Origin of the sequence: Pseudoteredinibacter isoporae, from assembly GCF_011602085.1 — a bacterium.
Lineage (GTDB): Bacteria > Pseudomonadota > Gammaproteobacteria > Pseudomonadales > Cellvibrionaceae > Pseudoteredinibacter > Pseudoteredinibacter isoporae.
The window spans coordinates 576715-633836 of sequence record NZ_JAAONY010000002.1 but is presented as its reverse complement, the minus strand read 5'-3'; the positions used below and the strand labels follow the sequence as shown (position 1 = coordinate 633836).

Annotated in this window: 56 protein-coding genes, 2 tRNA genes and 1 pseudogene (1 of these 59 running past the window's edge); 39 read left to right on the top strand and 20 right to left on the bottom strand. The window is 50.5% G+C overall.

Annotated features, from left to right (window positions below; genetic code table 11):
• Positions 1-93 precede the first annotated feature (93 nt).
• The 10 genes and pseudogenes from G8768_RS11250 (at position 94) to G8768_RS11205 (ending at position 12012) form a co-directional block, all read left to right on the top strand.
• Entirely contained in the window at positions 94-732 is a 639-nt protein-coding gene (locus G8768_RS11250; protein WP_166847032.1) for a helix-turn-helix domain-containing protein, read from the top strand.
• A 104-nt stretch (positions 733-836) separates the two neighbouring features.
• A complete protein-coding gene (locus G8768_RS11245; protein ID WP_166847034.1) occupies positions 837-1232 on the top strand; it encodes a carboxymuconolactone decarboxylase family protein in 396 nt (131 codons plus the stop codon).
• Positions 1233-1258: 26 nt separating this feature from the next.
• Complete coding sequence (locus tag G8768_RS11240) at positions 1259-2635, top strand: hypothetical protein (RefSeq protein WP_166847036.1); 1377 nt, start codon at positions 1259-1261, stop codon at positions 2633-2635.
• A 177-nt stretch (positions 2636-2812) separates the two neighbouring features.
• Positions 2813-2897, top strand: a tRNA-Leu gene (locus G8768_RS11235).
• A 98-nt stretch (positions 2898-2995) separates the two neighbouring features.
• Positions 2996-4309 (top strand): trigger factor, encoded by a 1314-nt coding sequence (tig, locus tag G8768_RS11230; protein WP_166847040.1) that lies wholly within the window; start codon positions 2996-2998, stop codon positions 4307-4309.
• A 273-nt stretch (positions 4310-4582) separates the two neighbouring features.
• The gene (gene clpP, locus G8768_RS11225; RefSeq protein WP_166847043.1) at positions 4583-5206 is read left to right on the top strand and encodes an ATP-dependent Clp endopeptidase proteolytic subunit ClpP; all 624 of its coding nucleotides are present in this window, start codon (positions 4583-4585) and stop codon (positions 5204-5206) included.
• A 252-nt stretch (positions 5207-5458) separates the two neighbouring features.
• Positions 5459-6748 (top strand): ATP-dependent Clp protease ATP-binding subunit ClpX, encoded by a 1290-nt coding sequence (clpX, locus tag G8768_RS11220; protein ID WP_166847046.1) that lies wholly within the window; start codon positions 5459-5461, stop codon positions 6746-6748.
• A gap of 203 nt (positions 6749-6951) precedes the next feature.
• Complete coding sequence (lon, locus tag G8768_RS11215; RefSeq protein ID WP_166847048.1) at positions 6952-9369, top strand: endopeptidase La; 2418 nt, start codon at positions 6952-6954, stop codon at positions 9367-9369.
• 277 nt (positions 9370-9646) lie between these two features.
• Positions 9647-9937: pseudogene (locus G8768_RS11210) on the top strand (HU family DNA-binding protein); the annotation flags it as partial.
• A 182-nt stretch (positions 9938-10119) separates the two neighbouring features.
• Entirely contained in the window at positions 10120-12012 is a 1893-nt protein-coding gene (locus G8768_RS11205; RefSeq protein ID WP_166847049.1) for a SurA N-terminal domain-containing protein, read from the top strand.
• Between the two features lie 56 nt (positions 12013-12068).
• Here the strand turns inward: G8768_RS11205 and G8768_RS11200 are convergent, their stop codons facing one another.
• Entirely contained in the window at positions 12069-12365 is a 297-nt protein-coding gene (locus tag G8768_RS11200; protein WP_243749487.1) for a hypothetical protein, read from the bottom strand.
• 185 nt (positions 12366-12550) lie between these two features.
• Complete coding sequence (locus tag G8768_RS11195) at positions 12551-12970, bottom strand: tetratricopeptide repeat protein (RefSeq protein WP_166847051.1); 420 nt, start codon at positions 12968-12970, stop codon at positions 12551-12553.
• 228 nt (positions 12971-13198) lie between these two features.
• Between G8768_RS11195 and G8768_RS11190 the strand changes: the two genes are divergently transcribed.
• The 3 genes from G8768_RS11190 to G8768_RS11180 all read left to right on the top strand — a co-directional run bounded on the left by G8768_RS11190 (position 13199) and on the right by G8768_RS11180 (position 16239).
• Positions 13199-14746: a DNA recombination protein RmuC gene (locus tag G8768_RS11190; RefSeq protein WP_243749486.1), complete on the top strand. Its 1548-nt coding sequence runs from the start codon at positions 13199-13201 to the stop codon at positions 14744-14746.
• Between the two features lie 9 nt (positions 14747-14755).
• On the top strand, positions 14756-15712 hold the full coding sequence (locus G8768_RS11185) for an AEC family transporter (protein WP_166847053.1): 957 nt from the start codon (positions 14756-14758) through the stop codon (positions 15710-15712).
• A gap of 65 nt (positions 15713-15777) precedes the next feature.
• Positions 15778-16239 carry a DUF2489 domain-containing protein gene (locus tag G8768_RS11180; RefSeq protein WP_166847055.1) on the top strand — a complete coding sequence of 154 codons (462 nt, stop codon included), beginning with the start codon at positions 15778-15780 and terminating at the stop codon, positions 16237-16239.
• A gap of 23 nt (positions 16240-16262) precedes the next feature.
• On the opposite strand, the gene trmA is transcribed toward G8768_RS11180, so the two are convergent.
• Both trmA and moeA read right to left on the bottom strand, forming a co-directional pair.
• Positions 16263-17351, bottom strand: a complete 1089-nt coding sequence (gene trmA, locus G8768_RS11175) for a tRNA (uridine(54)-C5)-methyltransferase TrmA (RefSeq protein ID WP_166847057.1) — start codon at positions 17349-17351, stop codon at positions 16263-16265.
• A gap of 95 nt (positions 17352-17446) precedes the next feature.
• The gene (moeA, locus tag G8768_RS11170) at positions 17447-18697 is read right to left on the bottom strand and encodes a molybdopterin molybdotransferase MoeA (RefSeq protein ID WP_166847059.1); all 1251 of its coding nucleotides are present in this window, start codon (positions 18695-18697) and stop codon (positions 17447-17449) included.
• 133 nt (positions 18698-18830) lie between these two features.
• On the opposite strand from moeA, the gene G8768_RS11165 reads away from it, so the two are divergent.
• Positions 18831-19256, top strand: coding sequence for a secondary thiamine-phosphate synthase enzyme YjbQ (locus G8768_RS11165; RefSeq protein WP_166847061.1), 426 nt, complete (start codon positions 18831-18833; stop codon positions 19254-19256).
• A 32-nt stretch (positions 19257-19288) separates the two neighbouring features.
• Here G8768_RS11165 and G8768_RS11160 read toward each other — a convergent pair whose 3' ends face one another.
• From G8768_RS11160 to rne, 7 genes are all read right to left on the bottom strand, one after another.
• The gene (locus G8768_RS11160) at positions 19289-19612 is read right to left on the bottom strand and encodes a TusE/DsrC/DsvC family sulfur relay protein (protein WP_341801000.1); all 324 of its coding nucleotides are present in this window, start codon (positions 19610-19612) and stop codon (positions 19289-19291) included.
• 2 nt (positions 19613-19614) lie between these two features.
• Positions 19615-19902, bottom strand: a complete 288-nt coding sequence (gene tusB / locus G8768_RS11155) for a sulfurtransferase complex subunit TusB (protein ID WP_166847067.1) — start codon at positions 19900-19902, stop codon at positions 19615-19617.
• Positions 19903-20274 (bottom strand): sulfurtransferase complex subunit TusC, encoded by a 372-nt coding sequence (gene tusC, locus G8768_RS11150; protein WP_166847069.1) that lies wholly within the window; start codon positions 20272-20274, stop codon positions 19903-19905.
• Position 20275: 1 nt separating this feature from the next.
• Positions 20276-20662, bottom strand: coding sequence for a sulfurtransferase complex subunit TusD (gene tusD, locus G8768_RS11145; protein WP_166847071.1), 387 nt, complete (start codon positions 20660-20662; stop codon positions 20276-20278).
• A gap of 85 nt (positions 20663-20747) precedes the next feature.
• Positions 20748-21404 carry a Bax inhibitor-1/YccA family protein gene (locus tag G8768_RS11140; RefSeq protein WP_166847073.1) on the bottom strand — a complete coding sequence of 219 codons (657 nt, stop codon included), beginning with the start codon at positions 21402-21404 and terminating at the stop codon, positions 20748-20750.
• Positions 21405-21635: 231 nt separating this feature from the next.
• Positions 21636-21723: transfer RNA gene (locus G8768_RS11135), tRNA-Ser, on the bottom strand.
• A 129-nt stretch (positions 21724-21852) separates the two neighbouring features.
• Positions 21853-24903, bottom strand: a complete 3051-nt coding sequence (gene rne / locus G8768_RS11130) for a ribonuclease E (RefSeq protein WP_166847598.1) — start codon at positions 24901-24903, stop codon at positions 21853-21855.
• A 988-nt stretch (positions 24904-25891) separates the two neighbouring features.
• On the opposite strand from rne, the gene rluC reads away from it, so the two are divergent.
• Positions 25892-26839: a 23S rRNA pseudouridine(955/2504/2580) synthase RluC gene (rluC, locus tag G8768_RS11125; RefSeq protein WP_341801016.1), complete on the top strand. Its 948-nt coding sequence runs from the start codon at positions 25892-25894 to the stop codon at positions 26837-26839.
• 45 nt (positions 26840-26884) lie between these two features.
• A complete protein-coding gene (locus G8768_RS11120) occupies positions 26885-27538 on the top strand; it encodes an HAD-IA family hydrolase (RefSeq protein ID WP_166847077.1) in 654 nt (217 codons plus the stop codon).
• A gap of 56 nt (positions 27539-27594) precedes the next feature.
• On the opposite strand, the gene G8768_RS11115 is transcribed toward G8768_RS11120, so the two are convergent.
• Entirely contained in the window at positions 27595-28185 is a 591-nt protein-coding gene (locus G8768_RS11115) for a Maf family protein (RefSeq protein ID WP_166847079.1), read from the bottom strand.
• A gap of 154 nt (positions 28186-28339) precedes the next feature.
• On the opposite strand from G8768_RS11115, the gene G8768_RS11110 reads away from it, so the two are divergent.
• From G8768_RS11110 to tmk, 10 genes are all read left to right on the top strand, one after another.
• Positions 28340-28894 carry a YceD family protein gene (locus G8768_RS11110; RefSeq protein WP_166847081.1) on the top strand — a complete coding sequence of 185 codons (555 nt, stop codon included), beginning with the start codon at positions 28340-28342 and terminating at the stop codon, positions 28892-28894.
• A 39-nt stretch (positions 28895-28933) separates the two neighbouring features.
• Positions 28934-29116 (top strand): 50S ribosomal protein L32, encoded by a 183-nt coding sequence (rpmF, locus tag G8768_RS11105; RefSeq protein WP_166847084.1) that lies wholly within the window; start codon positions 28934-28936, stop codon positions 29114-29116.
• Positions 29117-29204: 88 nt separating this feature from the next.
• A complete protein-coding gene (gene plsX / locus G8768_RS11100; protein WP_166847086.1) occupies positions 29205-30251 on the top strand; it encodes a phosphate acyltransferase PlsX in 1047 nt (348 codons plus the stop codon).
• A gap of 68 nt (positions 30252-30319) precedes the next feature.
• Positions 30320-31246 carry an ACP S-malonyltransferase gene (gene fabD, locus G8768_RS11095; protein WP_166847089.1) on the top strand — a complete coding sequence of 309 codons (927 nt, stop codon included), beginning with the start codon at positions 30320-30322 and terminating at the stop codon, positions 31244-31246.
• 84 nt (positions 31247-31330) lie between these two features.
• Positions 31331-32074, top strand: a complete 744-nt coding sequence (gene fabG, locus G8768_RS11090) for a 3-oxoacyl-ACP reductase FabG (RefSeq protein WP_166847092.1) — start codon at positions 31331-31333, stop codon at positions 32072-32074.
• A 318-nt stretch (positions 32075-32392) separates the two neighbouring features.
• Positions 32393-32629 carry an acyl carrier protein gene (acpP, locus tag G8768_RS11085; protein WP_166847095.1) on the top strand — a complete coding sequence of 79 codons (237 nt, stop codon included), beginning with the start codon at positions 32393-32395 and terminating at the stop codon, positions 32627-32629.
• Positions 32630-32813: 184 nt separating this feature from the next.
• The gene (fabF, locus tag G8768_RS11080) at positions 32814-34052 is read left to right on the top strand and encodes a beta-ketoacyl-ACP synthase II (protein WP_166847098.1); all 1239 of its coding nucleotides are present in this window, start codon (positions 32814-32816) and stop codon (positions 34050-34052) included.
• A 6-nt stretch (positions 34053-34058) separates the two neighbouring features.
• Entirely contained in the window at positions 34059-34904 is an 846-nt protein-coding gene (gene pabC, locus G8768_RS11075) for an aminodeoxychorismate lyase (protein WP_166847101.1), read from the top strand.
• Between the two features lie 20 nt (positions 34905-34924).
• Positions 34925-35974 (top strand): endolytic transglycosylase MltG, encoded by a 1050-nt coding sequence (mltG, locus tag G8768_RS11070; RefSeq protein WP_166847105.1) that lies wholly within the window; start codon positions 34925-34927, stop codon positions 35972-35974.
• 37 nt (positions 35975-36011) lie between these two features.
• Complete coding sequence (tmk, locus tag G8768_RS11065; RefSeq protein WP_166847601.1) at positions 36012-36635, top strand: dTMP kinase; 624 nt, start codon at positions 36012-36014, stop codon at positions 36633-36635.
• Positions 36636-36677: 42 nt separating this feature from the next.
• Here the strand turns inward: tmk and G8768_RS11060 are convergent, their stop codons facing one another.
• Together G8768_RS11060 and G8768_RS11055 are read right to left on the bottom strand one after the other, a co-directional pair.
• On the bottom strand, positions 36678-37310 hold the full coding sequence (locus G8768_RS11060; protein ID WP_166847108.1) for a pseudouridine synthase: 633 nt from the start codon (positions 37308-37310) through the stop codon (positions 36678-36680).
• Positions 37311-37394: 84 nt separating this feature from the next.
• Positions 37395-38606 (bottom strand): autotransporter outer membrane beta-barrel domain-containing protein, encoded by a 1212-nt coding sequence (locus G8768_RS11055; protein ID WP_166847111.1) that lies wholly within the window; start codon positions 38604-38606, stop codon positions 37395-37397.
• Positions 38607-39019: 413 nt separating this feature from the next.
• Here G8768_RS11055 and G8768_RS11050 point away from each other — a divergent pair, with 413 nt between their 5' ends.
• The 3 genes from G8768_RS11050 (at position 39020) to G8768_RS11040 (ending at position 41495) form a co-directional block, all read left to right on the top strand.
• Positions 39020-40027 carry a DNA polymerase III subunit delta' gene (locus G8768_RS11050; RefSeq protein WP_166847114.1) on the top strand — a complete coding sequence of 336 codons (1008 nt, stop codon included), beginning with the start codon at positions 39020-39022 and terminating at the stop codon, positions 40025-40027.
• A 221-nt stretch (positions 40028-40248) separates the two neighbouring features.
• A complete protein-coding gene (locus G8768_RS11045) occupies positions 40249-40602 on the top strand; it encodes a PilZ domain-containing protein (RefSeq protein WP_166847117.1) in 354 nt (117 codons plus the stop codon).
• Between the two features lie 119 nt (positions 40603-40721).
• The gene (locus G8768_RS11040) at positions 40722-41495 is read left to right on the top strand and encodes a YchF/TatD family DNA exonuclease (RefSeq protein ID WP_166847120.1); all 774 of its coding nucleotides are present in this window, start codon (positions 40722-40724) and stop codon (positions 41493-41495) included.
• A 66-nt stretch (positions 41496-41561) separates the two neighbouring features.
• On the opposite strand, the gene G8768_RS11035 is transcribed toward G8768_RS11040, so the two are convergent.
• Complete coding sequence (locus G8768_RS11035; RefSeq protein ID WP_166847123.1) at positions 41562-42656, bottom strand: MJ1255/VC2487 family glycosyltransferase; 1095 nt, start codon at positions 42654-42656, stop codon at positions 41562-41564.
• A 23-nt stretch (positions 42657-42679) separates the two neighbouring features.
• On the bottom strand, positions 42680-43213 hold the full coding sequence (locus G8768_RS11030) for a phosphatase PAP2 family protein (RefSeq protein ID WP_166847126.1): 534 nt from the start codon (positions 43211-43213) through the stop codon (positions 42680-42682).
• Positions 43214-43377: 164 nt separating this feature from the next.
• Here G8768_RS11030 and G8768_RS11025 point away from each other — a divergent pair, with 164 nt between their 5' ends.
• From G8768_RS11025 to yajC, 5 genes are all read left to right on the top strand, one after another.
• A complete protein-coding gene (locus tag G8768_RS11025; RefSeq protein WP_243749485.1) occupies positions 43378-44007 on the top strand; it encodes a dUTP diphosphatase in 630 nt (209 codons plus the stop codon).
• Positions 44008-44378: 371 nt separating this feature from the next.
• On the top strand, positions 44379-45362 hold the full coding sequence (locus G8768_RS11020; protein WP_166847129.1) for a malate dehydrogenase: 984 nt from the start codon (positions 44379-44381) through the stop codon (positions 45360-45362).
• 197 nt (positions 45363-45559) lie between these two features.
• Positions 45560-46039, top strand: coding sequence for a thioredoxin-dependent thiol peroxidase (gene bcp, locus G8768_RS11015; RefSeq protein ID WP_166847132.1), 480 nt, complete (start codon positions 45560-45562; stop codon positions 46037-46039).
• A 450-nt stretch (positions 46040-46489) separates the two neighbouring features.
• The gene (locus G8768_RS11010) at positions 46490-47536 is read left to right on the top strand and encodes a helix-turn-helix domain-containing protein (RefSeq protein WP_243749484.1); all 1047 of its coding nucleotides are present in this window, start codon (positions 46490-46492) and stop codon (positions 47534-47536) included.
• A 120-nt stretch (positions 47537-47656) separates the two neighbouring features.
• A complete protein-coding gene (gene yajC / locus G8768_RS11005) occupies positions 47657-47992 on the top strand; it encodes a preprotein translocase subunit YajC (RefSeq protein ID WP_166847135.1) in 336 nt (111 codons plus the stop codon).
• Between the two features lie 120 nt (positions 47993-48112).
• On the opposite strand, the gene G8768_RS11000 is transcribed toward yajC, so the two are convergent.
• A complete protein-coding gene (locus G8768_RS11000; RefSeq protein WP_243749483.1) occupies positions 48113-49024 on the bottom strand; it encodes a hypothetical protein in 912 nt (303 codons plus the stop codon).
• Positions 49025-49077: 53 nt separating this feature from the next.
• Positions 49078-50415, bottom strand: coding sequence for a glutamine synthetase family protein (locus G8768_RS10995; protein WP_166847138.1), 1338 nt, complete (start codon positions 50413-50415; stop codon positions 49078-49080).
• A gap of 258 nt (positions 50416-50673) precedes the next feature.
• Here G8768_RS10995 and G8768_RS10990 point away from each other — a divergent pair, with 258 nt between their 5' ends.
• Entirely contained in the window at positions 50674-51984 is a 1311-nt protein-coding gene (locus G8768_RS10990; RefSeq protein ID WP_166847614.1) for an NAD(P)/FAD-dependent oxidoreductase, read from the top strand.
• 116 nt (positions 51985-52100) lie between these two features.
• On the opposite strand, the gene G8768_RS10985 is transcribed toward G8768_RS10990, so the two are convergent.
• Both G8768_RS10985 and G8768_RS10980 read right to left on the bottom strand, forming a co-directional pair.
• On the bottom strand, positions 52101-52427 hold the full coding sequence (locus G8768_RS10985; protein ID WP_166847141.1) for a hypothetical protein: 327 nt from the start codon (positions 52425-52427) through the stop codon (positions 52101-52103).
• Between the two features lie 66 nt (positions 52428-52493).
• Positions 52494-52949, bottom strand: coding sequence for a flavodoxin family protein (locus tag G8768_RS10980; protein WP_166847145.1), 456 nt, complete (start codon positions 52947-52949; stop codon positions 52494-52496).
• 120 nt (positions 52950-53069) lie between these two features.
• Between G8768_RS10980 and G8768_RS10975 the strand changes: the two genes are divergently transcribed.
• The 4 genes from G8768_RS10975 to lpxK form a co-directional block, all read left to right on the top strand.
• On the top strand, positions 53070-55472 hold the full coding sequence (locus G8768_RS10975) for a DNA internalization-related competence protein ComEC/Rec2 (protein ID WP_166847148.1): 2403 nt from the start codon (positions 53070-53072) through the stop codon (positions 55470-55472).
• A 201-nt stretch (positions 55473-55673) separates the two neighbouring features.
• A complete protein-coding gene (locus G8768_RS10970) occupies positions 55674-56303 on the top strand; it encodes a MotA/TolQ/ExbB proton channel family protein (RefSeq protein WP_166847151.1) in 630 nt (209 codons plus the stop codon).
• Entirely contained in the window at positions 56303-56722 is a 420-nt protein-coding gene (locus G8768_RS10965; protein ID WP_166847155.1) for an ExbD/TolR family protein, read from the top strand. The genes G8768_RS10970 and G8768_RS10965 overlap by 1 nt, the downstream gene beginning before the upstream one ends.
• A protein-coding gene (gene lpxK / locus G8768_RS10960) for a tetraacyldisaccharide 4'-kinase (RefSeq protein WP_166847159.1) crosses the window boundary here: on the top strand, positions 56722-57122 show its 5' end (the start). The gene runs 664 nt beyond the window's last position; only the first 401 of its 1065 coding nucleotides appear in the window; its start codon is at positions 56722-56724; its stop codon lies beyond the right edge, outside the window. The genes G8768_RS10965 and lpxK overlap by 1 nt, the downstream gene beginning before the upstream one ends.

The window sequence follows — 57122 nt, the reverse complement described above, 5'->3', positions numbered from 1 at the left end:
GGCAATGACTCAATGAGCTTTGCTTCCTGTCACTGGCCCTGCCAATCAAGCCAAGGTTATACTGTGCGTAAATAAATTGAGGAGGGTGGTCACTTGCCGAATACTGATCATCTCGAGATTTCCGCTGGCAATGAGGCCGAGTCGGAAGCTGTGTCGAAGCCGGTAGGTGCGGGAGACAACGGCCAGGCAGAAACCGATTTGCCAATAGGGCGCCGCTTGCAACTCCTGCGCGAGCGTAACGGTTGGTCGCAACGGGAGCTGGCAAAGCGCTCTGGTGTCACCAACAGCGTTATATCAACGATTGAGCAGGGGCGGGTAAGCCCGTCGATTAGCTCTCTGGAAAAAATCCTGGCCGGTTTCCCGGTATCTCTGCGTGAATTTTTTACTTTTGATCCCGATGCGGAAGCGCCGGTCTTTTTCGCGGTAGGTGAAATGGAAACTCGCCAGTTTGGTGGCCTCAATTCACGACGGCTTTTTGCTCATCAAGGCGTCGCCGTCACCCATGTGGTTTATGAAGCGTCTACCGGAGAAGCCGCCAGCTCATCCCCCAGCCTTTACCAACGTGACGGCATGACAGTGGGTGTGATTATTTCCGGGCAACTGGAGGTGACTGTAGGCGGTCAGGTCAGAGTTTTGCAGGCCGGTGAGGGTTACCAGTTCGATCAGACTCGCCCTCACTGTATACGCAACCTGGCTGAAGAAGAGTGTGTGGTCTTGTCGGTTAGTTGCTAGAATGGCTGCCCTCCGCAGGCGTGGTAAACAAAGGCCAGGCGGGGCAAACCATAGCAATGTACAAACAAAGTACAAAACCATAGCACGAATATAAGAGACCGTTTATGAAGACCAGACGCCAGCGTGGTGAAGAAATTCGCCGGGAAGTAATGAGTGACCCATTTGTTGATCGCGCCCTGAACAACAGCAACGACTTCGATGCTCCTTTGCAGGAACTGGTGATGGAAACTGCCTGGGGGACTGTGTGGGATCGCGACGATTTACCCCGCGCTACTCGTAGTTTGGTAACCATCGCCATGCTGGCGGCCATGAAATGTTCCAATGAATTGAAAGGTCATGTGCGCGGTGCCTTGAGAAATGGTTGTTCGGTTGAAGAGATTCGCGGGGTTTTACTGCATGCGGTTCCTTACATCGGTGCGCCAGCGAGCCTTGAAGCGTTTCGTTCCGCTCGCGAAGTCATTGAAGAGTTTGAAAAAGCTCAGCAAGCTGACGCCGAGTAAGAAGCCGAGTAAAGGGTTACGCCTGTATGTTTCCAGTGGTTCAGCATCCTGCCGAGCATATCGCCAAGTGTCTTCGCGAAGCACAAAACAATGAATACGTTTTTTGTTTTGAGTTTTCGGATGCGCTTTCTGATTCGGACGTAAATGCCCGGGCAAAATCCTATTCTGCGCGACTCTTTTTAGAGCAAGGTCGTTGGCAGTTATCAATTCTCGAAGGTTCGGGGCCTGAACTTGAAACCTTGCGAGCAGCTGAACGTATCGCGGTTGATGGCCCGTGGTTTCTGAAAACGGTGAGTATCCCCAAGCCTTGGGGGAAAGAAATCTGGTATAGCGCCTACGAGCAGCGAGGTGTGTGTCATTTTGCCGCCAGCGCTGAGCAGCATGGTATTCCGGTTCCGCTGTTGTTGCATCTGTTTCCTCAGTTACTCGGTCGGGCTTCGGCACTGAATCTGTTAAAAGTGCTGGCTCCCTTTTCCAGTGAATTGTTGGGCGAACTCTATTTTGAAATGCATGAGGAGAAGCAGGAAGTTTATGTGGTCAGCCACATTGACGAACAAGCCTGGCCTAATGGCGTCGCTGAAATGCGTTTTGGGTTTTGCGAAAGGAAGCAACAGGAGTTCGCGAGCTTTGAAGAATTTAAAGGTTCGTATCTTTCCTCGGTGAAAGCTTATGAGGCGGTGCGACAGGAAATTGATGCAGAATTACGAAGCTTGTCCGCGGATGCTTCTGTTGAGCTTTTAAGCGAGACAGAGAAACAAAATATGCTTTTGGCTTTACCTCAGGCGTTGCAGCAAAGGGAAGCCTCACTGGCCAGAGATATGTCCAGTTACATCGCCAAGCGAGCTTTGCGTTTGGGTGACGTTATCAAAGTGCCAAAAATGTTACCCCACGGATTACTGCACGGAGTTCGAGTAGTGGAGTTCCAGACGCCGGTCTATGAGCGTTTAATTCTGTCTTTTCGTCAGCAGGTGCTGACCCAGTCTCATTGGGATACAGAGCAGGCGCTTTCGATGTTGATGCAGGCTCCGGCATTCGATTCTAAGGAAACATTTGATGTCTGCCCTCTGAATGAAGGCCTCGCTGCAAATCTGGAAGTTGAGCGCATAGTGTCCTTTGATGATTTTGAAGTGTATCGATTGCGCTTCCTTAAAACGGCTTGTGTTGCTGTAGCCCCAATTTTGGAGCAGTTGCTGTCTGTTCAATCCCATTTTGAAAATCATCCTGCCGGCAATGTGTTGATGTTGGCACTTCACACGATGACCCTGTCCGGTGAGTCTTCAACGATAAACCTGCAAGCCGAAGAGGGCGCCTGTTTGCCTCTGTGGCAAGGCTTGCATCAGAATGCGGTGAATCTCCAGGCAGAGAAGGGGGCTATCGCCCTGCTAAGCCGGCCCTTGCCGTGAAAATCCCCTCAACTTAGGGAAAAATTCAGCCATTGTGTTGATCCCTTCAAAAGAGTGTGGCAGTATTAGCACCCCTTTGGCACAGGGCAGTTTTGATTTGGGCATTTTAGTGTTTTAAATCAATGGCTTAGGTGCTAATTAGAGCTCGGCTTTTGAAGCGAGAGCCCACAAAGTAATGCGGACGTGGCGGAATTGGTAGACGCGCTAGATTTAGGTTCTAGTATCGCAAGGTGTGAGAGTTCAAGTCTCTCCGTCCGCACCATATTTTTCTAGAGATTATTGGCTTTAGGGAGTTGCCCTAAGGCTTTTTTGCGTTCAGCGCTCCCCGATGGCGCAAGCGCTCATTGTGAGAGGAACATCATGCAGGTTTCAATCGAAACAACTACTGGTTTAGAGCGTCGCTTAACGGTAGGCGTGCCAGCTGAGCAAGTCGATAGCGAAGTTGAAAATCGCCTAAAGCAGGCCGCTAAAACCGTTCACCTGAACGGCTTCCGCAAAGGTAAAGTCCCTTTGAAAGTGGTTAAGCAGCGTTTCGGTGCGGGTGTTCGCCAGGAAGTAATCGGTGAAGTGATGAGCCGCAGCTTCTACGAGGCGGTTCAGCAGGAAGGTGTTAACCCTGCTGGTCAGCCAAGCATTGAGCCTAAAGAAATGGGCGAAGGCAAAGATATCGAATTTGTAGCGACCTTTGAAGTATACCCAGAAGTTGAACTGGCTGACGTATCCAGCATCGCGGTCAACAAGCCTGTTGCCGAGGTGACTGATAAAGATATCGACACTATGATCGAAACTCTGCGTAAGCAACAGGGTACGTTCAAAAACGTTCGTCGTAAGGCGGTTAAAGAAAACCGTTTGAACATCGACTACGTTGGCACCAAAGACGGTGAAGAGTTCGAAGGTGGTAAGGCTGAAGGTCAGGAATTGGTTCTGGGTTCCAACAGCATGATCCCGGGTTTTGAAGACGGCTTGATTGGCGCCAAAAAAGGCGAAGAGCACGTTCTGGATCTGACGTTCCCTGAAGATTACCACGCCGAAGAATTGAAAGGTGCTGCTGTGCAGTTCACTGTTAAAGTGAATCAGGTTGCCGCTCTGGAATTGCCAGAAATGGATGAAGAGTTCTTCAAGAAGTACGGCGTAGAAGATGGTGGCGAAGACAAGTTCCGCGAAGAAGTTCGCAACAATATGGAACGTGAACTGAAAAACGCGGCCAAGAACAAGGTGAAAACCCAGGTAATGGACGGTCTGCTGGATGCTAACAGCGTTGACCTGCCAAAAGCTCTGGTTGCTTCCGAGATTGATGCGTTGCGCGGTCAAATGATGCAGCAGTTTGGTGGCGCCGCAGAAAACATGGATCTGAAATCCATTCTTCCAGACGACATGTTCAATGAGCAGGCCGAGCGTCGTGTTGCGTTGGGCTTGATTGTTGGTGAGCTGGTTAAGAAGGAAGAGCTGAAAGTTGATGCCGATGCCGTTAAAGCAATGGTTGAAGAAATGGCTTCTACTTATCAGGACCCTGAAGAAGTTGTTAACTACTACTACAGTAACCGCGAATTGCTGGCGGGTGTAGAATCAGCCGTACTGGAAGATCAAGTGGTTGATCACATTCTGGAAAAAGCCAAAGTAGAAGAAGTTAAGAGCGATTATGAAGAAGTGATTAAGCCTGCTGAGCAAGCCTGATTAACCTCTTAGATCGTTTAATGATCAAAGCGCCGGCATTATGCCGGCGTTTTTGTTTAAGCTTTAGGCAGAATTGAATTTTATCGACTGAAAACTGGCATACTTGCGATCTTGCAGTTAAGCTCAGAGTAGATGATTGCCGGTATCGTACAGGGCTTCAGTGTGCGCTACCAAGGCCGATATATAAGAATCATTGGCAACTAAATTCCCGCCAATCAGTTAATCAGGCGACCATTTTCGGGCTCGCCAGGTAATAAGGAATCTGATAACACAATGTCCAGTATCGACACAATTAACCCGCTATCTCCTGTCGCCAGTGGTCTGGTACCTATGGTGGTAGAGCAAACGTCTCGTGGAGAGCGATCCTATGACATCTACTCGCGTCTGTTAAAAGAGCGGGTTATTTTCCTGGTGGGTCAAGTAGAAGACCACATGGCGAATCTGGTTGTCGCTCAATTGTTGTTTCTGGAAGCGGAAAACCCCGATAAAGACATTCACCTGTACATCAATTCACCCGGTGGTTCAGTAACTGCGGGTATGTCTATTTATGACACCATGCAGTTTATCAAGCCGGATGTCAGCACCATGTGTATCGGTCAGGCCTGCAGCATGGGCTCTTTCCTGTTGAGTTCTGGTGCGGAAGGCAAGCGTTATTGCCTGCCAAATGCCCGTACCATGATTCACCAGCCAAGTGGTGGTGCACAGGGGCAGGCGACCGATATCCACATCCAGGCTCAGGAAATTTTGAAGATTCGACAGCGTTTGAATGAAATCCTGGCTAAAAATACGGGTAAATCGGTCGATCAAATAGCTGAGGACACCGAGCGCGATAACTTTATGAGTGCGGAAGAATCTCAGGAATACGGCTTGGTCGACCAAGTGTTGAGCGCACGTTAATCTGCATCTGTTAAGATGTGTTGAATAAGGCGCCAATTATCTATCACAGTTCAAGGTGGGCTTGAAAAAGCTAGTGAAAGCACTCATCTTGTCTGTACGAACACATATTATGGCAAGCTCCGGCAGGAGATTCGGTATATCGTTGACGCCCCAGGCGCGCCTGTACCGGACAGGTGGCTTCGAGCGACCCGGCTGGGAAACTTTCCCGCTTAGAAAGGGCCATAATGACAAGGTCAATAGTGGAGTGGTTTGATGACCGATCACACAAATGAAAATGGGGATGACAACGGCAAACTGCTGTATTGTTCATTCTGTGGTAAAAGCCAGCATGAAGTCCGCAAGCTGATCGCCGGCCCTTCGGTATTTATTTGCGATGAATGTGTCGACCTGTGTAACGACATTATTCGTGAGGAAATTCAAGAGGCTGCGGTAGAGGGCAACTCTGATACTTTACCAACTCCCCAGGAAATCTCTTCTATTCTGGATCAATACGTAATTGGTCAGAAGCGAGCCAAGAAAGTGCTGGCCGTGGCGGTGTATAACCACTACAAGCGCCTGCAGATTGGCGAGAAGAAAAAAGACAAAGACGAAGTTGAGCTGAGCAAAAGTAATATTTTGCTGGTGGGCCCGACGGGTAGCGGTAAGACCCTGTTGGCGGAAACCCTCGCTCGTCTGTTGAATGTACCGTTTACAATTGCCGATGCAACTACTTTAACCGAGGCTGGTTACGTTGGTGAAGATGTTGAAAACATCATCCAGAAGTTGCTGCAGAAATGCGATTACGATGTCGATAAGGCCCAGCGTGGTATTGTCTACATCGATGAGATCGATAAAATTTCCCGCAAATCTGATAACCCTTCTATCACCCGTGATGTGTCCGGTGAGGGCGTTCAGCAGGCTCTGTTGAAACTGATCGAAGGCACTGTGGCTTCTGTGCCGCCTCAGGGTGGTCGTAAGCATCCGCAACAGGAGTTCTTGCAGGTTGATACCTCCAATATTCTGTTTATCTGTGGTGGTGCTTTTGCCGGCTTGGATAAAGTCATTCGCGACCGATCCGAGAAGGGCGGTATCGGATTCTCAGCTGAAGTGAAGAGCAAGTCCGACGATAAAGATTTTGGCGAAACCCTGCATGAATTGGAGCCGGAAGATCTGGTGAAGTACGGTTTGATTCCGGAATTTGTTGGCCGTTTGCCGGTTATCGCAACACTGGAAGAGCTGGATATTGCCGCTTTGGTTCAGATTCTGACTGAGCCGAAGAACTCTCTGACCAAGCAGTACAATAAACTGTTTGAAATGGAAGACGTCGAGATCGACTTCCGCCCGGATGCCCTGGAGGCTGTTGCCAACAAAGCTATGGTACGCAAGACTGGTGCCCGTGGCCTGCGTTCGATCATGGAATCTGTGCTGCTGGATACCATGTATAAAATTCCTTCAGAGGACAATGTGGTGAAAGTGGTGGTGGATGAATCTGTGATTAAGGGTGAGTCCGAGCCTTTGCTGGTCTATGAGACCAACGATCAGGCCGCAGCTGCTGAAGAGTAAGCGACAGTCTAAAGAGTACGAAAAAGGGGTGACATATCACCCCTTTTTTTATGCCAGTTCAATAAATCTATCACAAAACAGGCAGCTGGCTTGTAATTTGCAGACATGCCCCAATGATAGCAATATAAGGCCAAAAGCCCGGCGCTTTCAGGTGCGCTGTGGAGCTAGTGGTGAAATGAAGTACAGATTCCAAAGAGGCATAAATGGAACAGAGCAGTGAAGTAAGCGCCAATTCCCTCGAATTGCCACTATTGCCATTGCGTGATGTAGTGGTTTATCCCCATATGGTGGTTCCCCTGTTTGTTGGCCGGGAAAAGTCCATCGAGGCCCTTGAGATCGCGATGGCGGCTGATAAGCAGGTCATGCTCGTTGCCCAGAAAGACGCTGGCGAAGATGATCCCACTCTGGAGGGCATCTATGAGGTGGGTACCATCGCGTCGGTTCTGCAGCTGCTGAAGCTCCCGGATGGCACGGTAAAAGTGTTGGTTGAGGGTTCCAGTCGTGCATCCATCAAATCCATGCGCGAAGACGGAAATCACTACCTGGTTGAAGTCGAAGCTCTGCCTGTTGATGATATCGAAGAGCGTTCTGCGGACGTGCTTATTCGTACCGCAATGGCGCAGTTCGAGCAGTATGTAAACATGAACAAGAAGATTCCGGCCGAGGTGGTGACTTCGCTGTCGGGAATCGATGAGCCCGGGCGTTTTGCGGACACCATTGCCGCTCATATGACCCTGGAGCTTCCGCAGAAACAGGAAATCCTTGAAATCGCCGACATCCAAGTGCGTATTGAGCACTTGCTGGCTTTGATGGAAGCCGAATCTGATTTATTCCAGGTTGAAAAACGCATCCGTGGGCGCGTTAAAAAACAAATGGAAAAAAGCCAGCGCGAGTACTATTTGAATGAGCAGATGAAGGCCATTCAAAAAGAACTGGGCGACATGGGCGATGAGCCGAACGAAGTCGAAGAGCTGGAGACAAAAATCGGCGAGAGTGGTATGAGCAAGGAGGCCGAACAAAAGGCCATGTCCGAGCTTTCCAAGTTGAAGTTGATGTCACCGATGTCGGCGGAAGCTTCTGTGGTGCGCTCTTATCTCGATTGGATCGTCAATCTCCCGTGGAAAAAACGCAGCAAGGTTCGACACGATTTAGTGCGCGCTGAAAAAATTCTTAACGATGATCACTATGGTCTCGAAGAAGTCAAAGAGCGCATTCTGGAATATCTTGCCGTTCAAAAACGCGTGAAAAAAATCAAAGGACCGGTGCTGTGTCTGGTTGGTCCTCCGGGTGTTGGTAAAACCTCACTGGGTGAATCCATAGCGCGCGCAACCAATCGCGAATATGTGCGTATGGCCTTGGGTGGCGTGCGAGATGAAGCCGAAATTCGCGGGCACCGTCGTACCTATATTGGTTCTCTACCCGGTAAACTGATTCAAAAGATTTCCAAAGCCGGTGTTAAAAACCCGCTGTTTTTACTGGATGAAATCGACAAAATGGGGATGGATCATCGTGGCGACCCCGCCTCTGCATTGTTGGAAGTGTTAGACCCCGAACAAAATAAAGCCTTTAACGACCACTACCTTGAAGTGGATTACGATCTTTCCGATGTCATGTTTGTTTGTACGTCAAACTCCATGAATATTCCAGGACCATTGCTGGATCGTATGGAGGTTATTCGTCTGCCGGGTTACACCGAAGACGAAAAGGTCAATATTGCTGAGCGTTACTTGATTCCAAAGCAAATGAAGGCGAATGGTCTGAAAGAGGCTGAGCTGAGCATTGAGTCGGACGCTGTGCGCGATGTGATTCGCTACTACACGCGCGAAGCGGGTGTGCGTGGTTTGGACCGAGAAGTGGCCAAGCTGTGTCGCAAGGTTGTGAAGGAATTGGTAAAAGCGGAAGTCAAAGGTCGCGTCAGCATCGACGCCAGTAAGCTTGAGCATTACCTGGGTGTACGCAGCTTTGACTTTGGTGTTGCCGATGAGCAAAACCAGGTCGGGCAGGTCACTGGTTTGGCCTGGACCCAGGTGGGTGGTGAGTTGCTGACCATCGAGGCTTCTACGGTACCGGGTAAAGGACGCATGGTGAAAACCGGTTCTCTGGGTGATGTGATGCAGGAGTCAATCCAGGCGGCGACAACGGTCGTGCGTGCTCGCAGCCAGAATTTGGGTATTTTGCCAGACTTCCATGAGACCTCTGACATTCATATCCACGTGCCAGAAGGCGCGACACCTAAGGACGGCCCGAGTGCGGGTATCGCCATGGCGACGGCCCTGGTTTCGGTATACACCAATATTCCGGTGAAGGCCGATGTGGCCATGACCGGTGAAATTACCCTGCGCGGCGAAGTGCTGCGTATTGGTGGATTGAAGGAAAAACTGCTTGCTGCACATCGTGGGGGCATCAAGACCGTAGTGATTCCTGCTGGCAATGAGCGTGATTTGAAGGAAATTCCCGACAATATCAAGGCTGATCTCGACATTATTCCGGTGAAATGGATTGATGAGGTGCTGGAAGTTGCACTGCAGAATTCACCCAAACCGTACAGTGATGAAGAGTACGCCAAACTGCGCGAGAAGCTGGCGAACACTCACAAGCATGAGCAAGCCAAAACCCACTAAGGTGGCGTTTAAAAAATAATCAGCATCAGTTGTTCGAACTGAGCCCTGCGTTCATTTGGGGTTCAGTTTGAGCGGCGAAATTCGGTGAATGTGAAGCAATTTGATTATAAATTGCTCGGCTTTGTAAATTTAATAACGCCGTCCTTGACCCGTCCGACGGGGCTTTGGTATAAATCGCTATTCGCTTGCCCCGTGCGGGCTGCTGATAAAAGAAAGAGATTCCAGAACGGGATTCTGAACGAATATGTAACGTTCTTAGAGACCGTACCGACCGAGTAATGTAAGAGGGGTTATTGTGAACAAATCTGAATTAATCGAAGCTATTGCAGCATCTGCTGACATTCCTAAAGCTGCTGCTGGCCGTGCCTTGGACGCGATGGTAGACAGTGTAACTGGTGCTTTGAAAGAGGGTGACCAGGTTGTATTGGTTGGCTTCGGTACTTTCGCTGTTAAAGATCGCGCTGCTCGTACTGGCCGCAACCCACAAACTGGTGAGCCAATCGAAATCGCAGCGGCTAAAATCCCAAGCTTCAAAGCGGGTAAAGCACTGAAAGACGCAGTTAACTAAGTCGAGTGCTTTCGTTAAACCCAAATATCAAAAGCATTCATCAAATATCAGGATGTTGACATTGGGGTTTAGCTAGCAAGAAAGGCGTGCTTATTAAGAGCGCGCCTTTTCTGTTTGTAAAACCTCCATTAAATGCCACGGTTTGTGGCAAAAAACCAAGAAAGAATAAAGCAGGCTTGACCATGATTCAGAGTTTTCGTAACAAGCTTCAAGGAATATTCGCTGTTGTCCTTGTTGTGTTGATTTCAATTCCATTTGTTTTATTTGGTGTTGATTCCCTATTTACGACGAACTCGAACCAGGGTGAAGCGGCACAGGTTGATGGCGAAGCCATCACCGATACCGAATTAACTCGTGCAATTGCCATGCAGAAGCAGCAAATGGTTAACCGCTTTGGTGATCAGCTGCCTGCCGAATTCCTGACCGACGAGCGTTGGAGAACGCCGGTTCTGGAGCAATTGATTTCTCAGAAATTGGAAATCATTTCGGCTCGTGATAGTGGCATTGCGATTTCCGATGCGCGCATTGATCAGTTGTTGTTGGCTGAAGAAGCCTTCAAGGTTGATGGCAAGTTTTCCCCGCAGCTGTATCGCCAGCGTTTGGCGAGTCTGGGTTACACCCCGACAAGTTATAAAAAAGTGCTGCAGGATGAATTGATTGGTGCGCAGCTGCGTCAGGGCATCAGCCTGACAGCATTTGCGACCGATGCGGAATTGACCAGTACTCTGGTACGCGCTGGTCAAACCCGTGACTTCTATTTTGTAACCCTTCCTAAAGACCTGTTTTCAGAAGGCGCTGCACCGGATCAGGCAGCAATCGACGCGGAATACCAGAATAACTCCGCCCAATATATGGGCCCAGAGCAGGTTAAAGCACAACTGGTAGCTCTGGACGTTGATGAGCTGGCTAAGAATATCGATGTGGCTGAAGAAGATATTCGTGCCCAGCACGAGCAGGAAATCTCCGTATTCGAAGGTTCGGAGCGTCGTCGTGCGGCGCATATTCTGCTTGAGGATCTGGGTGATGGTATCGACCAGGCTAAAGCGGATGAGATCCAGGCCAAGTTGGACGCGGGTGAGGCCTTTGAAGCCCTTGCCAAGACCTACAGTGACGACATTCTGAGTGCAGAACAGGGTGGTGATCTGGGCTTTACCGACGGTGCTACCTTCCCTGAGGCCTTCGAAGCTGCTCTGGCGGGCATGCAGGAAGGCGAAGTTTCCCAGGCTGTTACGACGGAGGCCGGTGTTCATTTCATCAAGTTGTTGGAAATCGACGCCCCTGAAGCGCCAAGCTACGATTCCATGAAGGACGAAATCCGCGAGCGTCTGGTGCGCGACAAAGCTATGGCTGAGTTTGAAGAGTTGGCCCCCGAGTTGGAAGAGTTGGCGTATAACGCTGAAGATCTGACCGATGTCGCCGGCCAGCTGGGCCTGGATATGCAGAGCAGTGTCTGGTTGAGTCGTTCCGGTTCTGAAGGTCTTCTGTCCCACCCGAAGGTTTTGGAAGCGATTTTCTCGGATCAGGTACTGAAAGATCGTCAGACCAGCGACCCGATCGAGTTGTCGGATACTCAGGTAGCGATTGTTAAGGTGGTTGATTACAAAGCGCCTGCCGTAAAGCCTTTGGATGAGGTTAAGGAAGAGATTGTCAGCAAGTTAACCAACGCTACCATTCTTGGGCGTCAGCAGCTCGCTGCGAAAGAGCTGGAAGATGCCGTTGCGACAGGCGGTGACCTGGAAGCATTGGCCAAAGAGAAATCCTACACCTGGAATGTTGTACTCGCCTCACGCAAGGATAACTTTCAGGTTGAGCAGCAGCTGCTGAAGGCTGTATTCGCGATGAAGGCGACAGCGTTCCCGGCCTTTGATGAGTTGTCATTGGCTAACGGTGATTTGCAATTGATTCAGTTGAATGGTGTGACTGAGTTAAGTGCAGATGACATCAACAAAAATGAAAAGCAGCAACTCTCCGCTCAGCTGGAACAAGCTGAAGCGCGTCGGGATTTCTCGGCGTTCCAAGAGCAGCTTAGAGCAGATGCCGAAATCGAAGTCTTCGATAATAACGGCAGCATTTAAGATCAATAAAAAAGGCCAGCTAAGCTGGCCTTTTTTATGTCTGGTATCAACAGGGATCAGCTGCCCTGACGTTCTTTGTACTGTCGAATAATCTGGTTAAAGTTATTCGCCAATGCCTGCATCTTATCGACCATAGCGTTGTGCTGGCGAGTGTTCAGGCGCTTGCAGTTCAAGTAGCGGTCAGCATCAGCAAGATACTGCTTAACTTCTTTTTTAGCTTTCACCATTTCCGGAGTTACTGCGGTTGATGGATCTGGGAGATTGGGTTGTGATGGTTCGCTGCACGCGCTCCACCCCGGCTGAGAGATCATAATAAATGCGCTAAAGGCGATAGCGGTTGTTGTTTTCTTCATAACGGGCCTCGTTAAATGCTCCTGGAGTCATACATGGCATCCATGCTACAGATGTTGTTAAACAAATCTTTGCTTAATCAAAAAATAGCAGCTGATGGGCTCATATCCAGCTAGATTGGAGCTTCGATTGACGAGTGGTAAAAGCGCAGATTTTTACAGGCTAAAACTGACGAAAAGTCAGCGGCTCAGCGTTTGAGGCGGTTGTTTTTGATGAAGAGGCGGTATTTTGGCGCGAGCTTTTGAGTCTGTTTGGGGTCCATTTCCTCGGCCTTTTGGAAGTGCTCAGCCGAGCTGTTTTTGTCGCCGGATTCATAATAGGCCTGGGCCAGGCGGGTGTGAATAAAGGCCAGCTGTCCCCCGGGGCAATGCAGTGCGGAATTCAGCGCTTCAATGCTCTGGCTGTAGTTGGACAATTTGTAATAGCTGTCGCCTATGGCGGTTAGTACCCAGGCTGCTTGCTGATATTGGGCTTGGGGTTTGGGGAGTTTTAACCAGGCCTGATAAAAGACGCGCAAAGCGGCCTCGTAAGATTGCTCATCGTAGAGTTGGTAGCCACGGTCACAGAGCTCTTCTATTTGGTGGGCAATATTGGAATCCAGACTCATAGTTTAGCAATTCGATTTTTGTGTCTTTGGTCTTATTTGTGAGCAAAAGCCGTTTAAATGCGCTTGGCCTGGGGCTATTGTATTGGCTTTGGCGCAACATGCAAAGCGAGCTGAGGTATACTAGCGCCCATAATGAAAAACAGAGCACCCAGTGGTGTAGATGCTTGTTGAGCATCTGAAAGCGCGTCAATGGTAACGCAGCGATGATAGTGAAGAAATAGGAAGCAAATGAAGCTAATACCCATGCAAATTCTTGGCTGGCCAAGCCACTTGGTATTCTTTTCGGCGGCAGTGTTTTTGTTGGTGCTTTTGCTTTGGCGCCTCTGGCGCAATCGAGTGTCTCAACGACTCGAAGAAACCCGTCAGCTCGAACGACAGCAGCAGTTTGAAGCGCAAAGAGAACAAGATCTCGCTAAGCATGACGCTTTGCAGCTGCAATTGATGCAACTGGGCAAAGAGTCGGAGCAAATGCTGCTTGAGAATAAAGAACTGGCTCAGGAAAAACATCAGCTGCAACTGCAATTGGTTCAGTCTAAGCAGAAGCTGGAAATGCTGGAGCAGCAGCTTTCAGTAATGCCTGAGAAAGAGCAGCAATTGGTACGCTTGCAGGCCAGCCTTTCAAGTACAGAAACAAAACTGCATGAGCAGAAAGAACATCATCAATCTCAAATGGCTTTTGTTGAGCAAAGCCGTCAGCAGATGATGACTCAGTTTGAGGCACTGTCGGCCAAAATCTACGAGCAACAGGCCAAGCGCTTCAACGATGACAGCCAGCAATCACTCACGCAGTTACTCAATCCCTTAAAAAGCCAGCTGACAGAGTTCAAGGCGAAAGTTGAAGCCAGTCACGAAAAAGAAAGTGCCGAGCGACATATGCTGGCGGGTAAAATTTCCGAGCTGCAAAAGCAAACCCAGCAGATTGGTAACGATGCGATTAACTTGGCTAAGGCTCTGAAAGGGGAATCCAAAACCCAGGGTAATTGGGGAGAACTGGTGCTGGAGCGCCTTTTGGAAGAATCCGGCCTTCAGCGTGGGCGAGAGTATGAAACCCAGTTGTCTTTGCAGACGGTAGAAGGGGATAGGCGTTATCCGGATGTCTTAATCCGGCTGCCCCAGGAAAAAGATATTGTTATCGATTCGAAGGTGTCTCTGCTCGACTATGAAGCCTATTGTTCTTCCGACGATGAACAGGAAAAGGCTCTGTATTTGAAGAAACATGTGCAGTCCATCCGCAATCATATTTCGGGTTTGAGCCTGAAGGAATACGAAAAACTTGAAGGTATTCGAAGTCTGGATTTCGTGTTCCTGTTCATTCCTGTCGAAGCCGCGTTTATGGCTGCACTTCAGGCCGATAGTCGACTTTTCCAGGACGCCTACAACAAGCATATTGTTCTGGTGAGCCCAACGACATTGCTGGCTTCCTTACGCACGGTGGAAAATCTCTGGCGCCATGAAAAGCAACACAAGAATGCCCAGAAAATTGCCGATCAAGCGGGGGCCTTGCATGATCAGTTCGTCTTGATGCTCCAGTCATTGGAAGATCTGGGTAAACAACTGGATAAAACCCAAACGGCCTATGAGTTGACCCGTAAGCGTCTGGCCTCCGGGCGGGGTAATCTGATCAAGCGCAGTCAGGACATTCAAAAGCTTGGTGCGAAAACCAAGAAAACCCTGCCGGATAGCTATCTGGAAGATCTGGATTCCAATGAGGTGGATTCCGTCGCACCGTTGACGGCGATTGAGGGTTCCTTGTCCGACACCGAAAAGAACTCGTGAACCCTATCTATGTTATCGGCTTTTACCCTGGCGTTTGCCGCAACAGCACCGGTCTTTTTGTTGGTGCTGTTAGGGCTTTTGCTGAAGTTTTTTAAATTTCTCGACGATGCCTTTGTGAGTAAGGCATCGGAACTGGTGTTCTACCTTTTTCTGCCCTGTCTATTCTTTTTCACTTTGCTGGATACGGATATTGCGGGCTTTTTGTCGCCTGGTTTGAGCCTCAGCTTGCTCTTGTTTACCGTTGGTTTTTACTTGTTTCTTGAGCTTCTGGTGAAGCTTGTTCCTGCTTTACAGCCTTGTGCCGGAGAGTTTTGTCAGTCCAGCTTTCGCAGCAATCTGGCGTTTATTGGGTTGTCATTTTGTGCGGGAGCTTACGGTGATGAAGGTGTCGCCCGGGCGGCGGTTATCGTCGCTTTTTTAACGATTGCGTACAACATTTTGTCGGTGATCACGCTTGAGAAACACCTGTCAGCTTCATCTCGCAGTTCTATTTGGATGCTGCTCAAGCGTATCGCGAAAAACCCACTGATCATTGCCATTGTGGCGGGGATTGCCTGTAATCCAATCGCCAATGTCGTTCCCGAGTTTGTGAAACAGGGTGGTTCCTACCTTGCTCAAATAACCCTTCCATTGGCATTGTTATGTATTGGCGCGAGTTTAAGTTTGAAGTCCGGATCTGATACGCGTCATGGTTTTGCTCTGGGCCTGGTGGTGTTTTTTAAACTATTGCTGATGCCGGTTCTGGCCGTATTGCTGGTTTGGCAGCTTGGTTATTCCGATATGGAAGTGGGTATCACTTTCTTGCTTTTATCAGCACCAACCGCGAGTGCCAGTTTTGTTATGGTGGCTGCGATGGGCGGTGATGCCCGCTTAACGGCTAACTTTATCGCCGCGACGACGATAGGCTCCTTGTTCAGCGTGAGCATTGGTTTTGCCTTGTTAAACCTGTTTGTATTCGCAAACTGATTCGCGGCGCGATTTATGACACAATGTTACTTTGTTTTTAAACGACTCATTTTTACGGTTTTTCCATGTCTCTTTTAGCTCTTCTCTTGTCCGTTGCGGTATTGATTGTTATTGCATTGGCTGCTTACGCGATTTATCTGCATTGGCAATTGCGCGAACAGGAAAAGCGCCGGGAAGCCCAGCTGAAAGCGCTTCAGGTTGAAGCCGATAAGCAACGTGATCGCATCAATAAAAGCATTCAGGTGATTGCGGCGGCGATGGGGAGTGATCAAATGACCCTGACTGAGGGAGCGATGCGCTTGTCGGTATTGCTGCAAAGCCTGGGGCTTTCTGAAGAAGTGTTAACCCCATACTCCTCTCTGTTTAAGCTGGCAGAGGCGACTGCGCATATTCCAATTCTGGAAGAATGGAAAAAGCTGCCACTGAAACAGCGTCTGGCATTTGATCAGCAGCGTGAGGCCCTTGAGGCGGATTACCGTGATTTGGTTATGGATTCCGCCAAGCAGCTGCTCAATAAGAACTTTTAATATCCGGATATCGTCAAGGCGATTTAACGTTTACTAAGCCAGACACCGCATTCAATATGGTGGGTGTAGGGAAACTGGTCAAATAGCGCAAAACGTTCTACCTTGTGGCTTTTGCACAGGGTGTTGAGGTTTTGGGCAAGTGTTTCCGGGTTGCAGGATATGTACAGAATGTTGTCAAATCCGGCGACCATTTTTTCGGTATCTTCATCCAGTCCCGCTCGTGGCGGATCTACCAATACGGTGCTTAGCTCGTAACTGCTCAAATCAATTCCTTCCAGTCGGCGAAAGCTGCGTACACCGGCCATGGCCTGGCTAAATTCTTCGGCACTCATTCGGGCTATTTGGATATTATCGGTGTTGTTCAGGCGCATGTTCTCCTGAGCTGATTTTACCGAGGTTTTTGAAATTTCAGTCGCCAGAACTTTGTCAAAACACTGGGCCAGGGGAATGGTGAAGTTACCGTTTCCGCAATACAGTTCAATCAGGTGGCCCTGGCTCTCGCGGCAGCAATCCATCGCCCACTCGATCATTTTTTCGCAGATACCCGCATTGGGTTGGGTAAAGGAGCTTTCCACCTGTTGGTAGCGAAATGCCTTGCCATGGATATTGAGGGTTTCAAACACGTGGTCGCGGCTGAGTACGAGCTTCTGTTTCTTGCTGCGCCCCATAATGCTACAGCCAAGTGCTTCCTGCAGTTGCATTGCTTCCTTTTGCCACTGCTCATCCAGGGCTTTGTGGTAAATCAAAGTGATTAATCCGTCGCCGGCCTGGGTGCAAAGAAATTCAATTTGAAAGAGTTTACGCTTAAGAAGCTCACTGGCATTGAGCTTTGGCAGCAAAGCGGCCATCAAATCGTTGAGGTATTCCGAAGCGACGGGAAAGCGGTCGATAATGTAGGGTTTTTTGTATTCCCCTTGAGCATACATAGCATAGTGAAGCTGATCGCCTTCATGCCAGGCCTTAAATTCAGCACGCTGCCGGTAGTGGGCGGGCTCGGAAGGGAAGACTTCTACGTTAGGAATGTCAAAGGGGGCAAAATCGGCCTCTATCCGTTGCTGCTTTTCCAGAAGTTGTTCCTGGTAGCGTTCTGGGTGGACTAGATGGACTGACATTGCCGTATTCTCGCATTCATTTCGCAGATCAAAAGGAGGCGGGATTATACATGCATGCTGGGGCGTTGGCATGCATACGGTCTTGCTGTCTGCCTCTAGATCATCCAGCGATCAAAGGGGATGACCTCGATGTCTTCTCCGGCAGTAACATCACCGCGCTCGCGTTCAATTTTGATATAGCAATTGGCGGCTGCCAGGGTGCTGAGCATGCCTGAACTCTGTTGATTGAAAACCTCCAGTTGCAGCTGCCCATTATTGTCGTAAGTCAGTACCCCTCGTTGAAAATCGGTACGCCCAGAGCGCTTTCTGATGGCCTGTGGGGCTGCGAGCTGCAAACTTAGGCTGTGGGGTGTCAGTTCGCCATTCAGCTTGCAGAGACAGGGCAGGGCCAGCTGGTGGAAGGTTATCGCGGCGGAGCTGGGGTTCCCGGGTAAACCAAAGAAGGGGATTCCCTGAACGCGTCCGAAGGCAAAGGGTTTGCCCGGCTTAATGGCCAGTTTCCACATCTCAACCTGCCCGACTTTGGCGAGTACATCCTTGGTATGATCGGCATCACCGACCGATACGCCGCCACTGCAAACAATGGCATCTGCAGTAGCTGCTGCCTTCAGGAATGCCTCTTCCAGAGCCGCAGGGTCATCCTTGATGATGCCCAGATTCATCACCTTCATGCCAAGGCGTTGCAACATGCCTTGCACCACAAAGCGATTGCTTTCATAGATACAGCCGGGATCGAGAGGTTCATCAGGCGCACGCAGCTCGTCACCACTGGCAAACAAGGCTACCGTTAAAGGTTTGAACACCTGAACCTCAGCGATGCCGAGGGAGGCCAAAACGCCGAGTTTTGCAGGATTCAGGCGCTGACCCTGTTTGAGGACCGAGTCGCCTTCGGCTATATCGTTCCCGCGCAGGCGAATGTTGTTGCCAAGCTTGACCGAGTTTTGAACGTGAATCGTATCGCCATCCACAGAACACTGTTCCTGCATAACGACTGCATTGCAGTCACTGGGAACCTCGGCGCCCGTCATAATGCGAATGCACTCGCCCGGAGCTACAGCGCCGTGATGGGATTGGCCGGCGAAGGCCTGGCCGACAAGCCTGAAGTTTTCCCCGGCTTCCGCGTGTTCTGAACCAATGTGCAGGGCATAGCCATCCATTGCGGAATTATCAAAACCGGGTACATCGATATTGGAGTGAATGTCTTCTGCGAGGATGCAATCCTGGGTATCGTGAATCTGGCGAAGTTCGCGGCGATCCAGAGGGGCGACGGATGCGAGTAGCTCTGCCAGGGCATCCTCAAGGGGTTTCAGGCTGGGAGCTTCGCAAGTGACTTCGCTAGAGGACATAGGGTATTCGGCTCTTGTAAAATAAAAGCCATAGTAGCAGAAATTAAAAACACGGCCTTTGTTTAAATCGGTCTGATCCATTGTCAAAGTGACCGCATTCTACATGGCGAAATTGAGTATGGGGTGCAATCTCATGTGGGTACAAAAAGAAATCAGTTTGAGAGCCAAGTCGCGGGGTTTTCATTTGGTCACACAGGAAGTGATGGCTGCATTACCGGAACTGTCCAGTGTTGAAATGGGCTTGCTGCACGTTTTTATTCGACACAGTTCGGCCTCCTTGACCTTGAATGAAAATGCGGACCCCACTGTGCGACAGGATTTTGAAAGCTACTTTAATCGTGCTGTAAAGGAAGATGAGCCGTATTACCGCCATACCTATGAAGGCAGTGATGATATGCCCGCCCACATTAAAAGCAGTTTGCTGGGTTCCAGTGTGTCGATACCCGTCGGTGATGGCGAGTTGCTACTGGGAACTTGGCAAGGTATTTATTTGGGGGAGCATCGTGATCATGGAGGAAGTCGACAGTTGGTGTTAACTCTGCAGGGCCAGGGCCGTTAGGCCAGAAAATAAAAACCAAGTGGGCTGGTGTACTACAAGCAGTTTAAGGGCTTTGGCAGGCCAGCCACCTTGCTGGCAATTTTAGCGGGGCTGCCCGGGAACAGGCGCATAAAATAAATGCTGTTGCCTTTTTCTTTGCCAAGTTTGTTGGCGGCCTGCTTAACCATAATGCGCATGGCGGGGGATTGTTCGAATTCTTCGTAAAAATCTCGCAGGAGTTCAATGATTTCCCAGTGAGCGTCTTCTAATTCCAGGGACTCTTCAGCGGCCAGGGCCAGGGCTATGTCGTGGTTCCAGTCATCGACGTTAAGAAGATAACCTTCATTATCGCGTTCCAAATCTGCAAGCGTTTTCACAGTCAACTCCAGTTCGGACTGTTTTTATATTGAGTGCTAAGACTTACCCAGATGTCGTAATCAATCAGTTCAAGCAGATCGGGCTTGGGGCTTAATCCTCGTGCGAGGCAATCGTCCTGCAGGGCGTAGCACTTTACACCTTTGTCGATCAAATCCCTCAAGCGTTCTTCTTGTAACGTGAGGGCAACGCCATCGGCGTAAAAAACAATAGCGTCACCTGCCTGGCAGAGGGTTTGGCAGCTCTGCCATGGCTCTGAATTTGCTGTGTTGAGAATATGTAAGCTGCTCATTTATAAACTCACGCAGATATCCTGTTCTTGCAGCCAATTGGCAATGTTTTGGGCATCGACGACCTTTGCGGCTGCGCTCAGGCTTCCATCTTTCATGCCAAATTGTTCGATAGCGCTGTCGAGCGCGAAAATATTTTCGATGTCATACAGTTCGAGCATGCTCAGTAATTTGCCAAGATTTTTTTGTTCGATGCTTGATGGGTCTTGCCCATCTTTGAGCTGCAAAACACCGGCGCCCATAAAAATCAGGCTGACATTTTGATCAAACGCGGCGGCTGCCAACGCAACATCAATCAACTCCCTGGCTTTGGCGCTGCCATAGGGCGAGTGGTGGCAAATCAGTGCGATATTTTTTGGGGATGGCTGGCTCATATCAACTAAAGGTCATAGTGCGATCGGCCAGTACAGAGGCTTCGACCAACTGTCCCAGGCCGCTCACAATAAAGGGGGCTTGAATATTACTTGCGGGCTTGTCGTAGCGTTGTGCTTCTTCTTCATTAAGCAGGCCCCGGCGAACAGCGGCAGCAATACATACTACCAGCTCAACCTTGTGGGTCTGTGCGAATTCACGCCAAAGCTGCTCCATATTGTTTTCATCGCTCGGCGGGCTCAGCAAGCTATTCGCGTTATAGACGCCTTCACCATAAAAGAACACTCGCAATAATTCATGTTCCTGTTTCAGGAGGGCACGACAAAAGCGCAGGGCGCTCAGGCTGCTTTGGGAACTGGGTGGTGCAGAGACATTGATGAGGTATTTCATGTGGGGGATTTTCGCAAATTATGGGGCAGATGCCCACAAAAAAGCCCAGCAGAGCTGGGCTTTTCACCGGAAGCTTATCTGGCGATTAGTCGTCGCCCATGATTCCAGTGATGCTCAGCAGAGAAACAAAGATGTTGTACAGCGACACATACAGAGTAACAGTAGCTGAGATGTAGTTGGTTTCACCGCCGTGGATGATGTTGCTGGTCTGCCACATGATCATACCGGATGACAGCAGCAGGAACATGCAGCTAACGGCCAGGGCCAAGCCCTGAATCTGCAGGAAGAAGTTCGCGATACCAGCAATGAAGGCAATCAAAATGCCAGTCATCAAAAAGCCGGTCATAAAGCTCATGTCTTTCTTGGTAATCAGAACATAGGCCGACATCGCAAAGAAAATTGCAGCAGTTCCGCCCAGAGATAACAAGATAGGCTCCATGCCGCGAACGGCCAGGAATGCAGCGATCACCGGGCCAATGGAGGCGCCCATCCAACCGGTAAAGGCGAAGGTCCAGAAGATGCCGGAACCGTTGTTCTTGTTCTTCTCAACCATCCAGAGAAGGCCGAAGAACGGAATCAGGTTCCAAAGACCCAGATAAGGCATGTTGAACGCCATGGCCAAGTACGCAGTAATCGCACTGAAGGCCAGTGTCATGGCTAGCAGAGCATAGGTATTCCGCAAAACCTTGCTGACTTCAAAACTGCTGTTTTGAGCCTGTGCGCTGGTATAGATTTCTTGCATGGATATTCTCCTTGGATAATCAGTACTGGCCTTTCATTAGACCTGATAGGTCCTAATAATAGGGTAGCTGGCAGTGAAGTTCTAGCCCTAATCGGCGTTAAGTTATGCTAAAAAACCGTTGGCTTTTCAAGGGTTTGTCACACTTATGTAGTAATTGCTACCACCACCTGCATTGCATTGGACACAAAAAAACCCTGATAAGTTCGCACCTATCAGGGTTTTGCAATTCGATGGCGGTGGGGCAGGGATTCGAACCCTGGGAGCTATTACACTCAACGGTTTTCAAGACCGCCGCTTTCGACCACTCAGCCACCCCACCGGAAGGCCGCTATTATACATAGGGCGGTCATGAGTACAAGGTGCTAAACCATTATTTTTTATAGAAAAAAGGCCATTGCTCCGGGAGAGCAATGGCCTTGTGAGGCTTTTTAATCAATGTGCCTGTTTTTTAGCTGGCCTTGGGACCGCGAGGGTCGTTGGCGGCTCGAGCTAAGGGGCGAGGATCATGATTTACCGGTGAAGGTTGGGCAGTGTCGAGCGCCATAGCAACATAGGCTTTTGCTTGCACAGATTGCACTTCCACCTGAACGGGTTGTGGATTCTGGCGAGGGTCGTTGCTTGGGCGACTGTATTGACGCTCCGCTTTCACTTCCACCTTGTTTTCCGCTGCTGCAGTTTCAATGTTCGCTTCCTCTGAGTCTGCATTGGCTTCAACAGCTTCAGCTTGAGGTTCTTCGCTGGCCGTTTCGCTGTTTTCAGCGGTGTCGAAGTTTATTTCAACCTGAGTTTCGGTGCGGGAAGGGGTTGATTTTTCTTCCACAGCAACTGTTTCGACACTGGTACTGCTTTCTTCGGCAGGCTCTTCATTTGATTCTGCTTCGGTCGCCTTTTCCTGAGTTTCGTTTGAGCTTGCTTCGACGACAGGGGCCGCTTCTTCTGTCGTGACGGCCTGTTCCGGTTTGGCTTTCAGCTCTTCATCGGCGCGAATTTTAGCGTCGATAGCGGCGGCCAGCTGTTGCTCCAGTTCAGCGTTGATCTGCTCATTGTTTTCACTGTCAGCGCTAGGTTCAACCGTTGCAGAGGCGTTCTCTTTCTCGGCGCTTGCCTGTGCAGGTTTGGCTTCTTCTTTGTCCGCCAGAGCGGCTACTGCAGAAGCTGCGGCGAGTGCGCCCGCAGCCACCGCAGCACTGTTGTTGTCGGCTGGCTGTTCGGCTTCAGCTGGCTTGGCTTTTTCCTGAGCCGGCTTGGCTTTGGTTTCGGCCTTGGGGGCTTTTTCCGTCTTCGGGGCTTCACTCACAGATTCGCTAGTGGTTGCTTGATTCTGCTCGGCATTGGCCTCGTTACCACGGTTTTCGCCTTTGCCACGGCGGCGTTGTTGCGGACGACCGCGACGATTGCTTGGACGCTTCGCCGGACGATTTTCATCGTTGCTGTTTTCGTCTTTGCTCTTGCCGTTTTCATTGCTGCTGGCTGCGTTGGTGTTTTCGTTGCGTTCATTGCGGTCATTGTTGCGACCACGACGATTGCGGCGGTTTCCGCGGCCCTCGTTGCTGCGCTCCTGTTGACGCTCGCCGTTTTCAGCTTCCGGACGATCCTGCTTGCGATTGTTTTTATCGCGGTTCTTATTACGATTGTTTTCGCGATTGCTCTCGCCTTTTGAATCGCGGTTGCCATCACGATTGTCGCGATTATTTTCACGATTCTTGTTTTGGGCATTGCGATTGCGGTTGCGATTGCGGTTACGATTGTTCTGGTTGCCGCGACCTTTACGCTTGTTGTTCTTGGATTTCTTCTTGTCTTTGTCGTCGTCACTACCGAACAAGCCAGCAATGGCGCCGAACAGTTTGCTGAGCAGGCCAGGTTCTTTCTTCTCTTCAACCTTGGGGGCAGGCTGGCTGGGCGCCACAAACTGCACGGCAGGTTGGCTGGTCGGAGCAGCAGCTTTTTCCGCGGGCTTGGAGGTTTCTTCCGGTGCTTCTTCGTTACCTGTGGTGATTTTGTAGCTGGTTTCCATGGTCACCGCTTCATCATCACGCAGACGTTGAACATCGAAGTGTGGAGTCACCATTTCAGCGTTAGGTACGATAACGACTCGGGTGTCATTGCGCTGTTCAATCGCCCAAATGGCGGAGCGTTTTTCGTTCAGCAGGTAGGTTGCGACTGACACAGGTGCAATGGTGCGAATCTCGGCACTGCGTTCTTTCTTGGCTTCTTCCTCTACCAGGCGAAGGATCGACAAGGCAAGGGATTTGGTGCCGCGAATAGTGCCCTGGCCATTACAGCGAGGGCATACCTTGGACGTGGTTTCGCCCAGGGATGGACGCAGGCGCTGACGGGACATTTCCAGCAGGCCGAAGCGCGAGATGCGTCCAACCTGAACACGAGCGCGGTCCATGGCCAGAGCTTCGCGCATGCGATTCTCGACTTCACGCTGATTTCGTGCAGGCTGCATATCGATAAAGTCGATCACTACCAGGCCGCCCATATCACGCAAACGCAGCTGGCGGGCAATCTCGTCGGCAGCTTCCAGATTGGTTTGCAGGGCAGTCTCTTCAATATCGCCGCCTTTGGTTGCGCGGGAGGAGTTGATATCGATAGAAATCAGTGCTTCCGTCACATCAATCACGATGGAGCCACCGGACGGCAGCTTCACTTCGCGCTCGAAAGCGGTCTCAATCTGGCTTTCGATCTGGTAGCGATTGAACAGCGGGATATCGTCTTCGTAGAATTTGATTTTGCTGTGGTAGTTGGGCATGAAGTGGGAGATAAACACTTGCACCAACTCATAGGCTTCGCGGTTATCCACCACCACTTCGCCGATGTCCGGACGCAGGTAGTCGCGGATAGCGCGAATAATGACGTTGCTCTCCTGGAACAGGAAGGCTGGCGCTACTTCGTTATCGGCTTCGGTCTTCAGTTTGCTCCAGAGGTTGAGCAAATTATCCAGATCCCACTGTAACTCCTCCGAGCTTCGGCCAACGCCGGCAGTGCGCACAATGATACCCATGCCGGAAGGAACTTCGATGGAAGACAGGGCTTCGCGCAGCTCGCTGCGATCGTCGCCATCAATCCGACGCGAGATACCGCCTGCGCGTGGGTTGTTTGGCATTAAAACCAGATAGCGGCCGGCCAGGCTCACAAACGTGGTGAGGGCGGCGCCTTTGTTGCCACGTTCTTCTTTTTCGATTTGAACGATAACTTCCATGCCTTCTTTAACCACATCTTTGATCTTGATGCGGCCATCGATATCTTTGGGCTGTTTGAGGAAGTATTCGCGGGAGATTTCTTTCAGGGGGAGAAAGCCGTGTCGCTCAGCGCCGTAATCGACGAATGCGGCTTCAAGGCTGGGTTCAATACGGGTGATTTTACCCTTGTAGATGTTCGCTTTCTTTTGCTCGCGGGTGCGATTTTCGATGTCGAGATCGTACAGCCATTGGCCGTCTACCAGTGCTACGCGCAGCTCTTCAGGCTGTGTAGCGTTAATTAACATTCTCTTCATGGTGTTCCTACCATTGCTACGCAGGGCATTGGCAGAACCGGGGACGAGGCTATTGGCAGCATTGATCTTTCTGTGGCCGTAAAGCCTTGCTGCGGGCAATAGTGTTTTCTGGCACATACATCGCGCCGGAGGTTTAGGCGGGTTTATCGTTTCGCACTGCAGTCAAGCTGCGTGTTATCAGGGCTGAGCCCTTGTAACCAGGCTAACAGTTAAACCAAAACGAGCGCTCCCCAGGCAAATAGCCTTTATTGGGTGGCTCGTTTTCTCAATTCCTAAACGTATTCGCTGATGCCTAAAAGTGGCAATCATACTTATTTGCCGGGGCAGTAACCCAGTATCAGGTTATTGTCTTTGGCTTTTTTGTTTCGATTGCCTGCTTCACAGCAGCCATCAGCGTATAAAAAACTTCGTCAACAGTTCTACGCAGCGCCTCGCGCTGTTACTTCATTTTCTATCCGTTTGAGTGTGCTCTGGCAGGGACTCCGGGATAGGCCTAAGACAATCTGCTTTGCAGTTGTCGCTGTTGAATATCTTGCAGCGGCTTGTGAGCCTGCTGCCTGGCTCATAACGGAGCCCTGTTTGGCGGTATTTTCTTGGGGTATCTGGCGCCAATCTATGCCTGTTTATGCCCAACTGGGGCTTAAATTCTTTATATTCCGCTCTAATGATCATTTCATCAGACCGTTGTGGCTCAGGAGTGACAACCTTTTATACACGATATAAAAGTAGCACAGCCACCGAACAGGCGCGCCGGACTTGTCCGAAAACCAGCCCAAACTGCCCGGCGAGTATAGCGGCAAGCAAGTAGGGCTGCAAATCTATTGCCAGGCGCCTCGCGCTTCGGAATCTGTTAGAATCGCCAGCTTTTCATGGCCTGCGGGCCGAACTGCCGTTGGATTCTTGGTGATTTCGTGGATTTCTGGCACTGAAACAAGCTTTTATGGTTACGCAAATGAGGGGCAGAGTGAGTCCGGTAAATAATGCTGATATTGGCCGCAAGGTGGTATTGCTTGAGGTGGATGCCGATCAGGCCGGTCAGCGAGTGGATAACTTTCTGGCAGCTCGGCTGAAAGGCGTACCGCGTTCCCGGCTCTATCGTTTGCTTCGCAAGGGGGAAGTGCGGGTGAATAAGAAGCGTATTAAGCCCGAATACAAGCTTGCCCCGGGCGACGTGGTTCGAATTCCTCCGGTCACCGTGAAAGAGCAGGCCCCGCAGGCGGCGGTGAGCCAGTCGATGGGGCGCTTACTGGAAAAGTCTATCTTGCTTGAGTTACCGGGATTGCTGGTGGTGAATAAACCGGCGGGATTGGCGGTGCATGGTGGCAGTGGCGTCAATCTGGGATTGATTGAGTCTTTGCGACAGCTCAGGCCCAATGATCGTTATCTTGAGTTGGTGCATCGCCTTGATCGAGACACGTCGGGCTGTATTCTGATTGCGCGGAAAAGGAGCATGCTGCGCTATTTGCAGGAAGAGCTTCGCCAGCGTCGCAATATTCAGAAGTATTATCAGGCTTTGGTGCTTGGCCAGTGGTCAAAACGTAAGCATGTTGTAGATGCACCTTTATTGCGGCAGGAGTTGCCAGGTGGCAACCGCATTGTAAAAGTCTCTGCAGAGGGTAAGCCCAGTCGAACCGAATTTAAGGTTTTGCGTCGCTTTGAGGGATTCAGTTTGGTACAGGCCAAACCTGTGACCGGGCGGACCCATCAAATTCGAGTTCATGCTCAATCCCAGAGCTGTCCTTTATTGGGTGATGAAAAATACGGCAATGACGATATCAATCGTGATATGCGCAAGCTGGGCTTTAAGCGTTTGTTCCTGCATGCCGCTGCCCTCGAATTTACCTTGCCCGATGAGGAGCATTCTCGTCGAGTTGAAGCCCCGTTGTGGCCGGAGTTGGCTGAGCCATTGGCAAAGCTGAGAGAGATCCCTTTATAAGCTGCCTTATAAAGGGATAAACATTTGTGATTAAGGAAGCCTTTAATGCTGTGTATTTTTGATTGGGACGGTACCTTAAGCAATTCAGCCGATAAAATTGTCAGCTGCATGCAGTTGGCCGCGGACGATGCCAAGTTGCCGGAGTTACCTGGTTCCGAGGTGCAAAAAATTATTGGCCTTGGTTTGCCGGAAGCCATCAGCACATTGTACCCCGAAGGCAATCAGTCTCAGTGGAACATCATGCGTGAAATGTATTCCAGTCACTATGTCAAAGCTGACCAGATACCGGCACCTTTATTTGAAGGGGTAGTGGAAGGCTTGGATAAGCTAAAAGGCGAGGGCTTTACGTTGGCTGTCGCTACGGGTAAAAGCCGCCGAGGTCTGGATCGTGTCCTGGGCCGCCTGGGTATGGAGGAGTACTTTCATGGCAGTCGTTGCGCCGACGAAACCCGTTCCAAACCTCACCCGCTGATGCTGGAAGAGTTGCTCGAAGAATTTGATCGAGCCGCGGGCGATGCGGTGATGGTTGGTGATACCAGTTTTGATCTGGCGATGGCGGAAGCGATTGATATGCCGAGAATTGGTGTCAGCTACGGTGTCCATGAAACCGATGTTTTGCATCAACACGGCCCTGATCTGATGGCTGATCATTTTACTGAAGTTGTGGATTGGATTATTGGGAAGGGCGCAAAAGCCTGATTGGATTTTGTGTTGTAGAGATTCAGGCCGCTGAAAACGCTGGCCTGAATTTATTATCAAGCCCGGCTGGACAGTGGGTCCATATTTTCTTTTAACAACATGTCGGTGAGCAAAATCAACGGCAGGCCAACCAGGCTGTTGGGGTCGTCACCTTCCAATCTTGAAAAGAGGGCAATGCCCAAACCTTCGGACTTAAAACTCCCGGCGCAATCATAAGGCTGTTCTTTATTAAGGTAAGCCTCAATTCGAGCGTCGCTCAGTTCTCGAAAATGCACTCGAAACTGTGCCAGGCTGATTTGGCTGTCGAGAGTCTCGCTATTTAATAAACACAGGCCTGTAGAAAATTCCACGCATTGTCCGCTGAACGATTGAAGCTGTTCCCGGGCTTTGTCGTGGCTGCCGGGTTTGCCAATGATGCGCCCCTGAAAGCAGGCGACCTGGTCGGAGCCGATAATCAGGCTGGAGGGGTGTTGTTGTCTTAGTGCTTCGGCTTTTTGCTCGGCCAGGCGCTGTACCAGATTATCTGGAGATTCATCGAGCTGAGGGCTTTCGTCGATATCCGGGCTGGCTTGTTTGAAAGGGATTCCCAGCTTGGCGAGCAGTTGGCCTCGATAGGGTGAGCTGGACGCTAAAACAAGCGATTTCATAGGGTTTATCCTGGCGTTAAAAGTCTTATTTTACGGCATTGCCGCCGGCAGTTTACCGGAAATTGAAAAAAAACGGCCAATGCCCATAAAATCAGGGGTTTAGGGCGAATTTTTCTTTGACAGAATGGCCTCTCATCCCTATTATGGCGCGCTTATGTTGAATGCCCCCTCCTCAAAGATTTTGCCGAGGCAGGTAGACCCTCGTAAATTTGCCCAGCAAGGCATTGAATTACAAGGGAATATCCCCCTCGAGGCTCTGGATCGGTTAGCCCAAATCGCCGCAGGTGATGAAGCTGTTATCGAAGTTGAGCTACACTTCGAGGTGGATGATCAGCGCCATCGCTTATTGCGTGGTCAAATCAGCGCTAAAATGCAGCTGACTTGCGAACGATGCATGGAGCCCTGTGATCAACATATTGAAGGCAGTCTGGCCTTGGGTATTGTTTGGGATGAAGACCAAGCAAAAAATTTACCCAGAAGCCTGGATGCGTGGATAGCCCCCGAGGGCATATCCGATTTATACGAGGTGATCGAAGAAGAGATTCTACTGAGTATGCCGATGGCGGTTTACCACGATCATCAATGTGTCGACTTGGCTCATTACTCCACTGAGGATGATGATGCTTCTGATGAAACAGCGGAAGCAGAAGCTGAGCGGCGAAATAACCCGTTTCAAGTTCTGGAGCAACTCAAGGGCTCGCCGAAATAACGAGGCGCCCCGGTTCCAGTAAATAGTTAAGGAGCTATCATGGCTGTTCAAAAAAGTAAAAAGACTCGTTCACGTCGCGGTATGCGTCGCTCTCACGACGCCCTGAGCGGACCAACTTTGTCTGTTGATCCAACCAGCGGCGAGAAGCACCACCGTCACCACATCACTGCCGACGGTTTCTACCGTGGCCGTAAAGTGATCGACACTGGCTCCGAAGACTAATTCTTCGACGCGCTGCGCGCTAGTCGTTGATATTCTGTCGCCATTTAATCAGGATGAAGCTCATCCTCTGCTATAGGCGCTGAATAGATTGACTGATTCAATTCGATTAGCGGTTGACGCTATGGGCGGGGACTTAGGTCCCCGCGTTGCGTTAAACGCCGCTTATTCCCTGGCTAATCGCCGAGTGTTGGAATGCCAGCTGTATGGCCCATTCGATATTCTGGCCGAATTTGCCCCTATCTCCCTGAGCAATCCAAGCGAAACCCCCTGTATCCACGAGCTGGAAAACGGTTCTCGTATGATTTATCACCATGCCTGTGACGTGGTGAGTATGGAAGATCGCCCAGCCCAGGCATTGCGCCATAAACAGCAATCCTCAATGTGGTTCGCCGTTGATGCGGTACGTACCGGAAACGCCGACGCCGCAATCAGTGCTGGAAACACGGGTGCCTTAATGGCCATGGGGCGCCATCTCTTAAAAACCTTTGCGGGCATAGACCGTCCTGCCATTGCCAAATCCATTCCCACGGCTAAAGACGATTGTCTGATGCTTGATCTGGGTGCCAGTGTGAAGTGCGACAGTGAGCACCTGATTCAGAACGCCTTGATGGGCTCGGTGTTTATGGAGTCCGTGGCGGGGGTTGAAAGCCCGCGTGTTGCCTTGCTGAATATTGGCTCGGAAGAAATCAAAGGCAATGAGCAAATTCGCCTTGCTGCAGCCAGCTTGCAGGCCAATGAAGCCCTGAATTTTATTGGTTATATCGAAGGTGATCAGATCTACCGGGGTGAAGCGGATGTTGTGGTCTGCGATGGCTTTGTGGGTAATGTCGCATTAAAGGTGAGTGAGGGGGTTGCCCAGTTGATGGTTCAGGAAATGCGCGAGGCCTTTGTCAGCAGTTGGTATGGCCGTATTGTTGGCCGATTTGCCCGTCCTTTATTACGTAAATGGCAGCGTCAGTTTGATCCGGATCGTTATAATGGCGCCAGTTTTCTAGGTCTGCAGGGGCCATTGATTAAAAGTCATGGTGCTGCGGATGAACTCGCGTTCCGCAGTGCGCTGGAGTTGGCCTGTGAGCAGGTGAACAGCCAGGTTGCCGGTAGAATTTATCGGCGTTTTGAGCAGGAACCGTTTTAAATATCTACCGTGCGAAGATCAGGGTAGAGTACGAGACAACAGTTAATAACAAGCTAAAAGGTAGCGTTATGGTGCAATCGAATTTGGCCTTTGTATTTCCCGGCCAGGGCTCCCAGAAAATTGGCATGCTGGCGGATTTGGCTGCTGAATATCCAGTGGTTCAGGAAACCTTTGCCGAGGCTTCAGAAGTGTTGGGTTACGATTTGTGGGATTTACTGCAAAACGGCGAACAAGACGCCATTAACATGACCGAGCGCACCCAGCCCTTATTGCTGACCGCGAGTGTTGCCTGCTGGCGAGTATTCAATGCTCATAAAGAGGCACGTCCCGCCTTGATGGCTGGCCACAGTCTGGGTGAGTGGTCTGCACTGGTTTGTGCCGGCGTTGTAGCCTTTAAGGACGCTGTGCGTTTGGTGCAGCAACGTGGAAAGTTTATGCAGGAAGCCGTGCCGGCCGGTGAGGGCGCCATGGCGGCTATTATTGGTTTGGACGATGAAGCCATTAAAGCCGCTTGTGTTGAGGCGTCGGCTGACGGCGTTGCTGCTGCGGTAAATTTCAACTCTCCGGGCCAGGTGGTGATTGCCGGCAGTAAGGCTGCCATTGATCGCGCGATTGAGCTGTGTAAAGAAGCCGGTGCCAAGCGTGCCATGCCTCTCCCAGTGAGTGCGCCGTTCCATACTGAGCTAATGAAGCCGGCGGCAGATCGTTTGGCGGAACAAATCGAAGCGACGCCGTTCCAAGCTCCTGCAACACCGGTTGTTCATAATGTTCACGCTCAAACTGAAACCGATCCAGCCAAAATCAAGGCCTTGATGATCGAGCAAATCTACAGCCCGGTATTGTGGGTAGATTGCGTAAAAGCCATGAAAGAGGTGGGTATTGAGCAAGCCGTTGAATGCGGTCCAGGAAAGGTTTTGGCTGGACTGGTGAAGCGCATTGATAAGAGTATTGCTTCGCAGGGTCTCGAAACGCCTGCCGATGTTGATGCGCTTTAATTAAAAGAAGAGCATTCACAGAATACAGATCTTTTGAACCCCTAAGCGGGCAGCTGGGGGTGATTGATAACACAGGAAACGAATATGAGTATCGCAGGAAAAATTACCTTGGTAACGGGTGCCAGTCGTGGCATTGGTGCAGCCATCGCCGATGATTTGGCGGCCCAGGGTGCCGTTGTTATCGGTACCGCAACCAGTGAATCCGGCGCTGAAAAAATCACCGCTCGTTTGGCGGAAAAAGGTGTTCAGGGCAAAGGTATGGTGCTGAACGTGACCGATGCGGATTCAATTGCCGCTTTGATCAAGGCCATAAATGATGAATTCGGTGCAATTGAAATTCTGGTCAACAATGCAGGTATCACCAAGGATAATCTGCTGATGCGCATGGGTGAAGATGAGTGGTTTGATGTGATCAATACCAACCTCAGCGCGATTTACCGTTTGAGCAAGGCCTGTTTGCGCGGCATGATGAAAGCTCGCTGGGGTCGCATTATTAATGTCAGCTCTGTTGTGGGCTCTATGGGTAATGCCGGGCAGTCCAACTATGCGGCATCAAAAGCGGGTGTAGCCGGCTTTGCTCGCTCTTTGGCCAAGGAGATCGGCTCTCGCGGTATTACGGTGAATACCGTGGCCCCGGGTTTCATTGATACCGATATGACCAAGGTATTGGATGAAAACCAAAAAGAATTGATGTTGTCACAGATTGCATTGGGGCGCTTGGGTAAGCCTGAAGAAATTGCCGGTGTGGTGAGCTTCCTGGCAGGCGATGCGGGCGGCTATATTACCGGTGAGACCCTGCAGGTAAATGGCGGCATGTATATGGCCTAAATGCCCCGTGCGGCCATCACATTTTTGCGTAAAATAGCAAAAAAAGAGTGCTTTTGATGGCTGTTTTGTTGGGGTGTTTGTAGCCTAACTTATTGTTGTGAAAGAGTATTTTTTAAAAATTCACAAAATTTGGCAAGATCCGTTACAACTCGGCGTAAATCCATGTAAAATGCGCGCTCGTGTTGGCCGGAGCTAAATTTGAGCCGTGACCGAACAACCGTTATTTTGTTCGCTCTTGCAATAGATGCAGTTCAAAGTAATTTATAGTCATTAGAGAGCGGCTAAACCGACGTAGACCACTAGGAGTTGAAAAACGTTATGAGCAGCATTGAAGAACGCGTAAAAAAAATCGTTGCTGAGCAACTGGGCGTTAAAGAAGAAGAAGTAAAAACTGAGGCGTCTTTTGTTGAGGATCTGGGAGCTGACTCTCTGGATACCGTAGAGCTGGTTATGGCGCTGGAAGAAGAGTTTGAAACTGAGATTCCAGACGAAGAAGCGGAAAAGATTACTACTGTTGAGCTGGCCATCAAGTACATCAACGAAAACCTGGCTTAATTCGAGTCATTCGTTGAGTAAGGCCTAGCCAAGAAAGCCGTTCTATGGGTAATAGAACGGCTTTTGTTGTTTATACGCCACCACTTTTGGGCTTTCCTGTTATATATTCTGGGAAGCCGGAGTGAACTGGCGAGATTGAGTTTGACAATAACAAGCGATGGGTGTCATCGCGGACGGAGGCAGTATGTCCCGCAGACGAGTTGTGGTAACGGGTTTAGGTATGGTTTCACCTGTGGGTAACACGGTGGCCGATACCTGGCAGAATATTTTAGCGGGCAAAAGCGGTGTAGGTATGATCGAGAAGTTCGACGCCTCAGCGTTTACAACCCGATTCAGTGCGGCGGTAAAAGATTTGGATGTTGGCGACTACATGCCCATCAAAGACGCCCGCAAAATGGATCCGTTTATTCAATACGGTATGGTTGCCGGCATCCAGGCGATTGAAGATTCAGGCATTGAAGTGACTGATGAAAATGCGCCTCGAATTGGTGCGGCAATCGGCTCTGGCATTGGTGGTATTGGTTCCATCGAAGACGGCGCCAAAACCATTAGCGAACGCGGCCCTCGTCGAATTTCACCGTTTTTTGTGCCTGGTGCGATCATTAATATGATCTCAGGCAACTTGTCTATTAAGTACGGCTTCCGTGGCCCGAACCTGGCCGTGGTAACAGCCTGTACTACCGGTACTCACTGTATTGGCTTGGCCGCGCGTTCCATTCAATACGGCGAATCCGACGTGATGATTGCCGGTGGTGCAGAAATGGCGACCAGCCCTGTAGGCTTGGGCGGTTTCGCAGCGGCACGTGCACTATCAACTCGTAATGATGACCCACAAGCGGCCAGTCGCCCTTGGGATAAAGACCGTGACGGTTTTGTTCTGGGTGAGGGCGCCGGTGTTATGGTGCTGGAAGAATATGAACACGCGAAAGCGCGTGGTGCAAAAATTTATGCCGAGCTGATTGGTTTTGGCATGAGCGGTGACGCTTACCACATGACCTCACCGCCGGAAGACGGTGCCGGTGCGGCCTTGTCCATGCAAAACGCCATCAACGATGCGGGCATCAATACCGCTGCGATTAACTACATTAATGCCCATGGCACTTCGACGCCAGCAGGTGATGTGGCTGAATGCATTGCGGTGAAGAGCGTGATGGGCAATAACGTTGATCAGGTTGCAGTGAGTTCCACCAAATCCATGATTGGTCACCTGTTGGGGGCTGCCGGTTCTGTTGAAGCTATTTTGTCCGTTCTGGCGATTAAAGATCAGGTTGCTCCTCCAACCATTAATCTCGATAACCCGGACGAGGCTTGCGACATTAATTTGGTGCCGCATACGGCGCAGGAGCGTGACATCGATGCGGTGCTGAGTAACTCCTTCGGTTTTGGTGGCACCAACGGTTCTCTGATTTTCCGCCGCGTTTAATTTGGCATGTCGCAATCAGCGCTGATATGCCGCGTCAATGGCCGCGATGCTGAACAGCTCAGCCTGTTCGATCGCGGCTTTCAATTTGGCGACTCCCTGTTTGAAACCTCCCGCTTTTATCATGGCCGTTGTCCGCTGTGGTCGTATCATATTGAGCGTATGCAGCTCGGTTGCCAGCGTTTGGGTATCGAGTTTCCCAAGGCGTTGCTGAATGCGGAGTACGAATTGTTGTGCCGACAGCTCGAAGAGCAGGGGCAATGTGATGCAGTTCTTAAATTTCAATTGAGTCGCGGCGAAAGCCTACGAGGTTATGGTGCGGTTCAGGGCCAGAGTAATCTAATTGCCTTAGCGTTTTCGGCCGAGTCGTTTGAGCAATCTGTGCCAGAGAAATCATTGGAAATCAGCTCGATAGCCTTGGCGCGCCAACCTTTACTGGCCGGTTTGAAACATGGCAACCGCCTCGAACAGGTATTGGCTCGTCAGCAGTTGTCCGATAATTGTGATGACGCCCTGTTGTTGGATACCGAACAGCGCGTTATTGAGGCCATCAGCAGCAATATTTTTGTATTACGAGAAGGACGCTGGTTAACACCTGACTTGAGTGAGTCCGGTGTGGCTGGTGTGGTCCGCGCAGTGCTATTGGATGCTGGGGCAGTCACCATTGCTGAGATTGAAGTAGCGGATGTGTATCAGGCGGATGCGCTTTGTCTGGCCAATTCGGTTCAGGGCATTCAGATCGTAAAACGGCTCGCCGCGAGTGAGCGTTTTGAGACAAAGGAGCGTCATTGGGAAAATCTGGGCGCCTCGGAATATCTGTCGCGGATTTATCGTGAACGGTTTACACTGAGCTGAGTGTATTTGGAAACTGAAGTATGTTGGATGCATTGGGTCCCTGGCGACGTTACATCATTGCTTTTATAGCGGCTCTGGTTTTTATGTGCTGTTTGATGGTGGGCGTATGGTTGTGGGCCTCTCAACAGTTACAGCGTGAGTTGGATATCCCCGGGAATGAGCTTTTGTACAAAGTGCCTGCGGGTGCCAGTCTGGCCAGTGTCAGCCGTGATCTCGAACAGAAGGGCATTATTCCTTCCTCAAGGCTGTTGCGTATTTACGCGCGCCTGACCAAGCAGGGTGGTATCCGTCGTGGCGAATTTCTGTTGGACAGTGACCTGAATTCCATCAGCCTGCTGGCTAAACTGCGCAGCGACGATGTGGTGCAATATCATATTACTCTGCTTGAAGGCTGGCGCTACCAGCAAGCGTTGGATTACCTTCACAGCAAGGCTAATATCAACGCCGAGTTGAAGGGGCTGAGCTGGGAAGAGCAAAAACAAAAGCTCGGAATCGATCTCGATCATCCGGAAGGTTATTTTTTCCCCGATACCTATCGTTACCAGGATGGTGAAAGTGATGTCGCCATTTTAAAACGTGCGCATCGCAAGCTCGTGAGTATTCTGGAGCGCGAATGGGATAAGAAAGCCTCGGGCTTGCCCTATAAAACCCCTGAAGAGGCTTTGATCATGGCCTCGATTATTGAAAAAGAAACCGCCAAAGACAGTGAGCGCGAATTGATTGCAGGTGTGTTCGTTCGCCGCCTGCAAAAAAATATGCGTTTGCAAACGGATCCGACAGTGATCTATGGCATGGGTGATCGTTACAAAGGCAATATTCGCCGAAAAGATCTGCGTGAGGCGACACCTTATAACACTTATGTGATCAAAGGCTTGCCACCGACGCCGATTGCTTTGGTGGCCGAGCGTTCAATTTATGCCGCCATGCACCCGGATGACAGCAGCAATTTATTTTTTGTCGCCAAGGGTGATGGCAGTCATCAGTTTTCAGCAACATTGGATCAGCACAATCGTGCGGTTCGTGAATACCAAATCGAAAATAGAAAATCCAATTATCGTTCGGCCCCGTAATTGTTGAGGGAGCCTTAAGGGACAACACATGCAAACCATGAAGCCGGGTCTATTTATTACGGTCGAAGGCACAGAAGGGGTTGGAAAAACCTCAAATATGAATTTTATCCGCGAAACTCTGGAGGCCAGAGGAATCGAAGTGGTTTGTACTCGAGAGCCTGGTGGAACACCACTGGCTGAAGAGTTGCGTGAACTGTTGTTAAGTAATCGCGAAGAAAAAGTTGATGAAACTGCCGAATTACTGATGATGTTTGCCGCACGCGCGCAACATCTTCAGAGCTTGATTATTCCGAGCTTGATGCGTGGTGCCTGGGTGTTGTGTGATCGCTTTACCGATGCCACCTATGCCTATCAGGGGGCCGGTCGAGGCTTGTCGATGCAAACCATTGCGCAATTGGAATCCATTGTGCAAGGGCAGTTGCAGCCGGATGCGACCTTTATTCTGGATGTCGATGTGAGGTTAGGCTTGGAGCGAGCCAGCAAGCGCAGCGAAGCGGATCGGTTTGAATCGGAACACATCGAGTTTTTTGAGCGTATTCGCGCTTGCTATCTCAGTCGTGCTGAACAGCAGCCCAAGCGGTATTTTGTGATTAACGCGGGCCAAACACTGGATAAGGTTCAGCAAGATATTCACAGCCAGCTGAAGCTGCTCTTGCCCTGAGCCTATGTGAGGCTCTATGAGTCGATAGTCTCTCACCCTTCATTAAAAATCCGCGGGGCAGTGCATGCTGAGTTCCTCACCACTGATTGGATGTTTGAGTGTCAAAAACTCAGCATGCAAACAAAGGCGTGGGGATTTTTTCTGAACCGCTTCCGGAGCATAGAATTCATCTCCTAAAATCGGATGGCCAATGGCCTGCATATGAACCCGCAATTGGTGGGAGCGGCCGGTTAAGGGTTTGAGTGTCAGTCGACTGCAATGATTTTCCCCATCGTAAGACAATAGCTCGGCCTGGGTTTGCGCGGATTTCCCGTTTTCATGATCCACCATTTGCAAAGGGCGATTGGGCCAATCGCAAATCAGCGGCAGATCAATTAATTGCGACTGCGGTTCAAGGCTTCCTTCCACCAAGGCACAATAGTGCTTTTCCATGGTGCGCTTTTCAAACTGCTGTCCTAGCGCGACCTGGGAGTCATGGCTGAGCGGAATCAAAATCAAGCCGGATGTTGCCATATCCAAACGATGCACAATGCGTGCGTTGGGGTAGTGGGGGAGAATGCGATGAATCAGGCAGTCCTGCTTGTCGGGACCGCGACCCGGAACCGACAATAAGCCCGAGGGTTTGTTCACCGCGAGTAGATGTTCATCTTGATAAACAATACCAATGTCTTGCATGCCGCTGTTCCTGAAGAAATCAGCGGCATACTAAGGATTCGCCAAAGTTAAGGCAAGTTGCCCTGACGTCGATAGCGAGAGATTTTAGAGTTCCTTGCGAACCCCAAGCATCCAACGGGAACGATCAAAGCTGTCGTTGCTCGCCTGCCACTGATATTCCACATAGGGAATCCAGCCGTGGGGCAATACGGCCGTCAAGCTCAGGCCCATATTGAAGTAGCTGTCGTCCGGACTCTCGCCGGAAAACTGATACAGCGTATTGCTGTTGTCCTGCACAAAGCTGGCGCTCATTTGCTGGGGATCACGATCAAATTCCTTTTCATACTCCAGCCTCAGCTGAGGAATCAAAACGCCAAAGTCCTGATTGAACACACCGCTGATACTGATGCCGAGATTGCCGATCTGCGAATCGCGTTCCATTTTCGAAAAGCGCATATTCAAACCTGTGCCGCTGATATCGCGTTCAGTGAAACCGTCCACTTCTGAATTGGCCCACAACAATGCAAGGTAAGGGGTGAATGTCCATTGGTCCGAGCTAAAACTGTAACCACTGTTAATGCTGAACCATTGGCTTTCACCATCAGCGCTGCCTGCGGTCAGTGAGTTGACGGTGGGCAGACTGCGAGTGGATTCCTGATAAACCGAGTTGCGGGAAAAATCATTGTCGCTGCGACTGAACCCGGCGCTTGCCTGCACATACCAATTGGGATTGAGATCTAAGCTTGCAAAAGCGCTGAATGCGGATTGTTCACTGTCCTTGCTCCCGGCGGAGTTGCCCGGGGCAAAATTGATTCCAGGCAGCTCGCCCAGAAAATCCAGTTCACTGTCCTCATAGGCATACAGGGCGCCAATCACCAGGCGATCATTGACTCGATAATCCAGGCCCACTTCAAAGGCACGGCTGTCGGAATCATAGCCACGTTCTGTGCCAAAGCTGGCGGCGCGTTTAGAATCCTCTTCCTGACCTCGGGCGTTTAACCAAACACTGAATGGGCCAATAGGTGTTTCGCTACCGCTACTACCGCCTTTCGGGTTTTGTTTACGCTCCCTTTGCAGGCGGGCATTGGCTCGGGCAAAACCCAGCGCGGCGTCGTTGCTGCTGAGCATCTGGCTGGGGTTCAGGGAAGCCTCACTGTCGGTGGACAAATCACCGGGCTGTGCCGGTACGTTGAAACACAGGCCAGGCAGGCGATCATCGACCCGGTTGGGTGACTGTTGCTGACAGACATTAAAGAAAAAATCCTGGAAATCCGTTGGTCCTGCAAAGGTGGGATTCGACGTCAAGGCGATACTCAAACAGGTTCCGAAGAGGGTAAATTTGGGAAGGTCCTTGCAAATTTTACTGCACATTTTTGTACTCACTATCAATGCCCCATGGCTTATCACTTATCGTGAAATATTAGCTTTGCAAGGTATAAGGTAAAAATCCCTAGAAGTGACCACGATGCGGGTTCCAAACGATGCTCTGGCTGCCAATCTTGGGTATTGGATTAGCCATTAATGGTTAGTGTCGTTGTCGGTTCATGAAAGGCAAGAGAGTAATAAAAGGGGAGATAAGCGACGGGACAGAACATGTGCGCGGGAAAGAACAAGATAAAGAACTCGAGGCGAAATAAGTGGAGGCTCAGGGCGCGGTTCGAATGATGTGGAGTCCCCAGCGATCTGGCATAATGTCTCCGAACAATGACTGAGAGTTTTAAGAGGTTCTGGTGTCTGCAACACTCCCGTATCCCTGGCAACAGGAAACCTGGCAATCACTGCTGACGCGTTTTCAGCAGGGGCAGTTACCCCATGGTTTGCTGTTCAATGGCAGTGCCGGGGTCGGCAAGCGTCATCTGGCCCAATGTCTCGCCGAGTTTGTGTTATGCCTGGCTCCCCAAAGTGATGCCGCTTGTGGTCAGTGTAAATCCTGTGAGCTGATCAGGGCGGGTACCCATCCTGATCTTCAGAGTGTCTCCCCCGAAGAAAGCGGAAAAGCGATCAAGATCGACCAAGTGCGCAAGCTGAACGGTTTTCTTGGACAGACCTCCCAGCAGGGGGGATACAAGGTCGCTATTCTGGCGCCGGCAGAAGCCATGAATATCAACGCGGCCAATGCTCTGCTAAAAAACCTGGAAGAGCCCAGCGCCAAAACCCTGATCCTTCTGATCAGTGATGCCCCCAATCGATTGATGGCTACCATTCGCAGCCGATGCCAGGCTGTGGCCTTTGCAGTACCCGTTCTGGCAGAGGCCAGTCGATGGCTACAGCCGTTGTGTGGCGATCATTCCCCCGAAGCCCTGTTGAATATGTGTGGCGGTGCGCCCTTGGCAGCTCGGGATCTGCTGGATGATGGGCGTTTGGAAGCGCGCCTGGCCTTTGCCAAAGATCTGAACGAGATGGCCAATGGGCAAATGTTCTCGCTTCAGGCCGCCAGCCGCTGGATGGATGCCGAACCCCTGCTTCTGATCGAAGCGTTGCTGACCTGGCTGCAATCCGCAAGTCGTCAGGAGGCCCAGACTCAATCCATACAGTTGATGGATGATGAACAGGCTTTGATGGCGGTCTTACACAGCGTGGGGGTGAAGCTGCGCTTTCGCCTTTACGACAAGCTTTTGCAATCCAAGGCGCAGCTGTTGAGTGGGGCCAATCCGAACCAGCAGTTGCTGCTGGAAGAGATTGCGATGGACTGGCAGGCGATGATGGCGACACGTAAACCCATGCGGCCGGCTATCTAAGGCATTTCCGATATCAACGCGAATTCGAGCTTGCTGAGCTGAAACCCCTTTGAATTCGGGTATTTAACGTTAATCAATAAGCCAAAATATTGAACCCAGGCCTTTGGGCAGCTATATTACAGCCTATGCGCTGGCTGACGGTTCCCAAATGGGTGCCATGATCAGCCGATAGAGAAAGCATCGAGATTTCTTGAAGAGATAAGCACAAAAAGGACATCAATATGGCGGGTATGGGCGGAAGCGCTCGTAATGGGATTTTGTCCCTAACGATTAAAGATAAAGCGGTACTTTACGCTGCCTATATGCCTTTTATCGAGCATGGTGGTTTATTTATCCCGACCAGCAAACAGTACCAGCTGGGCGATGAAGTGTTTATGCTGCTTAACCTGATGGACGAGCCGGAAAAAATCCCTGTGGCCGGGAAAGTGGTTTGGCTCACCCCCAAGGGTGCGCAGAGTAACCGAGCCGCTGGCATCGGCGTGCAATTCAGTGACCACGACAATGTGGCCCTGAACAAAATTGAGAATTACCTGGCGGGCTCCCTGGACTCGGATCGTCCAACCCATACCATGTAAGTTCTGTGTATTTACCACGGCCCAATCGGCTTGCCGATTGGGCCGTTTTCGTTTTATAAAGCGGCTAAATGACAGTGAAAAGTCAGTACAGCCAGAGACCGCATTTTAGAGATACTGCCGTGTTAATAGATTCCCATTGCCATCTTGATCGACTGAAATACAAAGACGGTGAAAACCTGGACAGCACCGTTCAATTTGCATTGGATCGCGGTGTGGAAAAAATGCTCTGTGTGGGCATCAGTACTGAAAACCGTGAGGCGGTTACAGAAATCGCGGATCGCTACGATCAGGTGTATGCATCCGTCGGCGTGCATCCTCTGGATGTGGAAACGGGCTTGGCCAGTATTGATGATCTGGTCGTCTGGTCGAAACACGACAAAGTGGTCGCGCTCGGGGAAACCGGTCTCGATTATTACTACAGCGCTGAACAAAAAAGCTTGCAGCAGGAAAGTTTTGTTCTGCATTTGGAAGCGGCGGCCCAGGCCAAGCTGCCCGTGATTGTTCACACTCGCGATGCCCGTCAGGATACGCTTGACCTGATTCGCAATCACGGTGATTTGGAACAGGCCGGTGTGTTGCATTGTTTTACTGAAAATTGGGACATGGCCTCCAAAGCTCTGGATATGAATTACTACATATCCATCTCTGGCATCGTCACCTTTCGCAATGCTGAAGAGTTGCGCGATGTGTGCAAGCAAATTCCTATGGATCGCTTGTTGGTTGAAACTGATTCGCCGTATCTTGCGCCGGTTCCTTATCGAGGCAAACCGAATCAACCCGCGTACGTGCGCGAAGTGGCGGAATTTATCGCCGAATTGAAAGGCGTTTCTTACGAGGAATTACTCGAGGCTACAGGAACAAACTTTCACCGTTTGTTCCACAAGGCGGCTTAAAGGCCGTTTTCAAAGCTCTTTGCTGAAACGGGCGCTGCAGTGCAGAACCCGTTTCATTTACTGCGATTAAGCGCATTCCAGCAACGCATTATATTGATCCGTTTCCTCACGATTAAAATGGGGATTCCCTTCAGCGTGAGTCTTTTGCCACAGTGTTTTGCTTAAAGCCTGGCAGTTGTCCCAGTTGCCAGCTTGCAACCATTCCACAATGTGTTTGGCCGCATCCGGATAATGTACTTTTTGCTGCTTGTTCCATTGCAACCAGGCATCCACACTGGGGCGTTGCAAGGTTTCCATAGTCATACCGAGATCCAGTTCGTGTAATGCTCGGGCATTGGATTCCTGTTCGGTTTGACCCAGTAATGGCTTAACCAATAATTTCTTGCCCAGGCTGATGGCTTCACTGGCCAGTTCAAAACCGGCATTGCAGATCACACCCTCGCAGCGATGCAAATCCTGATGAAAGCCTTCTCTCGATGCGGGCTTAAATTCCAAGTGGGCAATATTGCAGGCTTCTTTAAACGGGCCGTAAATGGCAAAGTGATAATCGCTGAAGGGTTCCAATAACCGAATGACATCCTGTTGGGATTCGAAGCCCAGATAAACCAAAATCAAAGGCTTGTCAGACGCACAGTGTTGAGTGGCTTCATGGATCTCTACAATGGGTGGCAAAATGTCTTGCCCAAAGTGGTGCCAGTGCAAACCGAGCCCAACGGTGACCGGGGCAAAGTTCTGCATGATTTTACGAGAGACAAAATCATTGCCGGCTTTGGGTACGGCATAATCAAAAGCGTATTGATGGCCAATACCGATGCAGGGTTTGCCCGCAAGCTTGGCTGCCCAGGCGCAAACCGGTTCAAAGTCACTGACAACGACGTCATACTTATCCAGGTGCTTACGCATCGCGTTAACGTCTTGAATAAATTGTTGCCAACGGTTTTGGCGCAAAGTCTGAAAATTACTGATCTTTCCTTTGTTAAAGGCAAAGGATAAACCGGCCAGACATTCCCAGTCGCCAAATTTATTCATGTCGAAAAAATCGTCCCGTTTGCGTCCGCTGAAAACGTACTGCGTATTTTCCAGTGGCAAATGTTTCGCCATCGCGTGTGCGCGGGAGATATGGCCATTACCGGTGGCCTGTACCCCGTAAAGAATCTTCATTCGGCGTGTAACCTGTTTGTTAATTAGTAACTCAATATCAGAAAAGCGATACCGTGACCCAGACTGGCGCCGGCGACGATATCCGTAGGAAAGTGAACGCCCAGCATGACTCGCGAGCTGCCTACCATAACGGCCCAGACATACAGAATTGGAGCGAGTACCGGGTAAAAGCTCGACAGCATCGCCGCCATTAAAAAGGCCGCCGAGGTGTGGCCAGAAGGAAAACTAAATTGATCCGAAGGTTGTACCACACTTTGGAAGTCGGGCAGGGCGGCCGGTGGGCGATTGCGTTTGAAATAATTTTTCAGAAGGTAGTAGAGACTGCGTTCCGCAATAAAGCCAGTGGCCAGCAACAGGAAGAACTGATTCAAACCCTGCACCAGCAGGGCCAATCCAAACAGGGCGTAAAGCGGGCCATCGGCGGATTTGGAGACCCAGTAGCTGCCCTGAATCAGCAGCTGCCGATGCTTTCGTCGCAGGCACCAGTAAAAGGCGGCGACGTCGAATTGGTGAATACTGGCGAGAATTTGCTGTCCGGCACTGATCGGTGAGGCCATATTCTTCTTCTCCGAGTTTTTGCTGAGTCTAGGAGGCAAATATGTCAGTTGGGTGTGAGTTAAGTGACAGTTGTATGAAACTTGCACAGTTTCAAGGGCTCATTCTCGACGGCTGGCTTGTGGTAGACTGCGCCTTTTCGAACGCTGATGAATAAGGGCAGGGCATGAGCCAGAAATTGCAGCAGCAGTTGCGCATAATGTTGGATCTTCAAGACAATATGAACCTCAAGGTTCACGACGACTGGCGAGCACAGAATTTTGAATGGTACCGGGCTATTTGGATTGAGTGCGGTGAACTTCTCGATCACTACGGCTGGAAATGGTGGAAAAAACAGAGTCCTGATATCGAGCAGGTTCGATTGGAGCTGATTGATATCTGGCATTTTGGTTTGAGCATGCTGCTGATGAGCCACGATGATAAGGACGCTCTGGCCACCCAATTGGCCGGGCAGATGCAGAATGACACCCCATGCCCGGAAGACTTCCCGATCGCACTTGAGAATTTTACCGCCGTGGTGCTGAGCGAAAAGCGCTTTCCCATCGACTGCTTTATGAGTCTGCTGGCCGGTGTCGAATTGGATACCGAAGGTTTGTATCGCAGCTATGTCGGTAAGAATGTGTTGAATTTCTTCCGCCAGGACAATGGTTACAAGGATGGCAGCTACCGCAAACTTTGGGCGGGCCGGGAAGACAATGAGCATCTGGTTGAACTGGTGCAGGAACTCGACAGCAGTTCCGCCAGCTTTGCCGATGACCTTTATCAGGCGTTGCAGACTCGATATCAGCAAGGCTAGGCAGCTGTTGTGTTTCGCACCCCTTGCGAGACACGACTAAAGTTGAGTTGGCCCCAGTGTACCAGCTGAGTACACTGGGGCCGATTCAAGGCATGTACCGATTTGCACCCAGTGCAAATTCATCCTGTCGCGCTATTCAGATTGGCGCTTTTTTAGTCATCTTTATTTGATCTTGCGTAATTGGCCAGGTATCAAATGCCAAGAATCGTTCTTATTGATGCAATTTTGCCGTTAAATCACTATAATTGCCGCGCTTTATCGGGGCTCAAATGCCCGATTCAGCCAAGAATTCTGGCCCGGTGCTGACGCAGGCGATTTCGCTGGCGGCAGGGCGGGGCTCTAGCACCTACCAAACTGCACGGAGATATACTGTGAAAGCACCTGTACGCGTTGCTGTAACCGGAGCCGCCGGTCAAATTAGCTACTCTCTTTTATTCCGTATCGCTGCTGGCGAAATGCTGGGTAAAGACCAGCCCGTTATTCTGCAAATGCTGGAAATCACCCCTGCATTGAACGCCCTGAAAGGTGTTGCAATGGAGTTGGACGACTGCGCCTTCCCTCTGTTGTCTGGCATGGTTTGTACTGACGATCCAAACGTAGCTTTCAAAGACGCTGACTACGCCTTGCTGGTGGGTGCTCGTCCTCGTGGCCCAGGTATGGAGCGTAAAGATCTGCTGGAAGCCAATGCCGCGATCTTCTCTGTACAGGGTAAGGCGATCAACGATCACGCCTCTCGCGACATTAAAGTTCTGGTTGTTGGTAACCCGGCCAACACCAACGCTCTGATTGCCCAGCGCAATGCTCCAGACATTGACCCACGTCAGTTCACTGCCATGACTCGTCTGGACCACAACCGCGCTTTGACCCAGCTGGCTCAGAAAACCGGCAAGAGCATCAACGACATTACCCACATGACCATTTGGGGTAACCACTCTTCCACTCAGTACCCAGACATCCACGTTACGAAAGTAGACGGTGCCGATGCAATGGGCCTGGTTGATCAGGACTGGTACGAGAACGACTTTATCCCAACGGTTCAGAAGCGTGGTGCTGCTATTATTGACGCACGTGGTGCTTCTTCTGCGGCTTCTGCGGCAAACGCTGCCATCTTCCACATGCGTGACTGGGCCCTGGGCACTGCTGATGGTGACTGGGTAAGCATGGGCGTATACAGCGACGGTAGCTACGGCATCCAGGAAGGTCTGATTTACTCTTATCCTTGTGTTTGTAAAGACGGTGACTGGGAAATCGTTCAGGGTCTGGAAATCAATGATTTCTCCCGTGCGAAGATGACCGCCACTGAAACGGAGTTGGCTGAAGAGCGCGACGCCGTTAAAGATTTGCTGCCTGCGTAATCGCGGGGCTCGCAATCTGTTAAAAAACGCGGCCTGGCCGCGTTTTTTTATGCCTGTCATTCCTGCAAAACTTCATCAATTCGCATTTTCGAGCCGGTGAGGCGAGTTTACGTTCAAGAAAGACTTGTGTTTCTTTGGTCAATATTGACAATGTTGCTCCAGCAATAAGATTGTGAGCCCAGCTGAGAGGACTTTTCATGGCACACCCAAAGATTGGCAACATGGCCCCGGCCTTCACTTTAAAGAATCAAAACGGCGAGAAAGTCAGCCTGAAAGACTTCCGTGATAAGGCCAACGTACTGTTGTACTTCTACCCCAAAGCCCTGACCCCAGGTTGTACCACCCAGGCTTGTGCTTTGCGTGATATCCCGGCGGAATTAAAAGCCCGTGACTGTGTTGTGCTGGGAGTTAGCCCGGACCCCGAAGCCAAGCTGCAGCGTTTTATTGATAAGCACGAACTGAATTTCGATCTCTTGTCCGACGAAGATCATGCCATTGCCGACAAATACGGTGTGTGGGGAATGAAGAAGTTTATGGGCAAGGAATTTATGGGACTGATCCGCACCAGCTTCATTATCGGTAAGGACGGACGCCTCAAAGTGATTCTGGATAAGTTCAAAACCAAAACCCATCACGAGGATGTTTTGGCCGCTCTGGATGAACTGGCAAAAGCTTAACATTCGTCGCCAATTTAAAAAGTTAGCTAGGGTTCGCTTTTTAGGAAAAACGACATTTTTATGTTGTATTTGCGTTCCAGCTAATTTTTAAGTGACGTGGCAGTCAAAAGTTTGACTTTTGTAGGATGGTTTTTATTTAGAAAGCTGAAAATTTCTGATAATCTCAACAAAACTCGATTTTTGGCATATAAAACAACTGCTTGGCGTCAGGGAGGCTAGTTATCCAGACGCCAACGGATCATAGTGAGGGAATTCGTTAACTTGGTATCGTCTGTGCTTAACGGCATGACCGCATATCAGGAAAACCCAATAAGTGCCTTGTTTGATAAGCCAGTTTCATTGGTTTATCCGTGTCGATGGGGGATGTCGATACCACAGGGTGATCAAGTAATCGTAAGTAGATTCCATGGCCGGTTTGCCGGTATCGATGTAACTTATAAGCGGGACCCAATGGCAGATTTTCAAAGCAATAAGAACACACCATCCCTGGCCGTACAGCCAACCCTTTCAGCGGCTGGCTTTAATGAGTCTCCCCAAGACCAAACCGATCGACTGATGCGCAATATTTCGCGTTACGATTTCAAAGCCTTCAGCGATCGCCTTCGCTTTTTGCACCATCAATTTACAAACCCGTCACTGAATCAGGAAGATCTCTGGAAGAGTTATTTGTTGGCCGGTTGTGAAATGTTTTCAATGGAAGAAGCGGGTTTCTATAAGGTACTCAACCCAACTCGCCCGCGCTCACTGGCACAAAGCGACGGTATGCCCGCGATGTGCGAAACTGTCGAAAATACCGAAAAATGGTTAGAAATTGTTGGGCTGGCGCTTCAAAATAGTGAAATCAGTGCTGGAAATTTAAGCGCAGAACAGGTTACGATGAGCACCGGTTCAGGTGTGGAATATGTACCAACGAAACAATATTTCGCTGCCTCAGTGAAAGTTGGAGAGAAGGATTTCGGAGTTTTGTTGTTTCTCTCGTCGTCAACTTCTGAAGTCGAGCACGGTGAACTGGACCGCGAAACTTTAAAACTCATGGCAGAAGGAGTGGCCCGTATGATCGAGCTTCGCAATGTGCAACCCGCTGGAGGTTCTCTCGACCTCGAGCATTTCGCTACGGATGGCGTCAGTGGTTTAAGGGAATATATGGAGCGGGCAGCTTTGCCCCAGTTGTATGGTATTCCGAATCGCGTCGTCGAGATTTTAGTTGAACGAATCGGTACCCAGCCTTTGGGTATAGACCATATCGCCGAAACCCTGAATTTATCAAAGCGAACTCTGCAGCGCCGTTTGCAGCAGCAGGATCTGTGTTTCGCTGATATTCGCGATCAGGTCCGTTTTCATTTTGCAATCGAGTATTTGATTCGTGGCCAGGACAGCATCGACAGCATTTCCTCGTCTCTCGACTTTTCTGATCGCACCAGCTTTACCAATGCCTTTAAGCGTTGGACAGGTTTATCGCCGAGTACTTTCCGTAAGCTGTTCCGCGATTACGCCTGATTTCCAAGCCTGCATTGTGTTAGGCATTACGCCCCCATGCCCGCCTTGCGGCGGGCATATTGCCCCTTGCTCTCAAACAGGTTAGAGTTCGCCTCCGAACGAATCGTTGGAGAACGCTAAATGAGCTTTTTTATTCCTTCCGCCATGGCCCAGTCAGACGCTGCACCTGCCCCCGGTGGTGACCCTATAGTGACCATGCTGATGTTTGGCGGTCTGTTTATTTTCATGTACCTGTTTATTATCCGCCCTCAGCGCAAGCGCCAGAAAGAGCATCAGCAGTTAACTGAGTCTGTTGCCAAGGGTGACGAGGTCGTGATGAACTCCGGTTTGTTGGGTAAAGTGGTTCAAGTCGACGAGAACTACCTGGTACTGGATTGCGGTAACGGCCAGGAATTGAAATTCCAAAAGGTTGCTCTGCACGCGGTACTGCCAAAGGGCACGATCAAGCAGATCTAAGCCTTCAACGAAGTATCGTTGCTGTAAAAACAAAAAAGCCCGGTTTTTGACCGGGCTTTTTTGTTTTTAGGCTATTGCTTATAGGCGATTGCTATGGGCTTATCGAGTTCGTCCGAGGCTTTAGTGCTCCTGGGTTTCCTCATGCCAATCCAGAATATTCAGATCGATAAAAATAAACGCAATCAACCAGAGAAAGGCATCCCAGAAATCCAAAAAGGAACCGTCTATCCACCAGTAAATGGCGGCGCCGAGCAACACCAGATACAAAAAGCCTTTTATGTATTTGCTGGTTTGAAGAAAACCCTCACTGAGGCTCTGGCGGAGTTGCAGGATCACTTCCAGTTGCAGCAGGGCAACCAAAACAATCCAGGCGCCCGCATTGATCACGTCCACCATCGCAAGGTTGTGGATCAGACCGATGCTGCTGCCGTCACCCACAATTTGAGTGTTATTCAGTTTTTGCAGGGGCGCTTGCAGGCTTTGGCAGTTATCACCGGTCAGGGCCGGGTATTCGTTCAGGGATTCAATAATCGACCAGCCCTGACCACTCAGGCTGCAGGCATTGTTGATGCTTAAGTCGACCACATCTGTCACTGAAAAGTATTTGCTTAGATAGCCGTAGAAGGCGTAGCAGATCACAGCATAACACACGGCCTTGATGGCGCTGAGAGCATGCCCTTGCCAACTTTTGAGGCGCTCATCGCTGAGGATGGCGGTTTCCAGTTCAAAGATGAGCAGTAACAGCACCCAGGATGCGGTATCGATGCTGGCGGAATAGATTTCAACAAAGTTATCGATGTTGACACCTTCCGGGTAGGCACCGGGAATGGAACCGGTATCTTCGAGAATAAACAAATAAAGGTTGTAGGACAGAAGGGTGTAGATTAGGTACTTAAATAACTGAAAAGCACTCAACCCGGCTAACAGGGGTTTGTGCTTGATCAGATCAATGTAATTCACTCGCTCAGTCATGGTTTCTTCGCTGTTATTGTCGTGGCTCGGAACGGTTTTTATCGAACGCTTTGGGCGCATCAATAAAAACCGTACTGAGGTCCATGGCCGGAAAGGGCGGTTTGCTGGCTCGCTTATACGTTGAGCAACAGGTATTCCCGCTCCCAGGAACTGATGACCTTGTTAAAGGCTTCGTATTCTTCTTCTTTTACCGCGCAATAGGCTTTAATAAATTCCGGGCCCATCACCTCGGCCACCTCCGGGCAGTCACGCAACAAGCTGATCGCGGTTTGCAGGCTGCGAGCGACATCAATGCCTTCTTCATAGGCGTCATCCGCATAGGGCTCACCGGGGTCGATTTTATTCTTTATGCCGAGATAGCCGCAGGCCAGACTGGCCGCAATGGAGAGGTAAGGGTTGGCATCCATTCCCGGAAAGCGGTTTTCAACACGGGTATTTTTTGGGGAGCTGTCTGGAACACGAATGCCGGTTGTGCGGTTATCGAAACCCCAAAGCATATTCACGGGCGCTGAAATGTCTTTGGTGAAACGGCGGTAGGAATTCACGTTCGGCGCGTACATGGAAATACAGGACGGAGTGAATTTTCTCAAGCCACCAATGTAGTGTCGGAAGCGTTCATTGGGCTGGTCGTTGTCATCGATAAAAATATTTCGCCCGGTTTCTTTATCGACAAAACTCTGGTGAATGTGCATGGCGCTGCCGGGTTCGTTTTCCATCGGCTTGGCCATAAAGGTCGCGTACAACCCATGCTTGATGGCGACTTCGCGCACGGCGCGTTTGAACATAAATACCTGGTCCGCCAGGTTCAAGGGGTCGCCGTGCAAAAAGTTAATTTCAAACTGAGCGGCGCCGGACTCGTGAATCAGTGTGTCGACATCCAGATTGAGTACATCACAGTAATCGTACATCTCATCAATGATGTGCTCGAATTCATTCAGGGCATCAATGGAGTAAGGCTGGCGGGCAAAACCGTCATGACCGGTGCGGCCAGTCGCGGGCTCAATCTTATCGCCTGGGTCGTTATTTTGTTTAACAAAATAAAACTCGGCTTCGGGAGCCAGAATGGGTTGCCAGCCATTGTCTTCGTAAAGTTTGAGAACTCGCTTGAGAACATTGCGTGGCGCCAGCGGGTGGGGTTCACCTTCTTTGGTGTAGCAATCGTGAATGATCTGGGCGCTGGGGGTGTTGGACCAGGGCACCAGTCGTACCGTATCCAGATCCGGCTTGAGGAACATATCGCCATCGATACCACTGCCCAGCAGGTCGTCGTGTTCTTCCGTAAAGCCACCGTCAATGCACTGCACCATAATACTTTCGGGGAGGCGGGATTCTTCCTGGAAGAACTTCTTAACCGGAATCAGCTTGCCCCGGGCATTGCCGGTCATATCCGGGATTAAACACTCGACATCCTCAACCTTGTGTTGAGTAAACCATTCATTTAGCTCTGGCATAAATCACCGTTATTGGAATTTTTTGCAATATAGCGTGAAGCTCAGGACATTTCGAGCCATCAACGTCCAGCCCCAAATGGGCTGAGTCTTGATTATTGCAAAAACCCGAATTATCATTCAAGTAAATATTGAGCAATTATTCAAAAAGTTATAAAAAGCGAGGCAGATAGCGCCTTCCGGCGTATCCGGCCAAGCGTTCGATTGCGTAAAGCGTATTCAACAGACGCATTTATGAATGCATTTAACAAAGGTAACGCCATGATTCAGCAAGATGCCAAAACCCTAGGTTACGAGCCTTCCTACTATTCCGCGACGGCCATTGGTGCACAGGAGCACCCTCGAATAGAAGGTGAAGTCGAGGCGGATGTCTGCGTTATTGGTGGCGGCTACACCGGTTTGAGTGCTGCGCTGCACCTGGCCAAGAAGGGCTACAAAGTGGCTTTGCTGGAAGCTGAGCGTGTGGGTTGGGGTGCGTCCGGTCGTAATGGTGGGCACTGCGGTGTGGGCCAGCGCAAAGATCAGGAAGAGCTGGAAGCACTGGTGGGCAAAGAGCGTGCGGCCGAAATGTGGCAATACAGCCTGGAAGCGGTCGACACGGTTGCCAAGCTGGTGGAAGAGCACAATATCGACTGTGACTTAAAGAAAGGCATTTTGCACGTGGCATCCAAAGCGAAGCACGCGGGCTGGATGCAGGACGATGTGGCGCTGTTACGCGATGAATACGACTATCAGGATTGCCGTTACGTAGATAAACATGAAGTCGCACAGTTGGTGGGTTCAAAAGGCTTTCATGGTGGTCAGCTCGACCAGCGTTCCATGCACCTGCACCCCTTAAACTTTGCTCTGGGTTTGGCTCGCGCCTGTCGTGAAGCGGGTGTTCAAATTTTTGAGAAAAGCCGAGTCAGTCACTACGAAGGGCAGGGCAATCTCACTATCCACTGTGAAGACAACGGCCAGAAAATAGGGCATGTGAAAGCCAAGTATCTGGTGATGGGCTGCAATGGTTATCTGGGCAGCCTCGAATCCAAAATGGCGGGCAAGATTATGCCCATCAATAACTTTGTTCTGGCAACTGAGCCCTTGTCCGAGGAGTTGGCCCGCGAGTTGATTCGCGACGATACCGCCGTTGCCGACACTTTGTTTGTGATTAACTATTGGAAACTCAGTGGTGACAATCGCCTGATCTTCGGCGGTGGTGAAAACTACAGCAGCAAATTTCCGGCGGATATTAAACACTTTGTGCGCAAATATATGCTGCGTATCTATCCGCAGTTGGAAAACACCAAAATCGATTACGGTTGGGGGGGCACGTTGGCCATTACCCTGAATCGCATGCCGCACTTCGGGCGCTTACAACCGAACATTCTGTTTGCCCAGGGTTACTCCGGTCATGGTGTACCAACGGCCGTCATGGGCGGTAAGTTATTAGCCGAGGCTGTTTCTGGCACGGCGGAACGTTTTGATGTAATGGCCGATGTACCTACCCATAGCTTCCCAGGTGGTACTTTGCTACGTTGGCCTGGGCTCGTCGCGGGTATGCTGTTCTACAGCTTGATGGACAAACTCTAAGTTCTCTATTGTTTGCTTTACCAACAGTCGCGCGAGATCCATCGCGCAACTGTTTTGCCCTTAAATGCAGCAGCTTGTGCCAATTCGGTGCTTTTTCTTTTTACCTTTTTCAATTGCTACGCTTCTACAATTTGTCCCCGATAAACCCGTTTGGGGCGTTCAGCTTTTTGGTTTTCCGGTTCGACTTTTGTTGCTCCGCTCAACTGAGGAATTGTGACGTGCCGAGTGTTTCGGTCTTCCCGTAACGGTTCTCCCAGAGAACGGTTCTGTTCGATAAACTCCCGGATTAACAGCTGGCAAATACTGTCGCGGCTCTGTTCGTAGGCGATATACAACTCGTCAATGAGTTCGGGATTGGCCAGTTTGATGGAGGGCTTTTGATGGCTGGGTACCCGACGACGAATTTCCCGCAATAAATCGATCATATGTTTGTTAAAGCGCATAACTTTCCCCGATAAATAGCAAGACTGGGGGTGTATACGCAAGGAACGTGCCGGTTGGTGAATGTGTTAGAAAATACCCATGCATAAACCCGTTGCAAAGGCTTCGCCGTTTTCTTCAGCTTGCTGCAAATGCGCTTGTTGAATTTCACCTTTGGCAATCAAATCGGGCAGAGCTTTTTTCATGGGGTAGCCGCAGAGAATTCGATCCATTTCGCGAATGGCACCACTGCCATCATTGCCCGCAGAAACCAGCAGGCCATAGGGCAAGTTCAGTTCATAAGGTTCTGCAGGGTAAAAGGTGCGGTCAAAAAAATCCTTGATGGCGCCGCACATATAGCCAAAGTTTTCCGGGCTGCCAAACAGTACCCCGTCACACCACAACAGGTCTGCCAGATCTGCATCGAATGCGCGCTTCAGGCGCAGCTCGCAATCACTTTCTTTAGCCGCACCACGGTGGGCGGCCAGGATAAGCTGCTCGGTATTGCCAGTTTGGCTGTGATAGACGATCAATAATTTTGCCATGACGTTATTGTAAACCCCTTGACCGCTTTAATGCCATTGGCTGCTTGGCGTCAGAGGGACAGAGACGATAATGCTGTGTTTGCGCAACGCATAGAGCTGACAAAGTGAAGGAGGCAAGTTGTGTGGCCACTGCTTGCTGCATTCGTTGGTGTTTTGCTGGCCTGGGGAATAGGCGCTTTTTCCCTGTTCCTGCTAAGAGCCGATCTTTCCCTGCAAGCTCAGTGGCCCTCGGAGTTGGAAGGGCGCGTACTGAGGCTTCAAGTTCGAATCGAAAACTCACCGATCATCACTGAAAAGGCCTGGCGTTTTGAGGGGCGTATCAAGGCATTGAGTTTTCCCGGTGGGCAAGCAGGCGCTGATGCACTCTGGAAAGAACTCGAAGGTGAGCGTATACGATTGCGGTTGTACTACCCGACGGCGCGATCTTACCTCAAGGGCAATTATCATCATGAATTTTCACCCGAGCAGTTGCAGGAAAGCATAACTCTTCGTTCCGGTCGAATTCTCGAAGCGGATATCAAACTGAAGTCACCCCGAGGCTTACACAATATCGGTGCTGGGGATTATCAGGCTCGCTTGCTGAGCCAATCCATTGTGGCCGTTGGCTATATCAAAAAACTGCACAGAATCGATGGCTCGGCTCAAGTGTCGGTGCGAGAAAAGCTCGGACGATTTATTGATGGGCAGCCGCTCAAGCAGGCACCTCTGATTAAGGGCTTGTTGCTGGGTGATCGCAGTGGGCTCAAGCAGGAGCATTGGTCATTGCTGCAACAGACCGGCACTGGGCATTTGCTGGCCATTTCAGGTTTGCATATTGGCTTGGCAGCGGCTTTGGGCATGTTGTTCTTTGGCGGTTTGGGACGCATAGCTCAACTGTTTTCCGAGCGGCTTCCCAGCGCCCAAAGCTGGGCTTTATGGGGTGGGGGAGTGATGGCCTTCGCCTACGCTTGTTTAGCCGATTTCAGCTTGCCCACTCAGCGTGCCTTGCTGATGCTGTGGGTGTATTTGCTGGCGGCCATCAGCGCACATTCCATATCGCCCTGGCGGGTATGGCTCCTTGCTCTATTGTTACTGCTGTTTGTGGATCCCTGGGCCCTGGAACAGGCAGGAGGATGTTTATCTTTCGCTGCGGTGGCGGCTTTAATATATGGCTACTGGTCTTACACAAAAGCCAAAAGAAGTGTAGCTGCTTACAGTTGGCAACTGCTGCGTTCCCAGTTATTAATTGCCAGTTTTTTATCGGTGCTTTTGTGTTATCTGCAATTGCCCAGTGGCCGTTTGTCCTTGCCGGCAAACCTGCTCGCGATTCCCTGGTTGAGCTTTGTCATCATGCCTTTGCTGTTGCTATTTTGCCTAAGCTGGTTTGTCAATCTGGATTGGCAATGGCCGTTGCGCTGGGCAGATACCGCTCTGGATGTTCTGTGGTTTTACTTGCAATACCTGCTTGATTGGCGAGAAGACATGTCGTCACTTCTCAACGCCTATTTTAAAACGGAAGTAATCAGTCCGCAGGATGCATTATGGTGGCCGGGCATTGCCTTCAGTGCATGGTCATTAGCATTGATGTTTGGGGCAGCGTTGCTCTTCTGGTTGCCAAAAGGGTTTCATGGCAGGTTGTTATTTTTGCTGCCAGTATTGGGTTTATTATTTCCGTCTTCTCTGCTGAAATCCCACGCCGACTATTTACAGCTAACGGTGCTGGACGTCGGACAGGGATTGGCGGTGCTGATTGAAAAAGATGATCGAGCCGTGCTGTACGACACCGGGCCGCGTTACAGTGTTGAACACAATGCCGGAGCCAGTGTGGTTGCACCGTTTTTGCGAAGGCAGGGTTTACATGTATTGGATCACTTGATGATTTCCCACGGCGATTCCGATCATTCCGGCGGGCTGGAAAGTCTTTTGGCGCAATTCAGGGTTGGCACACTTTGGGCCGAACCGACTTATCTACAGAAAGTAAACAATCAGAAAGCGCTTGGCTTTATCGAAAGCCGCAACGCTTGCCAAGCGGGTAAACCCTGGTTTTGGCAGGGTGTCGAATTTCAGTGGTTATGGCCACGGGTGAATCTGTCTCAGCATTCAGCTGCAAAGAAAGATAATAATCGTTCCTGCGTGCTTCTGATCCGATATCAAAACCTTAAGATTTTGCTGCCCGGTGATATCGAACGCTGGGCGGAAAAAGAAATTCTCAAAGCTTCGGATGACAAGTCGGATCTCTGCAATCTTGATGTCTTGTTGTTGCCTCACCATGGCAGCCACAGTTCCTCTCATAAAGCCTGGGCAGCATGCACACGTCCGGCCATCGTCATCAGCAGCACTGCATGGCAAAACGCCTACGGCCATCCCAGCGCTAAAGTGCTGCGCCGCTACCCGCAGAGTTTGCAGTTTGATACCGGAAAAGAGGGGGCAATTCAATTGCGCTATGGGCCGAATAAGTCCGGTGAAATCCAATTGCAAACCATTGTTCGAAGCCGGCTCGAAAGAAAGCGTTATTGGCACCGGGACGATGAGTTCGCGCTGTAAGGTTAACCCACCGGCCAAAACACAAAACCCATCACAATGACAAGACTCCACAGCCCCGCATCAGCTGTGCTAAAGTGGCGCTTTTTGGGGCCTGCGGCTTCATCTGTAACGGGCAAGCAAGCTTGCTTAAATAATCAACAGATGGCACGCCAAGTGACGGTGTGAGCAGGGCAGTAACAAAGAGCCATTGAGGAGAGCTTCGTGCTAGAGATTGTCGTTGCCGGCGGCTGGGTAATGGGTATTTTGATTTTGTGTTCCATTGCGGTGATCGCCATCAGTATTGAGCGCTACTGGACCCTCAACCCCGAAAAGATCGCTCCCAAGAACACCCTGGGCCAAGTCTGGAACTGGATCAAAAACAATCAGCTGGATGGTCAGCGTCTGCGTGAACTGAAACAGTCTTCCGAACTGGGCCGTATTCTGGCAGCAGGTTTGAGTAACTCTCGTCACGGCCGTGACGTGATGAAAGATTCCATCGTTGAAGCCGCCAATCAGGTCGTGCATGAAATGGAGCGCTATCTGGGCGTGCTGGGCACCGTAGCGTCTATTGCTCCTTTGCTGGGGCTGTTGGGTACGGTTCTGGGGATGATTAAAGTCTTTACCGCCATCGTGCTGGAAGGCAGTGGCAATACCAGCGCGCTGGCCGGTGGCATCAGCGAAGCATTGATCACCACCGCGGCCGGCCTTTGTGTGGCCATTCCAGCAATGATGTTGCACCGCTTTTATACCCGTCGTGTTGACACTCTGGTCGTCACCATGGAGCAAGAAGCCGTCAAGCTGGTTGATGCTCTGCACAGTGAGCGCCGTGTTGATGTGCGTGAGGCTGGCTAATGAAGTTTCGTCGTCAGAGAACCGATGAAGACAGCGTAAACCTGACGCCGCTGATCGATGTGGTGTTCCTGCTGCTGATCTTCTTTATGGTATCGACCACCTTCACCAAAGAAACCCATCTGACGGTAACCCTGCCGGAATCCAGTGGCGAGGCTCAGCCTCAGGTGCAGGAACCCTTGATTGTCGTGATCGGCGCCGATGGCAGTTACGGCATTAATGGCAAAGGGCTGGTAAACAGCAAAGCCAGTACCTTGCGTCTGGCGCTGGAAGAAATTGCCGGCGATAACCGCGAGCAGGCACTGATCATTACTGCCGATGCCAAAACGCCTCACCAATCGGTCGTGACCGCGATGGATGTGGCCGGGCAATTGGGCTTTGTTAATCTGAGCATTACCACCCAAGCGCCAGGAGAGTCTTAATGGCCAAGGCCAGCCTGGCCCAGCGCATCAGCGAGGCCTGGTACGAAGGCCATGGTTTGCTGCATCTGCTGCGGCCGGCCTCGGCCCTGTTTAGCCATATTGCTGCTAAACGTCGTTGTCGAGATAGCCATAAACCCGCTTCCAATTCCCCGATTGTCGTTGTGGTCGGTAATATCGCGGTTGGTGGTACCGGTAAAACCCCCCTGATTATTGCCCTGGTGAAAAGGCTGCGCGCCGAAGGTTGGCAGCCCGGCGTAATTTCCCGTGGTTATGGCAGTCAGGCGCCACATTATCCTTACGAAGTGAGCAGCGACAGCCCGGTGGAGCACTGTGGTGATGAGCCCTTATTGATTGCCCGCCAGTGCGATTGCCCGGTGGTAATCGACGCCGACCGTAATCA

Bases quoted from the DNA above. Each gene is read 5' to 3' on its own strand.
- G8768_RS11045 (WP_166847117.1), top strand. From the start codon at position 40,249: ATGGCGGGTATGGGCGGAAGCGCTCGTAATGGGATTTTGTCCCTAACG.
- bcp (WP_166847132.1), top strand. From the start codon at position 45,560: ATGGCACACCCAAAGATTGGCAACATGGCCCCGGCCTTCACTTTAAAG.
- G8768_RS10995 (WP_166847138.1), bottom strand. From the start codon at position 50,415: ATGCCAGAGCTAAATGAATGGTTTACTCAACACAAGGTTGAGGATGTC.
- tusD (WP_166847071.1), bottom strand. From the start codon at position 20,662: ATGAAATACCTCATCAATGTCTCTGCACCACCCAGTTCCCAAAGCAGC.
- yajC (WP_166847135.1), top strand. From the start codon at position 47,657: ATGAGCTTTTTTATTCCTTCCGCCATGGCCCAGTCAGACGCTGCACCT.
- pabC (WP_166847101.1), top strand. From the start codon at position 34,059: ATGTCGCAATCAGCGCTGATATGCCGCGTCAATGGCCGCGATGCTGAA.
- tusB (WP_166847067.1), bottom strand. From the start codon at position 19,902: ATGAGCAGCTTACATATTCTCAACACAGCAAATTCAGAGCCATGGCAG.
- G8768_RS10990 (WP_166847614.1), top strand. From the start codon at position 50,674: ATGATTCAGCAAGATGCCAAAACCCTAGGTTACGAGCCTTCCTACTAT.
- G8768_RS10965 (WP_166847155.1), top strand. From the start codon at position 56,303: ATGAAGTTTCGTCGTCAGAGAACCGATGAAGACAGCGTAAACCTGACG.
- G8768_RS11140 (WP_166847073.1), bottom strand. From the start codon at position 21,404: ATGCAAGAAATCTATACCAGCGCACAGGCTCAAAACAGCAGTTTTGAA.
- G8768_RS11000 (WP_243749483.1), bottom strand. From the start codon at position 49,024: ATGCGCCCAAAGCGTTCGATAAAAACCGTTCCGAGCCACGACAATAAC.
- G8768_RS11245 (WP_166847034.1), top strand. From the start codon at position 837: ATGAAGACCAGACGCCAGCGTGGTGAAGAAATTCGCCGGGAAGTAATG.
- clpP (WP_166847043.1), top strand. From the start codon at position 4,583: ATGTCCAGTATCGACACAATTAACCCGCTATCTCCTGTCGCCAGTGGT.
- rpmF (WP_166847084.1), top strand. From the start codon at position 28,934: ATGGCTGTTCAAAAAAGTAAAAAGACTCGTTCACGTCGCGGTATGCGT.
- G8768_RS11115 (WP_166847079.1), bottom strand. From the start codon at position 28,185: ATGAAATCGCTTGTTTTAGCGTCCAGCTCACCCTATCGAGGCCAACTG.
- tig (WP_166847040.1), top strand. From the start codon at position 2,996: ATGCAGGTTTCAATCGAAACAACTACTGGTTTAGAGCGTCGCTTAACG.
- G8768_RS10980 (WP_166847145.1), bottom strand. From the start codon at position 52,949: ATGGCAAAATTATTGATCGTCTATCACAGCCAAACTGGCAATACCGAG.
- G8768_RS11190 (WP_243749486.1), top strand. From the start codon at position 13,199: ATGAAGCTAATACCCATGCAAATTCTTGGCTGGCCAAGCCACTTGGTA.
- tusC (WP_166847069.1), bottom strand. From the start codon at position 20,274: ATGAGCCAGCCATCCCCAAAAAATATCGCACTGATTTGCCACCACTCG.
- G8768_RS11205 (WP_166847049.1), top strand. From the start codon at position 10,120: ATGATTCAGAGTTTTCGTAACAAGCTTCAAGGAATATTCGCTGTTGTC.
- G8768_RS11030 (WP_166847126.1), bottom strand. From the start codon at position 43,213: ATGGCCTCACCGATCAGTGCCGGACAGCAAATTCTCGCCAGTATTCAC.
- tmk (WP_166847601.1), top strand. From the start codon at position 36,012: ATGAAGCCGGGTCTATTTATTACGGTCGAAGGCACAGAAGGGGTTGGA.
- G8768_RS11165 (WP_166847061.1), top strand. From the start codon at position 18,831: ATGTGGGTACAAAAAGAAATCAGTTTGAGAGCCAAGTCGCGGGGTTTT.
- G8768_RS11120 (WP_166847077.1), top strand. From the start codon at position 26,885: ATGCTGTGTATTTTTGATTGGGACGGTACCTTAAGCAATTCAGCCGAT.
- G8768_RS11010 (WP_243749484.1), top strand. From the start codon at position 46,490: ATGGCAGATTTTCAAAGCAATAAGAACACACCATCCCTGGCCGTACAG.
- G8768_RS11025 (WP_243749485.1), top strand. From the start codon at position 43,378: ATGAGCCAGAAATTGCAGCAGCAGTTGCGCATAATGTTGGATCTTCAA.
- trmA (WP_166847057.1), bottom strand. From the start codon at position 17,351: ATGTCAGTCCATCTAGTCCACCCAGAACGCTACCAGGAACAACTTCTG.
- G8768_RS11185 (WP_166847053.1), top strand. From the start codon at position 14,756: ATGTTATCGGCTTTTACCCTGGCGTTTGCCGCAACAGCACCGGTCTTT.
- fabG (WP_166847092.1), top strand. From the start codon at position 31,331: ATGAGTATCGCAGGAAAAATTACCTTGGTAACGGGTGCCAGTCGTGGC.
- rne (WP_166847598.1), bottom strand. From the start codon at position 24,903: ATGAAGAGAATGTTAATTAACGCTACACAGCCTGAAGAGCTGCGCGTA.
- G8768_RS11110 (WP_166847081.1), top strand. From the start codon at position 28,340: ATGTTGAATGCCCCCTCCTCAAAGATTTTGCCGAGGCAGGTAGACCCT.
- G8768_RS10985 (WP_166847141.1), bottom strand. From the start codon at position 52,427: ATGCGCTTTAACAAACATATGATCGATTTATTGCGGGAAATTCGTCGT.
- mltG (WP_166847105.1), top strand. From the start codon at position 34,925: ATGTTGGATGCATTGGGTCCCTGGCGACGTTACATCATTGCTTTTATA.
- G8768_RS11035 (WP_166847123.1), bottom strand. From the start codon at position 42,656: ATGAAGATTCTTTACGGGGTACAGGCCACCGGTAATGGCCATATCTCC.
- G8768_RS11060 (WP_166847108.1), bottom strand. From the start codon at position 37,310: ATGCAAGACATTGGTATTGTTTATCAAGATGAACATCTACTCGCGGTG.
- acpP (WP_166847095.1), top strand. From the start codon at position 32,393: ATGAGCAGCATTGAAGAACGCGTAAAAAAAATCGTTGCTGAGCAACTG.
- G8768_RS11240 (WP_166847036.1), top strand. From the start codon at position 1,259: ATGTTTCCAGTGGTTCAGCATCCTGCCGAGCATATCGCCAAGTGTCTT.
- clpX (WP_166847046.1), top strand. From the start codon at position 5,459: ATGACCGATCACACAAATGAAAATGGGGATGACAACGGCAAACTGCTG.
- fabF (WP_166847098.1), top strand. From the start codon at position 32,814: ATGTCCCGCAGACGAGTTGTGGTAACGGGTTTAGGTATGGTTTCACCT.
- moeA (WP_166847059.1), bottom strand. From the start codon at position 18,697: ATGTCCTCTAGCGAAGTCACTTGCGAAGCTCCCAGCCTGAAACCCCTT.
- G8768_RS11195 (WP_166847051.1), bottom strand. From the start codon at position 12,970: ATGAGTCTGGATTCCAATATTGCCCACCAAATAGAAGAGCTCTGTGAC.
- G8768_RS11180 (WP_166847055.1), top strand. From the start codon at position 15,778: ATGTCTCTTTTAGCTCTTCTCTTGTCCGTTGCGGTATTGATTGTTATT.
- lon (WP_166847048.1), top strand. From the start codon at position 6,952: ATGGAACAGAGCAGTGAAGTAAGCGCCAATTCCCTCGAATTGCCACTA.
- G8768_RS11200 (WP_243749487.1), bottom strand. From the start codon at position 12,365: ATGAAGAAAACAACAACCGCTATCGCCTTTAGCGCATTTATTATGATC.
- fabD (WP_166847089.1), top strand. From the start codon at position 30,320: ATGGTGCAATCGAATTTGGCCTTTGTATTTCCCGGCCAGGGCTCCCAG.